Below are 57,671 nucleotides of genomic sequence, written 5' to 3'. Positions count from 1 at the left end.
CAGTGAAAGAATGTGCGGTTGTGGCAAGTCCAGATGAAATCAGAGGATCAATCGTGAAAGCATACGTCGTCCTGCGTGATGCATCTGCACAAAGCGATGAGCTGATTAAAGAACTGCAAACACACGTGAAAAATACAACAGCACCGTACAAATATCCAAGAGAAATCGAATTCATTGACGAGCTACCAAAAACTCCGTCAGCGAAAATTCGACGTGTCGAGCTGAGAGAAAGAGAGCTTGCACGAAAATCATCATAACAGTAGAAACAATAAGCGTCTGGATGGAAAATCATCCAGCGCTTTTTTTATTGGACAAATCAAATATGTAAAATTCGTTCATGATGTTTTATGTTAAAATGTGTAAGGATGACTTGAAAAGGAGAATGTTCTGAAAATGTCGATTGCGATAATTCATGGGATTGTGCTTGCCTTTGGCCTTATTTTACCTTTGGGCGCACAAAATGTATTTGTATTTCAGCAAGGAGCCCTTCAGCCGCGATTATATCGCGTACTGCCTGTGGTCATTACAGCTGCTCTCTGCGACACACTTTTAATTACTTTAGCTGTCATTGGGGTTTCGGTTGTTGTACTCACCATTCCTATCTTGCAAATGGGTCTTTTTATCATTGGATTTTTCTTTTTACTTTATATGGGATGGTCAGTTTGGAACACGAGCTCCGCAACAGGTAATCAAGAAAAGATGGACTTGATGCCTATGAGAAAACAAATCATATTTGCCTGTTCCGTTTCACTTTTAAATCCTCACGCGATTCTCGATACAATAGGAGTGATAGGAACGAACTCTCTTCAATATCATGGGGCGGAAAAGGTGGCATTTACCGCAGCCTGTATCATTGTCTCGTGGTTATGGTTTATGGGTCTTGCCCTTCTCGGGAAAATGTTAGGAAAGCTAGATACAAACGGCAAGTGGATGAACCGGATCAATAAAGCCTCTGCGGTCATGATCTGGCTAGTTGCATTATATATCGCCTATCAGCTTATTGGATAAAGGATACATAGAGCAAAAGAGACGTGATGTTGAACATGTCATTTGAAGAAGCGTTGGATGGAAAACATCCGGCGTTTTTTTGTTGTCTACTGTCTCGGGGCAAGCATCGGTTACACCCCGTTCATTTATCTCAGACATACTGACGATTCAATTACCTGGAGGAAATGATCAAAATAGAATGTATGCTACACTATAAAAAATGTATTTTATTGGATGTGGAGGTTTTCAAATGGCTCATAAAGAACAGCGTAAAGGGGCAGTGCTTGCTGTCTTTGATACATTGACGTTTGGTGTACCAGTCTTGTTGTGGAATTTATATAAGAATACGAATAAAACATTGAAGCTGATGATCCCGATTATTCCAATAGTAGGTTTCATCACGTATCTTTTAGCATCTCTTTACTAATGTGTTCAAAAATCATTTGCATGAGCGATACGCTCATGCTTTTTTCATTCGATCATTTTTTGAAGATGGTTTGATTTAATAGACGAAGAGCTTGTACGATATCATCCATTTGATTTTGGTCAGAGGAAGAAAGGCTGTCCATGAGCATGGATTCAATTTGTTGAAATGCTTTGTCCATACACGCACGGCCTTTTTTAGACAGCATAATGACATGTTTTCGCTTGTCATCTTTATCTTCTTGTCTATCAATGAATTGTTTTTCGTGAAGCTTTTTCAATTCTCTGCTGACATTCGGAAGAGACATGTGCTGACAATCGGCGATTTCACTAGGTGTTAGCGGCTCACTGATGGCTAACTGCTCCAGAATCAAATATTGTAGAGTGGTTAGATCAGATGGTTTGATCTTGTTCATCATGGCGTGTTTCAGCTCAGAAAAAGTAGAAGCAAATGTGACAAACTCTTTGAAAAAATGTGGGTTTTTCATCATTTTTCACCTCCTACGTACCATACCAAATTTGTTATCAAAAAACAATTATCATTTGACAACTAAAAAAGAGGAGTGTATGCTTTTTGTTATCAAATGATAACTAAAGGAGACAAGCCATGAATGTACTCATTATTTATACTCACCCCCATCACAATAGTTTAAATGGTGCTTTTTTTAAAGAAATCCTAAAGGGCAGTGAAGAAAATCCAAATGTTCAAGAAGTGAGAATCATAGATTTATACCAAGACAAATTTGATCCTGTACTTATTTTTAATGAGGAGAAAAAAAGACGTGATATGCATAAGGACCCTGAGATTCAAGAATATCAAGAGAAAATCAAATGGGCAGACAACATCGTGTTTGTTTATCCGATTTGGTGGGGGCGGCCGCCAGCCATGCTACTTGGTTTTATTGATCGCATGTTTGCAGCGAATTTTGCTTACCGTCAAACAGGCGGGCTGCTTCCAGAAGGCTTGTTAAAAGGAAAGAGGGCTGTATGTGTATCGACAATGCAAGGACCGACCCACTACCCTTTCTTCTTTTTGCAAAATGCCCACAAGGTGTTAATGAAACGAGCTCTTTTGCAATATGTCGGGATTAAACCGGTGAAGTTCTTTGAATTTGGCATGATGGAAAGTCCAAAAGGGAAGCATGACGTGAAATTAAAACGGATATACAACTATTTTCGGAATATCAGCTCATAAAACCACATTCCTTGAGTCACTTTTCTTCTAATTTGAACCTGTTATGTCTTAAAATGACAGAGAGAGTGAGTGACTCATTCTCTTTATTTGAAAAGGGGGATATGGATGAAGAAAACATTGTTTAAAGATGCGGCTCTTATCACACTTGATCCATCTTTAGGTTTTCTGGAGAAGGGAGATCTATTAATTGAAGGGGCACATATTTTAGAAGTCGGACCTTCGATTGAAGTAAGCGGTGCTGATGTTGTTGATGCGTCTGACATGGTCATCATGCCAGGGCTTGTGGATACCCATCGTCATGTGTGGCAATCTGTTATACGGGGAATCGGAACAGATTGGTCTTTGCAAACGTACTTGAGCAAAATTTATTATGGCAACTATGGGGCGATGAGACGTCCATCAGATGATCGAATTGCTAATTATTTAGGCGCATTAGAGGCATTAGATGCAGGAGTGACCACGTTTTTCGACTGGACGATGATCAATTCTATGGATCATACAGAAGAACTCATTGGAGGTTTAAAAGATGCGGGTATTCGAGCGGTCTTTGGTTTTGGTACCTCTGGAGATGCAGCGTATTGGGACAGAGAGAGTACGCTCACGAATATGGAAGACGCAGCCCGCGTGAAACAAAAACATTTTCAATCATCGGATCAGCTGTTGACGATGGGACTTGCCATTCGTGGACCTGAATTTTCTTCATGGGAGACGACCGTCTTTGAAATTGAAACAGCGAGATCACTAGATGCATTATGCAGTATGCACATTGGCTTTGGAAATTGGGGAGCGGCGGATCGATCGATTGAGCGGCTTCATCAAGCAGGGCTGCTCGGGCCTGATTTGAATATGGTGCATATCAATGCAATTGATGCAGATCAAATGAAGATGTTAGCTGACAGCGGAAGCTCCATCTCTATTACACCTGAGATTGAAATGATGATGGGACACGGATATCCTGTCACAGGGCTCGCCATTGAAAATGGCGTTCTGCCAACGCTTGGTGTAGATGTGGTGACAGCGACAGGCGGAGATTTATTTACCCAAATGAAATTTGGACTACAGGCGGAGCGGGCGATTCAAAATCAATCTTTATTGATGGAAGGGACGATGCCAGGACCTGAACTTGGATTGTCTGCACAGCAAATGCTTGAAGCAGCCACTATAAACGGGGCTCGTGCCTTGAAGCTTGATGACAAAATCGGCTCACTCACACCTGGAAAAGAAGCTGATTTTATCTTGATCGATCGGACAAGCATGAATCTTCTTCCGATGACAGATCCGGCTGGGGCAGTTGTGCAAACGGCACACCCTTCAAATGTTGACTCTGTCTATGTGGCTGGAAAAGCAGTGAAACAAAATGGGAAGCTAGTTGGAGTGAACTTAGAAGAGATCAAACAAAAAGCTTATGCGGCAAGAGATCATATTTTATCGCATCAGTTTGAATCAACAAAATGACGTGCAATATCCCCATAGGCCACTGCCTATGGGGAATACTTTACAACGATTCTTTAATGACTTTTTTATAATATTGGACAGATAGGAATCCGAAGACTGAGTATAAAACGGTATAAATCGCCATGACAATCAGCATAGGTGTCCACAGTTCGCTGCCAAATAAAAACCAGCCAGATTGTACAGCAAAGTAGCTGTGCAAGAGCCCGACGAGAAGCGGAATGCCAAAGTTGAAAAGCTGTTTGAGCCGAATGCCTTTTAAGAGATCTGTCTCCGTAAAACCAAGCTTACGCAGAATCGTGTATGAGCTTTGTTCCTCTTCGCTCTCATTCATCTGTTTGAAGTATAAAATACAGCCTGATGTCACAAGGAAGCTGAGGCCTAAAAATCCGACTACAAACATCATCAGTCCGATGGTTTGTTTTTGCTGCTGAGTGGTAGCAAATCTAGACATGCTTTCATCACTCAATTTCACAGACATAAAGACGTCATTGGCTTGTTCAACTTTTCCTTCATCTTTTATATTGATCGCAATATATTGGTTATTCTCACGCTGCAGCTTAGGGTCTTTGTTTTGATCAAGCTGCTCAAAGACGTTTTGACTGACGACAGCAACAGGTAGGCCGCCAGAAGTGAACTGGTAAGAGATTAAATGATCCTTTTTCATATCAATTACTTTTAAATCAATTGGTTTTTTTATTAAAAGTTTCACATCACCAGAGCTTTTAATCGGCATGAATTTTTTCAATAAATCATTGTAGCCACTTAACATGACTTCGTTGTTCTCTACATGAATATTTGGTACGTTTTTCTCGCTGATCACAGGTAGTGTTAAGACTCCTGGAGCTTTATTCACACTGCTTAACTTCGTATCGATGATTTGATTTGCATCAAAATCGGCTTGAATGACCTCGAACTGCTTTTTCTCATAGGCAATATGCTGATCAGAAAGTGCGCGAGTGAATGTGCCAGCATCTTTCTCAGATCCCATGACAAAATGTGCTGGAATTTGCTGTTCAGCTGTTTTTTCTGCTGAGTAGTAGGAAATATAGCTGAGTGATAACAAACCGATGGCAAGTGCAGATACGGTAGTAATAATCGTTAACAGCAATGCATTTGATTTTAAACGGAACATGATCGACGATAAAGACAAGACTTCATGAATGGCAAGGTAGCCATTTTTTCTTTTTCGTACGATATTGGCAATAAATGAAACAGAGCCTTTATAGAAAAGGAAAGTACCAATAATGACAGAACCTAAAATATAGATCATGGCTAAAGATAACGAAAACATCGATGTGTATGAGCCATTAAAAAGCTGAGAAGAAATGTAATAGCCTGAGCTGATAAAGGCAATGCCTAGAACCCCGATGATGATTTCAAAGACAGAGATTTTTTTAATACGCTGCTCTGTAGAAGAGGTTGTTCTAAACAAAGCTAAGATCGTTTGCTTCTGAATAAAACGTCTATTTCTTAGCATGATGACAACATAAATCAAGAGAAACACGATGATTGTTTGCAAAAGAGCCGTGCCAGAAAAATGAAGATTGGCAATTGCATGAACACCTGTGACTTTAAATAGAACCATCAGCATCAGCTTTGAACCGATAAATCCGGCCAATATTCCAATAGCCATCGAAATCATATAGAGGATAAAATTTTCTGCATGGAGCAGCTTGGAAATTTTTTGTTTCGTCATTCCAATGAGCTGCAAGAGACCGATTTCTTTTCCTCTACGTTTGATGAAAATGCTATTTGCATATAAAAGGAAGATGCCGACGATGGCGATCAGCAGAATAGAAGCGGCTTTAATGGATGCACCGCCTTTAATAGACCCTTTCACATCATCAAGTGCTGGTGAATACTGCAAGGTGACAAAGGAAAAATAGAGCGCCACACTAAATACAAGTGCAAACACGTATAAATAGTAATTTTTTAAGTTTTTCTTCAGATTGCGGAAGACGAGCTGATTAATGTTCATGCTTCACACCGCCTAAAACACCTTGCGTTTTCATAATATCCTCGAAAAACATCTTTCTCTCTAATGCGCCTTTATTCAATTGTGTATAGATCTGTCCATCTTTGATAAAAATCACTCGTCTTGAATAACTGGCTGCAACAGGGTCATGCGTCACCATGACAATGGTTGCTTTGCGCTTGTGATTGAATTCTTGCAGCTTGTTCAGTAAGTCAGACGCAGATTTGGAATCAAGTGCTCCGGTTGGTTCATCAGCAAAAATAAGGCTTGGTTCATGAATAAAGGCACGTACCGCAGATGTCCGTTGCTTTTGTCCACCAGACAGTTCATTTGGATATTTGTCTCTTAGTTCATAAATCCCCATATCCTCTGCAAGCTGTTGAAAGCGTTCAAAAGCTTCTTTTTTAGGCGTTTTGGAGATGGATAATGGCAAGAGGATGTTCTCTTTAACCGTGAGTGTATCAAGTAAGTTATAATCCTGAAAAACAAAGCCAAGCTGTTTCTTTCTAAATTCAGCGAGCTGCTGATCTTTCATTTGCGTCATTTCTGCATCTGCGATCCGAATCGATCCGCTGGACACATGATCAATCGATGACAATACGTTCAAAAGGGTCGTTTTCCCCGAGCCTGATGGCCCCATGATGCTGACAAATTCTCCAGCTTCTATCGTCAAATCAATGCCTTTCAGCACCTCTTGTTTATTGAATTTATTTCCATAGCTTTTATATAATTTACGAGCTTCTAAAATGTTCATCTGTCGAACCCCTTTTTTATTTAATTGATATCTCTAGTATAAAAAGAAGCCGATCAGACTTCCTGCGATTTGGCGAACAAAACAGGCGTGCATGTGACATTGTTGTCACATGCTTGTTTTATATGTCAAAGCCTTATGTAGAATTCAGATTGTTATTCAATTATTTTATCTGTTTTTCGCGATGATGTATCAAATTTCTTGTTTTTTCTGATGAACCTTTACAGAGTATGTGATTTCATGTAAGATATGCATATCAAATATATGCATAGTAAATCTATGTATTAGAGGTGACGATGGATGAAAGTGAGTAAAGAGCTTCTAAAGGGGAGTACTGCTACCCTTATTTTAAGCTTGCTAAATGAAAAGCCGATGTATGGATATGAAATGATTAAGCAATTAGAGTCGAAATCCGAAGGGATTTTTAGCTTCAAAGAGGGAACCATTTATCCTATTTTGCACACTTTGGAGGGGAAAGGATTCATTGTGTCTTACTGGGGCGAAGGGAATGGCAATCGAAAAAGGAAGTATTACAAGATTAATGAACAGGGCAAAGCGTTTATGAAAGAAAAGAAGGAAGAATGGACTGTCTTCAAAGATGCAGTAGATGGCGTTTTGAATGGGGAGAAAGTCGTATGGGACTAGAGAAAAAGTTTGAACAATATATCAAAAATGTGTGTAAACGAATCAAAAATAAAGACGTACATGCAAGTATAAAGCTTGAGCTTCGTGATCATTTATACACGCTGAAAGAGGAAGCGGTAAGTGCGGGCATGTCAGAAGAAGAGGCGGTAAATCAAGCGCTCGATCAAATTGGAGATGCAGCCATACTCGGAATGCAGCTCCATGAAACACACAAAACTCAAGTGGACTTTAAAACGATACTTCTTGTACTAGCTACTTGTTCATTTGGGCTGTTTGTGATGTATTATTTTCAGTTTCATTCTCATTTACTTCATTTTCAAGACACGAATATCTTTTATAAAAGTCTCATTTACTATGTATTTGGTCTTGCGTTGATGTTTGGGCTGTTTGCTTTTGATTATCGGCGCTTTTTACCCTATTCTTGGCATTTATATATAGGAACGATTGGAATGCTGATTCTTACAATGATGATTGGGACAAGAGTGAACGGTATTCTCTTTTTAAGCTTAAATAATGGATCGATCAATCTGACTGAAATTTTTCCATTTCTGATGATTATTTCGTTAGCGGGCATTTACCAATCTTGGAACTGGAAGAATGGTTTTAAGTCTTGGTTAGGGTTAGCGATTGTCACTTTACCCATTATTTTATTACATATAGTCGGATCTCTTTCTGCAACCATCACCTTTATGGTCATATGCATAACGATGATGTATGTATCTCATGCAAGAATGAGACAGCTTATTCCGTTTACAGCAGCAGGTATTGTCTATCTCATTGTTCAATTATTTTCTCTTTATCAAGCTGATATGTCCCACTTTTACCAATACTCACTTCATGAATTTAGCTCAAATGGTTTTCAGATAAATCCGTACGCATTGTATGATGTTCACACTGATTGGATGTTGACGTATATCATTTATTCATTCGGATGGTTTGCAGGATTGGCCGTTTTTATTTTGTTTGTGACTTTGATTTATAGAGTAGTTCATACAGCGAAACGAGTTCAATCTGCTTATGGCAAGATGTTAATGATTGGTTTGGCAACCACATTTGCAGCAAAATTTATCTTAAGTATTTTCACAAACTTTGGATTATTGCCTATATCAGGAGTTTCCATGCCTTTTATGAGCTATGGGGGATCTCATATTCTTCTAGAAATGATGTCAGTCGGGCTGCTAATGAGTATTTATAGAAGGAAACAGCTAGGAGAAATGTGCCGTGAAGTAGCGTGATATGGCTGTATAAAATAACCCAATCTCTTCAATGCATCGTTGAATGAAGAGATTGGGTTTCTTGAACTGCATGTTCACATGCTTGCAATATGCACAAAATCATTCTTTTTCGGAAAGATAAAGGTGAAAGTTGTCCCTTGATCTAATGTGGAGTTGACCTCGATTGTGATATGAAGAGCGTCAGCTCCCTTTTTTGTTAAATAGAGCCCCATGCCTGTGGAGGCCGTGTCATTGTGATGTCTTGTGGAGGTAAAGCCTTTTTCAAAAATACGGGACACGTCTCTTGGGTCAATTCCTCTGCCTTGATCTGTGATGGTGAGCACCACTTGTTCGTTCATTTGTTTGCTTTCGATGATAATGTCAGATGATTGGCTGTACTTGACGGCGTTTGTCAGCACTTGTCTGATCATAAAGGATAACCATTTTGTATCACTTAATACGTCTCGCTCTTCTAATAAAAGGTCAAAGCCAATTCCTTTTTGCATACACCACGATTGGAGCGCTTTGATTTCTTTCGTTAGCATGTTTTGGAGATCCAGTTTTTCAATAAATAAATCATTTTCAATATGTTGGATCCTGCTTTGATGCAGCTGTGCATCAAGGAGTAAATGTATTCTAAGCCATTCATATGTCATATTTGATTTGAGCGGCTGTTCTGTTATGCGGTCAATCATTAAGTGCATCGCCGTGAGCGGCGTTTTCACCTCATGTATCCATGAGAGCAGTTCATCTTTTTCTTCTTCCAGCGCAGTCTTTTGCTTAGCCGTCATCTGGCGGTATCGGTCGATTTGCTCTGACGCTGCCTCCTGTACAATTTGTTCAAAGGGGGAAGAGGGTTTGAGACGTATTTGATGGTCTATGTTTTCATCCCATTCTTTCAGTTGCATGTAATAAGCAGTTTCTTTCCGATAACGAAAAAAAAGAAAAACAATGAAGAGTAATGTAGACAAAAGCACGATATAAAAAAGAGAAGCTAGTGGAATCGTTGTATCCAAATATGCAACAAAGAGAATGAGAAGCTGCAAACTAAGAAAGAACAAGATCCAGCTTCTTCGTTCTTTTAGAAATGCTTGCAGCATCATTGATCATCCTTTTCCTTTGCAAGATAACCTTGACCCACTTTTGTTTCAATGAAGGCGCCAAGGGAGATTTCGTCTAGTTTTTTTCTAAGGCGGTTGACATTTACAGTGAGTGTATTGTCACTCACGAATCGTTCATCGTCCCATAAAGCTTGGATGAGAGATTCCCTTTTGACGATATGGTTTTTATGCTGAATCAATTCTTTGAGAATAAAAAACTCATTTTTTGTTAATTCAACCTCACCGTTTTCATTTGTCACTGTATTATTTTCGAGATCAAGGGTAGCGCCGCACCAGACTTTTAAGTTGGCTGGTTCCGCATTATAATCATGGACTCGGCGAAGAACAGCACTTACTTTGGCGATGAGAACGTCAAAGTGAAAGGGCTTTTGTACAAAATCATCAGCTCCAAGCTGCATCGACATGACCATATCAGCAGGATGATCACGAGAGGAAAGAAAGATGATGGGCACATTAGAATGATGCCGAATCATCCGGCACCAATGAAAGCCATCGTACTTTGGTAGCTGAATATCAATAATGACTAAATCAGGCTGGATGGAAGTGAACTCCTGCATGACCTGTTGAAAATTGTTGATCCCATACACATCATAAGACCAGTTGACTAAACGTTCTTTGATTTCTTGGAAGAGGGTTGTATCATCCTCAATCAGCAAAATTTTAAACAAAACGAGCACCACACTTTTTGAATTACTTGTACATCATTGTAGCGGAAAACAGGCACTCCCGCTAGAAGCAGACAGCAAAAAAGCAAGGGAAGAGATCCCTTGCTTCGGTTTATTTACCTAAAAAGTGCTTTTTAAAGAATGATAATTGATATTCAAGTGTGAGTGGATCATTAAAGTAAAACTCTTCCGCATTTGCTTCATACACACGATGTTTTTTCACAGCAGGAATGGACTTATAGATTTCACTGTTTTGATAGGAATTGTCCATCTCGCTGTTTTTGCTAATGATCATATAGTCTCCGGCAAATTCAGGGATGACCTCTTGTGATACCGCATAATAGCCAGCTTTTAATGCTTTTTCTTTTACTTTTTCAGGCATTTTTAGTTTCATTGCTTGGTAGAGGATTTCTGTTCCCCGTCCCCACGCATCTCCAAAGACGTAAAGATCTTTTGTGCCGCTTTCAAAGACAGATACGGTTGCATCTTCACCAATTTTTGCTTTGATTTCTTTGCCAGCTTCAGCTGCACGCTGTTTGAAATCCTTGACCCATGCTTTTGCTTCTTTTTCTTTGTTTAAGACTTTTCCAATTTCAATATGCTGCTGAAGGTAATCGACTTTGTTATACGTGAATAAAACGGTAGGGGCGATTTTTTTTAGTTTTTCTACATTTTTTGCACCGCTTAAACCGATGATGACATCAGGTTTTAGCTTCATGATTTTTTCTACATTTTCATCGGATACTTCTTCCACATTTTTTAATTTCTTTTTGAAACGTGGATTCTTTTTTGACCAAGAGTCAACGCCCACAAGGTTCACACCAAGTGACAAGACATTTCCTGTATAAGAGGCGAGAACAACAACACGTTTTGGATTTGCTGGCAGCTTCACAGGTCCATTTTCAGATTGATATGTAATCGTGTCCGATGACGTTGATTGCTTTCCTTTATTTGAGGAAGAGTTGCTGCTATTGCCACATGCGCTCAACGCAAGTACGAAGATGAGCATCAGAGGGAACAATATTTTCTTCATGAATGTAAACTCCTTTGAAATCGGCACATCAGCCGTGTATTTGGTTGTATGAGTGATAATGATAATTATTATCACTCAGATATCATACCATAGAAGTGAGGTTTGTTGTCAATGATATTTTAGCAGTGGATAGAGGAATAATGATAGAAAGAAAAAAAGATCAAGGCAGTGTATGACCTGATCTTTTTTCTTATTTAAACCAGCCTTTTTCTTTGGAACGAGTAATGGCCTCAATTCGGTTTTTGACTTCTAGTTTATCTAAAATAACGGATATGTAGTTTCGGACAGTGCCGCTTTTAATGCTGAGTTCCTTGGCGATTTCTTTTGTGTTTTTTCCGTCTGCGACGAGTTCTAGAACCGACTTTTCTCGTTCAGTTAAAGGATTTTCGTCGCTGTACAAGTCTTCCATTAATTCAGGGGCGTACACCTTTTTCCCTTTCATCACGCTGCGGATGGCACTTGCTAAATCCTCGCTTGGGCTGTCTTTCAGCATGTAGCCGCTAACGCCAGCTTTCAGTGCTCTTTGAAAATAGCCAGAACGGGCAAAGGTTGTTAAAATGATGATCTTCACATCAGACTTTTTGAGTTCTTCAGCGGCATCGAGACCAGATTTTCCTGGCATTTCAATATCCATTAAACAAATATCGACCGGATGTTTTTGAGCAAAATCAATGGCGTCCTGGCCGTTTGTCCCTTTTCCAACAACGGTCATATCGTCTTCTAAATCGAGAAGCGACCCAAGAGCACCAAGCAGCATTTGCTGATCCTCTGCGATAAAGATGTTAATCATTTTATTTCCTCCTTATCTTTCGCTGCTGAATCATTTGGAATACTCATGATCAGCTTCGTCCCGTCTTTTGTTTCAATGTGCAGGCGTCCATTTGCAAATTCCAATCTTTCTCTAATCCCTAAAAGGCCATGTCCCTTCGTTTGAGAGGATGGATCACCGCCTTTAAATGTGCCGTTATCCTCAACTGTAATGACAACTTCCTTTGACTTTTGATGAATGGTGATTTGACAGACAGTGGCATCGCTGTGTTTGACGACATTCGTTACGGCTTCTTTGATGCACATGCTCACAATGTTTTCGTTCAGAAGAGAGATGTGTTTCGGCGCTTCCTTTTCATCATAAATCATGTCAATATCGGCGGCTTCAAGGATTTGCTTGATGTTCAATTTCTCATCTTTGATCCGAATGCCTTTCATGGAAGAAACAATTTTCCGCACTTCATTTAGAGACGTTCTAGCTGTCTGTTGGACGCTTTTTAGTTCGGCGCGTGCCTGTTCAGGGTCTTTATACACGAGTTTACGGGCAAGGTCACTCTTTAAACCGATAAGAGAGAGTTTTTGTCCAAGTGTATCATGTAGATCACGAGCAATGCGCTGTCTTTCTTCAAGTTTGACAAGATCGGCGATCCGTTCATTGGCATTTTCTAATTTCTCTTCAAGGCGTTCACGTTCTTTTCGGCTTCGAATGCTGAGAGGGAGGAGAATGGCGCTAATAAGTGTGATCACAACAAAAGGAATTTGTGTGAGAAACCATCCCTTTTTTAAAATCAAGCTAAAGTTCACTGCTACGGCGGCGCTCCCTAGATGAATATAGTATAAGATATAAAAAGGGACTTTTCTTTTAATGTGCCCATTGAAATAGGCGATGCAAAAAGCGAAATAAATATAGCTGTAGAGCATCACATAGCCTGTAGAAATCGCAATCAATAAAAGACCGAAGACATATAAAGACCAGCCTTTTGCGACAAAGGCAAAACGATACACTCCGAAAAAAACCACGTTCAAAATAATGCCAATGACAATACCTAAAGTCGTAGGCGTCTTTAAGATAAAATAGAAGGGCAGGATGAAAAAAATGGCCCATATATAGGGGGAAATCCCATGCAATTTTTGAATTTTAAACTGTTTTTTCATCCGTGTGCCACCTTTTCCGTTTTCGTTCTTTTCCTTACTTTATCAAATTCAACTTACGGTTGCATCCTGTAAATGGCAACAAGCTCCTTCTAGAGTAAGAAAGAGCTTGCACCAATTATGCATTTTTCTTCAGAATGTCTCCTTTAATGACAGGTGCGGGCATCTTCTTAGATTGCCGTGCTTCTTTAAAGGTAACGAATGCTTTCGTTTCTTCATCCCAAAGTCTAAATTTCATTGATTCGATACTTGTTTTTAAAGTGATGGTTGGAACATTTTGAAGCGGCTCACTATGATCATGTGCATGCTCCAAGTGATAATTCGGTACCCTCGGACTTAAATGATGAACATGGTGATAGCCGATATTGCCTGTTAACCATTGAAGAAGCTTTGGTAATTTGTAAAAAGAACTGCCTTCTACTGCCGCCTGCACATAATTCCAATGTTCATCTGCTTCAAAGTAAGAATCTTCAAATGTATGCTGCACATAAAACAGCCATACGCCGATTGATCCTGAGATCAGGAAGATTGGACCTTGGACAAGCAGGAACTCCTGCCAGCCAAAAAGAAGACACGTTGCAGTTGCTAGTGCAATGATGCTCACGTTTGTGAAATACGTGTTCCAGCGCTCTTTTTTACGAGCATTTTTGACGTTGAAACGGTTTTTTAAGAGAAAAACAAAGATCGGTCCTAAAATAAACATCACAAAAGGATTACGGTAAAATCTGTAGCGAAATTTCGTCCAAGCTGATGCTTCTTGATATTCTTTGACTGTCAGGAGCCAAATGTCGCCAGTACCTCGTTTGTCTAGATTACTGCTTGTGGCATGGTGAATTGAATGATCTCTTTGCCATTGAAGATAAGGGAAAAGGGTGAGTACGCCCGTTACAAAACCGAACAGGTGATTCAGCGGCTTCTGTTTAAAAAAGGATTGATGGCAGCAGTCGTGAAAAATAATAAAGACACGTACTAAAAAACCAGCTGCAATCACCGCAAAGAAGAGGGTTAAAAGGTAGGAGATGTTCAGGCTATAATAGGCAAGAAACCAAAGCCCCAAAAATGGAATGAATGTATTAAAGAGTTGAATGATACTTTTTTTCGAATTAGCACCAGAGAATTGGCCAACTTGTTTTCTTAAAGTGGCTTGCTGCTGTGTGTTTGTTGAAGTCGTCATGAACGTTCAAGTCCTTTCCGTTTCTTTCTACTTCAAAGTATAGAAGGAAAGGTGTCATGCTCATAGTAGCACCCATCATGTATTCAATATGACATTTGTCATGTTGGACGCGGGAAAGGCTGATGGTTCAAGGGTTGTAAGCTTATTTTATTTTAAATAAAAAAAGTAAAGGCGCTTAGCCTTCACTTTTTATGCACGTGCTTCATGTACTTTTAACTGCTTGCCTTTAATCGTTGTGTGGCGCATGGCATTTAGCACAAGAGGGCCTTTGCCATTTAAAATATCGACATATGTTTTCGTTTCCTGAATGGTAATAATCCCAATGTCATCAAACGCAACGCCATCTATTTTGGCGATTGTTCCAACGAAATCAACTGCCCGGAGTTTCTTTTTCTTCCCGCCGTTAAAATAAAGCTTCATAATATCCTTTTCAACGCCAGCTTGTTTATTTTCCTTTTGAATCGGCGTTTCAATCTTTTCTTCAAAGCTTTCTACATGCTGTTCTGCGTCTTCTTTTGTAGGATAAGGCTGAGTCTGAAAATGAATGCCAGCTTCCTGCTTTAATTCTTCAATGAGCTGCTGCCCGTGCCTTGTCATAAACGCAATCGTTTTTCCGCTTTTACCCGCTCTGCCAGTTCTTCCGGTCCGATGAATATAGCGTTCTTTTTCATATGGCAAGTCGTAATGAATGACATGTGTCATATCACTGACATCAATTCCTCGGGCTGCTATATCGGTTGCGATCAAATAACGGAATTCCCCGTTTTTGAATTCATCCATTACAGCAAAGCGGTCTTCCTGCCTCATCCCGCCATGAATCTTATCGCAAGGAACATCCCACTCATCCAGCTTCATCGTCAGCTCATTCACTCGCTCCTGCGTATTGCAAAAAATAATACAGCTATCTGGATTTTCAATGACAATCGTTCGTTGAAGTAATGAAAACTTGCCTTCTTCCTCGGTTTCAATCAAGGTGTGGGTGATATGCTGCTTCGTCGTTTCCTCCCGAGCAATCTCTATCACTTTTGGCGATTGTAAAAACTGCTCACTCAAATCCTTCATTTCATCAGACATCGTCGCTGAAAATAACAACGACATCCGCTTTGGCGGCAGATGCTGAATAATAGAAGAGACTTGATCAATAAATCCCATGTTCAGCATTTCGTCTGCTTCATCTAACACGAAAAATGACAGATTGTCTAAAGCAAGTGTCCCTTTTTCAAGGTGATCCAATATTCGTCCTGGCGTTCCGCACACAATGTGGTTCTTTTGTGCAAGCTCTATTTTTTGTGCTTGAAATGGAGCTTTTCCATAAATGGCGGCCGCTTTGATTCGTTTAAATCGTCCGAGGCTGGTCAGATCCTGTTTGACCTGCATGGCAAGTTCTCTTGTTGGGACGAGGATGAGGGCTTGAGGTTTATTCTCAGCCCAATCCACCATTTCACAAATTGGCAGACCATAGGCTGCTGTTTTGCCACTGCCTGTCTGAGATTTGACAATGAGGTCCTGCTTTGAAAAAGCAACGGATAAGGTCTCGTGCTGGACGGGTGTAGGTGTATGGAAATGAAGCGCTTCTAGCGCTTGTTTCAATTCATCGCTTAATGGATATTGATCAAATTGTTGTAATGGCATCGTGTTCTCCTTTTCGTACATGTATACTTGTGACATCATACCATATCTTTTCAAAGACACCATGACCTTGAATGAAAAAGCATGAAAAAAAGCCCCGTAAAGGAGCTTTCAGCGTGTAGACAAACCCTCGCATTCGGTGTCAGATTTGCGCTCCGGTACTCACGAATGTCAAATTCGCTCCGTTCCGGTGCTCACTCTTCCTAGACTTCAAAGGTTTTCTATCACGCTGAAAAGAAAACAAAAGCCTCTTAAAGGAGCTTTTTGATTAAAGGAATCTGCGTTTTACTTTTTCCCAATAGGAGTTATCTTTTAATTTGACCGTTTTGATCACTTTGCCAGAAAGGCCAATATCTATTTGTTTGACATGTTTTGTACCTAGCGCTTCGTTATCAAGACCGATAATCGGATGGTCGTTACCGTCCTGAACAACCTTTAGTGTCAGCTTGCGGTCACTGCTTAAAATGAAAGGAGCTCCAAGTGTACGGTATGAGTTGTTATTCAGCGATGCCAGCTCGGTTACTTGCATACACGGAAGCATCGGATCCACCACGGCGCCGTTGACCGATTTATTGTAGGCCGTTGAACCGGTTGGAGTGGAAATAATCATCCCGTCGCCTCTAAAGGTTTCAAAATGGAAATCATCTATATACACATCGATGACAAATGTTTTAATGATGCTAGAGCGGATCGACAGTTCGTTTAAGCAATGGAACTGGTTTGTACTGTCAACGCTTACATCGATGATCGGATATTTTCTCACTTCAATCTGTTCAGTGTTCATGGCATCAATCATTTTATCAAAATGTTCTAACGAAAAATCGCAGTATAGGTGCGAATTCTCTGTTTTTGATACCCCTACATACAAGCAGTCATCCCGGAAGTTCGTTTTGCGAACCGCTTGAAGAAATGTACCATCTCCACCAATTGAAGCAATGATATGGGCATCTTCTGCACGCTTTACGACGTGAAAGCCTTGATCGGTAGCGAGCTTCTCCAGAGAAGAAATGTGTCCATCCAATTCATGATCTTTTTTGTAAAAGAAAAATACATTGCGACGATTGTCTGTCATTGACGTTCTCCCCTTTGTTGTCAAAAATAGATTTCGAGTAATAAAGGGCTTACATAGAAAACCCTTGTTCACATTTTACACTTTTTTCATATGAAAGTAAAAATATTAGAAAGACGCTTCATTTTGATAGAGGCTTCCATTTGAGAAATGAGTCATTGTAAGTGATTAGAAAACGCTGACTTTGAGTATAATTTAATAGCTCATTTTGGAGGATAGAGAGGTCTGGGTGTTTTGTTGTGGAGATGATCTGATCTATTAGATGTAGGAAGAGGATAAAATAACCAATTTTTCGTCATGATGAGCAAATGATAGAAGATGTAAAGTTGATCGTCATTTCACATCGGTGCTATCATATGTTGAAATGAAATGTAAAAAAACCACAGTTCCTGTGAAACATTTCATGTGTGTATTCGTATGAACGAAGTGAGACAAAAAGGAGGAGAAAGAAATGAATGCGAAAAGATGGGTAGCCTTAATCATTGCACTTGGTGTTTTCGGCTTTTCGATTGTGATTAGTATCACGACGGCCTTGTATGAAAGCTTCAATGATAATAAGATGAGCTATCAATTCGGGGACGAAATCGAAGAAAAGGTACTAGAAGATGGAAGCGGTGCGAGTAAAATTGCTGTACTTGAGATTAATGGTACGATTCAAGATAACGGCGGTGCATCCAGCCTTCTAGGCGGGGAAGCATATGATCATCGTGCGTTCTTAAAGGAATTAGATAAAGCAAAAGACGATGCGTCTGTGAAAGGTGTCTTGCTGCGCGTCAACTCTCCTGGTGGCGGTGTCTATGAAAGTGCTGAAATACATAAAAAATTAGAAGAAGTAAAGAAAGCGAAGAAGCCAATTTATGTTTCTATGGGTTCAATGGCGGCTTCTGGTGGCTATTATGTATCCACTCCAGCGAAAAAAATCTTTGCTTCACCTGAAACGTTAACAGGCTCTCTCGGGGTCATCATGCAAAGTTTGAATTATGCAAAGCTGGCAGATAATTTAGGCATCAAATATGAAACCATTAAAAGTGGAAAATTCAAAGACATCATGTCCCCAAATCGTGATATGACAAAAGATGAGCGAGACATCATGCAAAGCATGGTTGACAACTCTTATGAAGGCTTTGTGAAAGTCATCTCAGAAGGACGTGGCATGTCTAAGCAGGACGTCAAGAAAATTGCTGACGGCCGAATCTATGACGGAACACAGGCGAAATCGAACGGATTAGTGGATGAGCTTGGGTACTATGAAGATGCTCTAAAAGCAATGAAGAAAAATGAAAAAGGGTTAAAAGGAGCGACAGTGATCAGCTATTCTCAAAGCTTCGGCTGGAACTCTCTCTTCAATATGAGTGCAAGTAAGCTCTTTAAAAGCGAAATTGATTTTCTGAACTTAAAAGAAACACTGGCTGGCTCCAATGGGTCTAAACCGATGTATCTCTATTCAAAATAAAGGAGGGATCATAGATGGATTCTACATTCGATGAAGTAACGGAAAGTCGCAGCCAAGAGGGAGAATCAAGGCCGACTCTTGCGAAGCGCACTTCAATTGAAGCGCAGGCTTTTGCAGGTTTCTGGATTAGATTCTGGGCATTTATCCTAGATTGGCTCGTCGTATGGGGTGTTAACCATTTGACGGTTTCTCCAATCTTTAGTCTCTTTGGCTGGTCAAAAGGGGGAGGCTGGTTTTCCCCATTTTCCGTCACAACGACAATTGTTTTTCTGCTTTATTTTGCGATCATGACGAAGGTTTTCCAACAAACACTTGGAAAGATGGTGTTTGGAATCAAAGTCGTCTCACTTCAGCCGGAGAAGAAGCTGTCATGGGATGTCATTTTCTTTAGAGAAATTGTGGGGCGATATATTAATACGCTTTTTGTTCTCTATGCTGTGGTTGGGTTTACGCCGAAAAAGCAAGGGGTTCATGACTACTTTGCAGATACGGTGGTTGTTCATGAACATTTATATGAAAAAACAGAATCAAACGCATAATCAAAGAGAGTTTGGCCGAGTACCGGTCAAACTCTTTTTTTTTGGTGATTGGGTATAAAATCCAGAAGGAGAGCCATAATCGTAGTGGAAGCATCATTTGTTATGGAGGAAGTGAGCACAGTGCTGTACGTTTGGATCGCAGCTTTTTTGTTCCTTGTGATCTTATTGATCTTTATGAAAGTGACCATTTCACTGGACTATTCACATGCAAATGACAATGACCATATTGCGGTGAAGATCATCACGTTATATGGAATCGTCAGACTGAAGAAAGACATTCCGATGGTGAAAGTGAATACGGAAGATCAAACGATTGATATTCGTGAAAAGAAAATGGCCAGCACCAAAACGCCTAATCAAGAAAAAGAAACCATGCATAAAAAAGTGGGAAAACGTGATGTAAAGGAAATCCTTCATCAAATGGAGCGTATTACAAAAGAAATTGTCGATCTAAACCGGATCATGCGAACGTTTTTCATTCATATAAAAATCGTCTCATTTCACTGGTCCACATGGATTGGTTTTCATGACGCAGCTTTAACAGGTGTAGCAGCCGGTGGTGTGTGGTCAGTCAAAGGAGCACTTCTTGCCTTTATGCAGGAGCATCTCACCTTTAAGCACAAACCCGTCTATGAAGTGATTCCCGCTTTTCAGCACAAAGTATCACAGACACACTTTGCATGTATAGCTTATTTTCGGATTGGACATGCTATGCTTGCAGCCATTCGATTACTTGTCCATTGGTTAAAAGGGAGAAAGGCGAGAAAAAATGCCTCTCTTCAAGCAACGAAGAATGAATCATCTGTTTAAGGAGGAACCCGAAAATGGCAGATCATCCAATCCAAGGTCTGATGAAGACAGCGATGGAAAACTTAAAAGAAATGATTGATGTGAACACGATCATCGGCGATCCAGTCGAAACCCCTGACGGCAGTGTCATTCTCACTGTGTCAAAGGTTGGTTTTGGATTTGCAGCCGGCGGCAGTGAATTCAACGGTAACCAAAAGAAAGAAAAACGGTCTGATGAACAAGAACGAAAAGAACCGAGACTCCCATTTGGAGGCGGAAGCGGTGGGGGAGTATCGATTACACCAATCGCCTTTTTAATTGTGGGAACAAATGGCGTAAGAATGCTTCATTTGGATGAACACACACATCTGCTCGATAAAATATTGGATTCTGCTCCTCAAGCAATTGAACGTCTTCAGCACATGTTTAAGAAGGATGAACGGGAGCATCGTCACAAAGAACGAAAACTAGATGACATAGACCTTTAAAAAGTTAGCTGCCCTGCAGTTAACTTTTTTTTCAAAATGGACGATTAGGCTTTGCAGTTTTTTGCTTTCTCTACTATGATAGAACCATACATTTGATAAGGGAGGAATTGTTTTGGCATCGATCACATTTAAAGGGAGCCCAGTAACGCTTATAGGAAATGAAGTGAAAGTAGGCGAGCAGGCTCCAGATTTCACGGTATTAACGAACTCACTAGGGGAAGTTTCACTTTCTGATTTAACAGGAAAAGTGACGATTATCTCAGTGATTCCTTCTATTGATACAGGTGTGTGTGACGCACAAACAAGACGTTTCAATGAAGAGGCAGCCGGTTTAGGTCCGGTCAATATCTATACCATTAGTGCAGACCTACCATTTGCACAAGCACGCTGGTGCGGAGCAAACGGAATTGAAAATGTCGAAACATTATCTGATCATAGAGATATGTCATTTGGTGAAGCGTTTGGTTTATATATGAAAGAATTGCGTTTATTGGCGCGTGCGGTCTTCGTATTAGACCCAAGCGGAAAAGTGGTTTACACTGAGTACGTAAGCGAAGCAACCAATCATCCAAATTATGAAAAAGCCATTGAGGCTGCGAAATCACTGTTATAAAAGCAGCATCGACAAGAGCTCCGGCTTCATACTGGGGCTCTTTTCAATGAGAACATATAGCTTTTAACAAAGCGAGGAGAGAAAAGCATTGCAGAAAGATCAAGTGAGTACGATTTTTGAGCTGCTCGATACAGCTTCAATTCGTTTAAAAAAGGAACAGAACATTTCCTATATTGAAGCATTGGCAGAAGCAGGAGAAGCCTTTTTCCAGGCAAATGATCGAAACGGTTTACTAAAAGATTTAATAGAGAAAGCAGATTTCGCCTCTTATGATCATGAGCAGATTCGTAAAGCGTTTCAGCTCGCCGTATTAAAAGGACAAAAGGATATTTCACATCCAAACCGGCAGATGACACCTGATACAATTGGTCTGTTTGTCAGCTATTTGGTCAATAAATTTTTAGAAGGACAAAAAGAGCTGGTTGTCTTTGATCCAGCAGCGGGAACAGGGAATTTACTGCTTGCGGTCCTCAACAATGTAACAGCAGAAACAACACGCGGTTTTGCCTCTGAAATTGATGACGTGCTCATTAAAATTGCGTGGGCACAAGCGAACTTAGAAGAAAAAGAAGTAGAGCTATTCCACCAGGACAGCCTTGAGCCGCTTCTTATCTCACCAGCAGATGTTGCTGTATGTAGTCTTCCTGTCGGGTTTTATCCAAACGATGAGCGCGCTAAAGACTATGAATTAAAGGCAAAAGAAGGTCATTCCTTTGCGCATTATTTATTCATTGAGCAAAGTCTTCGTTATACGAAAGAAGGCGGCTTCTTATTCTTCATCATTCCAAATGATTTGTTTGAAGGAAAAGAAAGCGTACAATTAAAGGATTTCATCAAAGAACATGCATATATGAATGCGTTAATTCAGCTGCCAGTCTCTATGTTCAAAGACAAAAAGCATGCCAAAAGCTTATTTGTGATGCAAAAGAAAAAAGAGGGGCTCGAAGCACCGAAACGTATGCTATTTGCCAATCTGCCATCTTTCTCACAGAAGGAAGCAATGGTTGGCGTCATGAGAAAATTAGACCAATGGTTTATAGAAGAAAAAGAAACGAAAGAATAGCCAGAGTGATGTCTGGCTATTTTATTATTCAGAAAATAACGACTTATTGATGTAAGCGGTAACAGTTCGAAGGTGTACTTGAAATGCAAAGTTTTCAATGTTTAAATGAAAAAGTCAGATATTTTTCGGACTTATCGTTAAACTATAAAAGACCCGTTCAAACAGGTTGAATATAGCACCGAAAAAACGTGAAACCTTATATAACAACTGAGTAAAAGGAGCGACAGTAATGTCCAAAATTATTGCAATCAACGCAGGAAGCTCATCTCTTAAATTCCAATTGTTCGACATGCCAGAAGAAACCGTTTTAACAAAAGGTCTTGTTGAAAGAATCGGAATGGACAACAGTATCTTCACGATTTCTGTAGATGGAGAAAAGAAAACAGAAGTCACAGATATTCCAGATCATGCAGTAGCGGTTAAAATGCTGCTTGAAAAACTAATTGAATTTAACATCATCAAAGACTTTAATGAAATTGATGGCGTAGGACACCGCGTCGTTCACGGCGGAGAAAAATTCAGCGATTCTGTTGTTTTAACAGATGAAGTCATCAAAGACATTGATCAGCTTTCAGAGCTTGCACCACTTCACAACCCTGCAAACGTTGTAGGAATCAAAGCATTCAAACAAATTCTGCCTGACGTACCAGCGATTGCTGTGTTCGATACAGCTTTCCACCAAACAATGCCAGAGCAGTCTTACCTATACAGCCTTCCGTATGACTACTACAAAAACTTTGGTATTCGTAAATACGGATTCCACGGGACAAGCCATAAGTTCGTAACAGAGCGTGCAGCAGAGCTATTAGGCCGTCCTCTTGAAGAGCTTCGTTTGATTTCTTGCCACCTTGGAAATGGTGCAAGTATCGCAGCAGTTGAAGGCGGAAAATCAATCGATACGTCAATGGGCTTCACACCACTTGCGGGTGTTGCAATGGGAACACGTTCAGGTAACATTGACCCTGCCCTTATTCCATTTATTATGGAGAAAACAGGACATACAGCGGAAGAAGTACTTTCTACTTTAAATAAGAAGAGTGGTCTTTTAGGTGTGTCTGGTCTTTCAAGTGATCTTCGTGATATCGAAGAAGCGACAGAAGAAGGAAACGACCGTGCTGAAGTAGCACTAGATATTTTTGCAAGCCGTATTCATAAATACATCGGTTCTTATGCAGCGAGAATGAATGGTGTAGATGCCATCATCTTCACAGCTGGAATCGGTGAAAACAGCTCAGAAGTGAGAGCACGTGTACTTCGTGGTCTAGAATTCATGGGCGTATATTGGGATCCATCTCTTAACAACATGAGAGGCGAAGAAGCATTCATCAGCTACCCTCACTCTCCTGTAAAAGTCATCGTGATTCCAACGAACGAAGAAGTTATGATTGCAAGAGACGTTATGCGTTTAGCGTAACATCCTTTTGAAGCTCTTTTCCTCAGCGGAAAAGGGCTTTTTTCTATTGAAATCAGCATGCTATAATGTGAGGCAATATGAAAGGAGCGGTGTGAAGATATGAGCGTCGAAGAACATAAACGCGAAGCGAAAACGAGGCTTCATGTAAAAGTCATTACCGTCAGTGATACAAGGACAAAAGAAACAGATAAAAGCGGCCGTCTGATGATTGATTTGCTCAAAGAACAAGGGCACCTTATTCTTGCATACGATATTGTGAAAGATCACATTGGAGCAATTCAAGACGCCGTTTTAGAAGGAACAAGTGAAGCGAAGATTGATGCCGTCTTGTTAAACGGGGGAACTGGTATTGCAGCAAGGGACGTCACGATTGAATCCATTACACCTCTTTTCTCAAAAGAGCTGCCGGGCTTTGGAGAAATTTTTCGCATGCTGAGCTATACAGAAGATATTGGATCAGCCGCTATCTTATCTAGAGCGACGGCAGGGGTGATTAACCAAAAAGCCGTTTTTGCCACACCAGGCTCTACCGGAGCAGTTCGGTTAGCCATGACCAAACTCATTATTCCAGAGCTTCCTCATGTCTTGCGAGAGCTTGAAAAAGATCAAAAATAGCCCAAAATGACTCTGCCAAGAAAATTTGGCAGAGTTTTTTTCATAAAGGGGTTGAAAAAACAATTTTTCCTTGTTACAGTGTATACATACTAAATGCATGTTTATAAATTAAAACTTATTTTTATGCAAAAAACATTCACAGAATCAAAACAAGCGAGAGGAGCTTTTCAAACATGTCACAAAATAAAAAAGTCGTATTAGCATATTCCGGAGGTCTTGATACCTCTGTTGCAGTTAAATGGTTACAGGAGCAAGGTTACGAAGTTGTTGCTTGCTGCCTGGACGTAGGTGAAGGAAAAGATTTAGCATTCGTTCAACAAAAAGCACTTCAAGTCGGAGCTGTTCAATCTTACATGATCGACGCAAAAGAAGAGTTTGCTGAAGAATTTGCACTTGCTGCACTGCAAGCACACACGATGTATGAAGGGAAATACCCACTCGTGTCTGCACTATCTCGTCCGCTCATTGCCAAAAAGTTAGTGGAAGTCGCAGAGAAAGAAAATGCCGTAGCCGTTGCACACGGATGTACAGGTAAAGGAAACGACCAAGTTCGTTTTGAAGTATCAATCAAAGCATTGAATCCAGACCTAGAAGTTCTTGCACCAGTGCGTGAATGGAAATGGTCTCGTGATGAAGAAATCGACTATGCACAAAAGCACGGGATTCCAATTCCGATTAACTTAGACAGCCCATATTCAATTGACCAAAACCTTTGGGGCAGAAGTAACGAATGTGGTATTTTAGAAGATCCTTGGGCAGCGCCGCCAGAAGGTGCTTATGATCTGACAAATCCACTTGAAAAAACACCTGACACACCTGAAATCATTGAAATCACGTTTGAAAAAGGAAAACCAACAGCCATTGATGGAATCCAGTATTCATTATCTGATCTCATCCTTCATTTAAATGAAGTCGCTGGCCAGCATGGTGTAGGCAGAATCGATCATGTTGAAAACCGTCTTGTTGGAATCAAATCTCGTGAAGTGTATGAGTGCCCAGGTGCAGTTACATTGTTAAAAGCACACAAAGAACTTGAAGACTTAACGCTTGTCAAAGAAGTAGCACACTTTAAGCCAATCGTGGAACAAAAAATGGCTGAATTAATATACAACGGCTTATGGTTCTCACCACTTAAATCAGCACTAGATGCATTCTTACAAGAAACGCAAAAGAACGTAACAGGTGTTGTACGTGTGAAACTATTTAAAGGCCATGCCATTGTAGAAGGACGTAAATCACCATATTCACTTTATGATGAAAATCTAGCAACTTACACAAAAGCAGATGAATTCGATCATGATGCAGCTGTAGGATTTATTAACCTTTGGGGGTTACCAACAAAAGTAAACAGCATCGTGAATAAAAAGGAGCAGGTTAAAGCATGAAAAAGCTTTGGGGAGGCCGATTTCAAAAAACACCAGAAAAATGGGTCGATGAGTTTGGTGCATCCATTCATTTCGACAAACAATTAGTCAAAGAAGATCTGACCGGCTCCCTTGCCCATGCAAGTATGCTGAATAAATGCGGTATCATCGGTGATGAGGAGGCCGCTGCAATCAAAGACGGACTGAATACGCTCATGAAAAAGGCAGAGGCGGATGAACTCGATTTCTCAGTAGATTATGAGGACATTCATTTAAACCTTGAAAAAATGCTCATTGATGAGATTGGTCCGCTTGGCGGCAAATTGCACACAGCGAGAAGCCGGAATGATCAGGTCGCAACCGATATGCATTTATATTTGAATAACCAAGTAGAGCATATCATTGAGCTGATCTCTTCTTTTCAAACAGTGCTTGTAGAAAAAGCTGAACAGCACGTTGAAACGATTTTTCCAGGATATACGCACTTACAGCGTGCACAGCCTATCTCCTTTGCTCATCATATGCTCGCCTACTTTTGGATGCTTGAGCGGGACAAAGCGCGTTTTCAAGATTCATTGAAGCGGATTAATGTGTCACCACTTGGATGCGGGGCGTTAGCAGGAACGACATTCCCAATTGATCGTGAATATACAGCAGAGCTTCTGGGCTTTGACCATATTTACGAGAACAGCCTTGATGGTGTGAGTGATCGTGATTTCATTTTAGAGTTCTTGTCTAATAGCAGTCTTGTGATGATGCACCTCTCACGTCTTTGTGAAGAAATCATTTTATGGTGCTCTCAAGAATTCAAATTCATTGAGCTTGATGACACGTACGCAACAGGCAGCAGCATGATGCCGCAAAAGAAAAACCCGGATATGGCTGAATTGATCCGCGGAAAAACAGGCAGGGTATATGGCAACCTGATGGGGCTGCTCACGATTATGAAAGGCTTGCCGCTTACGTATAACAAAGACTTGCAAGAAGATAAAGAAGGCATGTTTGATACGGTGAAAACGATCGCTGGCAGCCTGCAAATCTTCACAGGCATGATTCAAACAATGACAGTGAACGAAGATGTCATGAAAAAAGCAACAAAAGAAGATTTCTCAAATGCGACCGAAGTGGCAGACTACCTTGCGAAAAAAGGTATGCCATTCCGTGAAGCACACGAAATCGTTGGGAAGCTTGTGTATACATGCATTCAAAAAGGCATCTATTTAAGTGACCTTCCATTTGAAACATTTACAGAAGCAAGCGGCCTCTTTGAACAAGACATTTACACTGTTCTTGATCCGTATGTTGCTGTTGAAAAAAGAACAAGTGCAGGTGGAACTGGATTTAAACAAATTCAGCTCGCTTTAGAAAAAGCAAAAGCCTGCCTAGCGTAATTCGCCAAAACCATTCGTTTATACGGATGGTTTTTTTCATGGGAAAAAGGAGATTGATCTTCACTGGAGAAAATGAAAGCATACCAGTGTCAAGCTGAATAAGGAGTGACAACAGTTCATGAAGAAAACGCTTCAGGCTTTGTTTGATCAGCCTATCGTATCAGTGAAAACGTTAGGAGAACCATACGACGGCCGGGCTAATGATGTGTGGCTGATTTCCTTACAAGACCAAACGGAATATGTAGTGAAATCTCCAAAAACTGCAAGAGAAGAAAGTGAATTTGTGTTTGGGATCAACATGATTTATGGAGTAGATGCCCGTACTGTACAGGAGCATCTTGATGAAATCAATGAAAAGCTGTCTCATACGAATTCCTTTCATATTCCGAAAGTTGTTCGTAAAGTGAAGAAGGCGGGGAAACACTTTTATGTCATGGAAAAAGTAGAAGGAATCCCTTTAACATCTTTTGAGGGCCGTTCAGCACAATTCTATAGGGATTACGGGAGGAAACTAGCGCATCTTCATTCATATCAAACAAACTTTTTCGGTGCAGTATACGGGGGAGAAAAGAGACATTTGAGAGAATTCCATGCGCTGTTAAAAAAGGCAGTTTCCAAACTCATCAGCCACTATTACGCTGATCAGCCTGAATATCAGGATTATGCAGAAAAGGTGCAGCAAAAGCTTGAAAAGCTAAGTCCTCCTGATGCAGCCAGTCTCATTTTAATTGATTTAGACCCATCGCAATATATTGAAGACGATGATCAAGTGACGAGTCTAGTTGATACGGAATATGTCGTATTTGGACCAGCTGCGTTTGATTTGATTGCACTCGAATACCTTTTGACGAAAGAAGCTGCACAAGCGGTTCAATTAGGGTATGAAGAGATTTGCCCGCTTCCTCGCCAGCTTCATGAGGTGAGAGAATGCTATCGGTTTGTTTCGCTGCTTCTCGATATCCATGGCTCATGGGATATGAAAAAGTGGATGAATCACCCTATACGTTTTTCCCCTCACTGTTAAAGGGTTCAAAAGTGCGAAGGGAGCCGGTTTATAGTAAAGTAAAGATAACAAAAGAAACACATGAACTTGCAACCTTTGCTTTAGGAGGAGATTGTGTGCGACACGCATTAATAACAGCGGGTTCTAAAGGACTTGGCAGGAAAGTCACCGAGTCTTTACTGAATATGGGGTATTCTGTGACAGTCAATTATCGAAGTGATGATGAAGCTGTCCGGCAGATGAAAGAAGAACTGCAAGAATACGAAGAAAAGCTTCAATTTGTCCAAGGCGATGTGACAAACAAAGAAGATTTAAAAAACATGGTCGAGCTGGCAGCAGAGCGATTTGGGCGGATTGATGCCTTGATCAATAATGCTGGACCTTATATTTTTGAACGAAAAAAACTCGCGGATTACTCTGAAGACGAATGGTATCAAATGATGGAAGGCAACCTATCCGCAGTGTTCCATTTGTTCCGAATGGTGATCCCTATGATGAGAAAACAAGGCTTTGGCCGGATTATCACATATGGCTTCCAAGGAGCAGACCATGCGCCAGGCTGGATGCACAGATCAGCTTTCGGAGCGGCAAAAGTGGGTCTTGCGTCATTGACGAAAACCATTGCGATTGAAGAAGCAGAAAACGGCATCACCGCTAATATGGTGTGTCCAGGCAAAATCGTTGGAGACATGAAAGAATCAACGATAGAGGAAGCACGTCAGATAAAAGACGATGAAACACCGATTGGTCGGTCTGGGACAGGTGAGGATATCGGTCGTATCATTTCATTTCTATGTGATGACCGTTCGGACCTCATTACAGGAACCGTCATTGAAGCAACAGGTGGTCTTAATGTAATTCACAGGCACTAAGTTTTTCAGCTTTTTATAGAGGGAATAGACAAAATGAGATCAAATTCGAAAGGTGGATATATTTACATGAAAGCTACATATCATGGACATTCAGTCGTACACATTGAAACAAACGGATACCATATTTGGATTGATCCATTTTTAAATGGAAATAAGCACACGGATATCAAACCGCAAGATGTCAAAGCAGATGTGATTTTGCTCACGCACGGGCATGGAGATCACGTCGGAGACACGATTGAAATCGCTAAAAACAATGACGCACTCGTGATTGCGCCATTCGAACTTGCCACTTATTTAGGCTGGCAAGGGGTGAAGACACACCCGCTTTCTATTGGCGGCGGCCGTGAATTTGAATTTGGTAAAGTCAAGCTGACGCAAGCGTTCCATGGCTCAGCGGTCATTGATGAAGAATCCAAAACGATTACGTATACAGGGATGCCATCCGGTATTTTATTTACTGCTGAAGGCAAAACAATTTATCATGCTGGAGACACGGCTCTCTTCTCGGATATGAAACTCATTGGGGAGCTGAATCATATTGAGCTCGCCTTCCTGCCAATAGGTGATAACTTCACAATGGGACCAGACGATGCAAGAATCGCAGCAGAGTGGCTTCGTGCGAAACAAGTCGTACCGATTCATTACAGTACATTCCCGCCGATTGAGCAAGATCCTCATGCGTTTGCAGACAACTTGCATGGCGGCGTGGGTCACGTATTAAACAGCGGAGAATCCATCGATATTTAATCAAGATGCAGAAAAACCGGCACACAAATATTGGCTTCAGTGTGTAGATAAACCCACGCATTCGTTGTCAGGTCTGCGCGCCGGTGCTCACGAATGTCAAATTCGCTCCGCTCCTGAGCTAGACCTTCCTAGACTGCAAAGGTTTTCTATCACGCTAAAAAGAAGGCAAAGGGCTAAAATAGAGTACATTTTAGCCCTTTGCCAATAATCTAGGGGTAAGTCCGAGATAAGGTCCAAAAAGCGCCATGCAGATGCAAGAAAATGTAAATAAAAGTACATAAGCCCTTATTATGCTTTTAGCTTTCCGTATAAGCCCTCCTGTAATATGGCAATAAAGTTATTTAATTTTAAAGTCTCAAACATGCATAGCCCCGTTCTAAATTTAGGACGGGGTTAAAACTGTAGTTATTTCATTTTTGATGTAAGATACTTCACTACACTAAAAATTTAACAATAAAGTCGTTTGAAAATCTAAGTTTTATTCAACAATAGTACCCGATTGTTAAATTACGATGACTGGAGTTTTTAACTTATTATCATAAAACAGTTAATACCAAAAGTTTATCGCTACTTTTGATAATTAACATAAGTTTCTTTAAAAGAAATATTTACTCATGCCATTTTTAAAGATAGGCAGGGTCTTAGTCACTAGCTCTTCTGATGAAATAAGTCTTCCATCCTTATTCCATGTGTATGCAGCTCCGTAAATCCCCCAACTTAGCATAGTAGATAGGGTTGTTACCATTTGTTTATCCTCTAATTCGATGATGTTGTTAGTTCCTTTTAGCATAAGATCAGCTATTAGTTTCTGTAACTCCTCTTTAATTTTACTTTCGATAATAGTTCCTAAAGATTGATAACCTTTAGGACATAGGTCGCTTATCTCTTTATGGTGATCACACATGGCTAGAAAAATATTTGCAATGACTTTTTCATTGAATCCATCGTGATCATTGAGTCTTTTTTTCAATTTGTCTGTAAATGTATTGGTGATTGTAGAATGTAACAAATCAAATTTATCGTCAAAGTGCGCATAAAATGTAGCCCGGTTAATAGTAGCCTTTTCTGTGATATCACGTACCGTTATATGGTTGAAATCTTTTTCACTAGCTAACGAAAGAAAAGAGTCTACAATCAACTGTCTTGTACGAAGTATTCTCGGATCTTTTTTTGGCATAATCATTTTTTCTTCTCCTTTTAGGGTTCATCATCTTGTCTAAAAACGACAATACATTAGAAGTGTTGGGTAAACAACATGTTAGCCATTTTGGTGGTTGTTGATAGTTCTTTTTCATCTTATCATCAATTATACAACGTATGTTGCTTAAATAACACATGTTTTTTTGGGAGGGTTTTATCAAGCTAATTATTGTGATCATTCAGAATCATACCCAAAAATTGAAAAGACAATTGGTTGTTAATAAATAAAATAGTACCTATCATAACACAAGGAGGCAGAAGACCATGAACATCACTATTTTTGGGGCAAGCGGTCACACAGGATTTACGGATGAAAATGTACCTGACCAATCGGGCAAATGCATCATCGTCACCGGGGCCAATACCGGAATTGGCTTCGAAGTATCGCAAGTGCTGGCAGCACGAGGTGCACGTGTGCTGCTGGCCTGCCGCAACCATGCGAAGGCGAAAGAAGCCATGGATCGGATTCGGAGGAAGACCCCGGGAGCGGACCTAGCTTTCCTGCCGCTCGACTTGGCGGATATGGAGAGTGTGCGGAGTGCAGCTGAATTGACCGCCAAGGAACCACGCATCGATGTATTGATCAACAATGCCGGCGTGCAAGGTTCGAAACTGAGGCACACTGTGCAAGGTTTTGAGCTGACGTTCGGCGTCAATCACCTTGGCTGTTTCGCGTTCACCACGCTGTTGCTGCCCAAGCTCATGGAAACGCCTGGGTCGCGCATCGTCGTCACGAGTAGCGGTCAACACAAAGACGCGAAAATCGAGTGGGAAGACCTTAATGCAGAAAAAAGCTACAAATGGCTCCCGCGCTATGGCGCCAGTAAGCTCGCGAATATGCTCTTCGTCTTCGAGCTGGACCGGCGGTTGCGGGCGGCGGGATCACCAGTAACAGTCGTGGCTTGTCACCCGGGCCTAGTGGGAACGGACCTTGGACGCGATAACATGGCTGGCAAAGTAATGATGCCGTTGATCGGCCTGTTCTTTGCCAAACCGGCCATGGGTGCCTGGGGCGCGTTGCACGCAGCCACAGGGAAGATAAAGCCAGGCGGCTATTACGGGCCGTCAGGGTTAGGCGAGTTGCGGGGACCTTCCCGTGAATGTTCCCGCTCAGAGGAGGCGAAAGATCCGAAGCTTGCCAAGCGACTGTGGGATGTATCCGTTGATATGACAGGGATCGACCCCGGCTTGCCTCCTGTAATTTGAAACTGTACTTTTGTTTATAACAAGAGAAAGGGTGTAGTGAACAAGATGTCTCCATTGGGGTATAATCCGGCATCAATCACCAAAAATGAAGAAGATGGAAGGAATAATTGAACAATCTAACCTAGATATGACGGTTGTACGAATGAATAATCCTAATGTCAAACACAAAGGGCAATCTTATGATTATTCATTCGGCGATTGGTAGGCTAAACTATCCGTCACTAGGGAAAATGTGGTGAAATTCATATATGCCGCTACTCAGCAAAGCCAATTGAACAGAAAAATGCCCATTGTCTATAATAATTAAATCAGCTTAAAAGGGAGCATTCAAAATGAAAATTGAGATATGGTCGGATTATGTTTGTCCTTTTTGTTATATTGGCAAACGTAAATTTGAAATAGGGTTAGAACAGTTTGAACATAAAGAAGAGGTAGAAGTCGTATTTCGTAGTTTTCAATTAGATCCATATGCGAAAAAAAATACAGGGATGGATATCCATCAAGTATTATCTTCAAAGCATGGTATCCCATATGAAAAAGCAAAAGCGTTAAATGATCACATGGTGCAACAAGCGAAAGCAGTTGGATTAGATTATCAAATGGATAAAATGATTCCTACAAATTCATATGATGCACATCGTCTTTCTTATTATGCAAAAGAGAAAGGTAAAATGAAGGAGTTCATAGAGCGTATTATGAAAGCTCACTTCACGGATTCACTAGACATCGGTGACCATGCAACACTTGTTCAACTTGCAAGTGAGATAGGTCTTGATGTCAACGAAGCTTTGGGTGTTTTAGTAAATGATAAATATAACGAGAATATTGCAGCTGATAAAGCCGAGGGATCAAATATTGGGATTCAAGGTGTGCCCTTTTTCGTAGTGAATGACAAATATGCCATCTCAGGAGCGCAACCTAGCCAAGTATTTTTAGAAACATTACAAAATGTTTGGCAAGAAGATTACGCGAAGGCTAAGGCTGAAGAGCATAAATTAGAGCCGTCGCTCGATGATTATTGTTCAGATGGAACATGTAAATTTTAATGACTTTTCAAAAAGGTTTTGATTTGTTTAGATGGAACTTTGTTTTGGAGAATAAGTTTTGGAACTAACATAGACCCGGATGACCTAAGTGTATTTAGTCCTTATCTTATGGAACGATTACGTCATTGATTTAGAAGAACTGCCTGAACCTTTAGATGGAAGGCTGGGGTTAGGGTTTAAAACAGCTTAATGGAGGGCCTTTGTGTTCTTTTTTCATTTTTTTACATTTGTATGGCGCTTTTTGGACTTATCTCGGATTTCCCCCATCTAAAACCGGCACAAAAAAGCCGGTTTTTTTGTTTGCCTTTATTGTGCTTGAGTAAAAGACAAATTGCTATTAAAAGCCTCCTGCCTTTATAATGAAATATAGATGAAAACGCTGAAAACAAAAAGGGTGAACGGGATTGGCGACAAAGCATGAGCAAATTTTATCGTATATTGATTCATTGGATGTCGGAGAGAAAATTTCTGTCCGGCGTATAGCGAAAGAAATGAAAGTCAGTGAAGGCACGGCTTACCGGGCTATTAAGGATGCTGAAAATAAAGGGTTCGTGAGCACCATCGAACGAGTCGGTACCATTCGAATTGAACAGAAGAAAAAAGAAAATATTGAAAAGCTGACATATGCGGAAGTCGTCAATGTCATTGATGGTCAGGTACTTGGCGGACGAGCCGGCTTACATAAAACGTTAAATAAATTTGTCATCGGTGCAATGGAACTGGATGCGATGATGCGATACACAGCAGCAGGCAACCTGTTAATCGTCGGAAACCGAATCAATGCTCACCGGCAAGCATTAGAGGCGGGAGCGGCTGTGCTGGTCACGGGCGGATTCTCAACAGATGATGAAATTATTCAGCTCGCAGATGAGCTTGAGCTGCCCATTTTATCAACAAGCTACGATACATTTACCGTAGCGGCTCTCATTAACCGGGCCATTTATGACCAGTTGATTAAAAAAGAAATTGTGCTTGTGGAGGATATTTTAACGCCGATTGAACGGACCGTCTATTTATCGCCAGAAGACAAACTTGAGAAATGGTATGAAAAGAATTATGAAACCGGGCACGGCCGGTTCCCAGTAGCAGACGATCAAATGAAAATTCACGGCATTTTGACCTCAAAGGATATTGCAGGCCATGACCGTTCTACACCGATTGAAAAGGTGATGACAAAAAATCCGCTGACCGTTATTGGCAAAACATCTGTCGCTTCAGCTGCACAAATGATGGTGTGGGAAGGTATTGAGGTACTGCCAGTTGTAAATGATCATGCGAAGCTGATTGGGATGATTAGCCGTCAGGACGTGCTGAAGGCGCTGCAAATGATTCAAAAGCAGCCGCAGGTCGGTGAAAAGTTGGATGATGTCGTGTCACGAGGATTTAAGGAGACTGAGACAGAAAAACCAAAAACAGATGCGGTGTACCAATATGAAGTCTCACCACAAATGACAAATCAACTCGGTAATATTTCGTATGGTGTGTTTACACAAATTTTAATCGAATCAGCCAACCGCTTCTTAAAGTCTCATAAAAAAGGCGAACTAATTGTAGAAAGTCTTTCTGTCTATTTCTTAAAACCAGTTCAAATGGAATCCACGATACAGATCAAACCGAATATTTTAGAAGTTGGGCGCAAGTTTGGAAAGCTGGAAGTGGAAGTTTACCATCAGTCAAATATTGTAGGCAAAGCGATGTTGATGGTGCAGCTGATGGAGAGAGGATAAAAGGCAAAAAAGGGCGGCATGAATGCGTCCTTTCAGCGTGTAAACAAACCCCTGAATTCTTTGTCAGTCCTGCGTGCTGGTGCTCACGAATGACAAATTCGCTCCGTAAAAGTAGCTGTCCTTCCTAGACTGCAAAGGTTTTCTAACACGCTGAAAAGAAGAGAAAGGGCTAAAATCAAGTTCATTTTAGCCCTTTCTCTATTATGCGTGGTCTTTTTCGCCTTCCTTTAAAAAGAGCGGAAGATAGTGCTTATAGGCTTTATATCCGGCCCATGTACTGCCGATACCAACTGCAACAAAAATAAACCCAATGACAAATGCGAGTGACGAGCGGTTTAAAAATAATTGATTCACACCGAAGAGCAGGACAAAGCAGCCAAGTGCCATACTTGATTTAGCAGACCAGAATTTCTTTTCGACCGGCCGGTTCGTACGGACATTCTTTGCTTTGTAGTATAAATAAAACATGGCAGAACAAATAATAAACACAATCAAAACAAGCATGTGCCAAGCCTCCATTGTAAGTGGTTACAACCCTATTTTAAACGTAAATAGGCTTGCTTACTAGAATAAATTGTCTATTCCTCACTTTTCTGTCTGGGTAGATTATGATTTAATAATAAAAAGAGTATCGCATAAGAAGGAGTATTTATGAAAAAAGAACTGATTAGAACCATATCATTATATGACACCATCATCATTCATAGACATGTAAGACCTGATCCAGACGCATATGGATCGCAGTGCGGCCTTACGGAAATCTTGCGTGCCACCTATCCAGAAAAAAATATTTATGCAACAGGAACCCCAGAGCCATCTCTTTCATTTTTATATGAATTAGATGACGTGCCGGATGAAGTGTTCAAAGGTGCCCTTGTCATTGTCTGTGACACTGCGAATCAAGCAAGAATTGATGATCAGCGCTATTCAATGGGCGATAAACTGATGAAAATTGATCATCATCCGAATGAAGATCCGTATGGTGATTTGCTTTGGGTTGATACAGAAGCAAGCTCTGTCAGTGAAATGATTTATGAGCTGTATTTAGAGGGGAAAGAAGAAGGATATCAGCTGAATACAAAGGCGGCAGAACTCATTTATGCCGGCATTGTAGGAGACACAGGCCGTTTCCTTTTCCCAAACACAACGAAAAAGACACTCAAATATGCGGGTGAACTCATCGAATATCCGTTTTCATCATCAGACCTTTTCAATCAATTGTATGAGACAGATTTGAATGTCGTGAAATTAAATGGCTATATTTTTCAACATATCTCTTTATCAGAGAATGGCGTAGCTTCTGTTTTTATTAAACGTGACATTTTGGAGTCGTTCCAAACAACAGCGCAGCAAGCCTCACAGCTTGTTGGGACACTTGGAAATATTGCAGGGATTAAGGCATGGGTCTTTTTTGTGGAAGAGAACGATCAGATTCGTGTGAGATTCCGCTCAAAAGGCGTCGTCATTAACACCATTGCTAAAAAATATCATGGCGGAGGTCATCCGCTTGCAGCCGGTGCGTCCATATATGATTGGGCAGTTGCAGATGAGATTTTGCGTGATTTAGAAGAAGTATGTAAATCACCATCGTGAGAGAGGGGCTTCAAGTCCCCCTCTCTTTTTTTGAGCTTTGAGAAAAGGGTTACTTGGATACAGGGATAAACCAGCAGCCGATGTCAGTTGAATCTTCATAGGCTTGGAGATTTTGATGCTTTAATTCTTTTTTAATTAAATGGGCCATCATTTCTGTCTCAGCATAAGCACACATGCCGTCTTTAATCCGGCTTGCTTTGTCTCGTGCCATTTGACGATAGCTGTAAACCTCCATTGTTCTCACCTCTTTCTTATGATCATCTCGTTCTTCTTTTAGTGTATAAAAATAACAAGTGAAAAGCGATCATTGAGTGCAGAAATTCATAAAAATTCCACATCATCTATTATTCAGCAAAGGAAATACGTACTTCAAGCGAAAGCTTTGTATAGATGGTCAGTTCGGTGACTTTGGCGCGGTATGCCTTTTCTCTAATCGTATATTCTTTATTTTCCACAGTCCGTTTTAAGAGCTCTTTTGTTTTATACACACTTTCAATATCCTTTGTGATCACCTCTGAGATATCCTCTTTCACCTGATCTTCAAATTTCAAGGTATCTGGCTCCGGGATTTTGTACTGCTCACGGTTGACGAGGTGAACGTCTACGCTCTGAATAAGCAGACGCTGCTTATTGTCTTCATTTAATTTATGCAAATCTTCCCGATAGAGTGTGATTTGTTCTTTCAGACTGTCCATATGGTGCTGCTGGCTTCTGAGCAGTGTCACCTGCTTCTCCTGAAAGGTGCCATACGTAAAGAGAAAAATCAGCCAGCTGATAATTGCGCCGAACATCATCCCAGCAAAAAAACGCTGCCAGCCTGGACGTTTATACAGCTCAGGCACCCTCATGATGATACATGCTCCTGTGTGAGCCACGTAATCAGGAGATACCCCGTTTGCGCACCGCCCATAGCAGAGATAATGAGCAAGATCTGCTTGAAAATATCACGTGTGTTCCCTTCGAAAATCCCTCTTTCAAAACTATAGACCGCATCAAAAGTTCCACCGATTGCCGCAACAAGTGCCCAAATTTTTAAGCGGTTGGCAAGACTTGAAATAATTGATAGCGGCGGCTGACCAGATAAATATGCACCTACCCCGCCTATAATGGCACCGCCCAAAATAACCCCTAGTGCGATAAAATAACAGCTAATAAAGTTTGGAATAAAGGCTTCCTTCACATCCATTTTTCCCACCTCACTCTATTCAATATATGGCGAATGCTGGACAAGTATGAACGAGCGGAAAAGAAAGAACATTTGTTTCTCACCGCATCGCGTTTTATAATGAAAGAATGAATTTAGACGAAAGGAGTGGATTAAGCATGTCCTATGTTCATCTTCAGGTCCACAGTGGATACAGCTTGTTGAGCAGTGCAGCGAAGGTCAAGGAGCTCGTATTAAAGGCGAAAGAACTTGGCTATCAAGCGCTCGCTCTTACCGATGACCATGTGATGTATGGAACGGTTGAATTTTATAAGGAATGTAAAACACATGGCATCAAGCCGATTATCGGTTTAACAGCTTCTGTCTTCATAGATGAACAAGAGACAGAGGCTTATCCTTTGATTCTCCTTGCCAAAAACAATGAAGGCTATCAAAACTTGATCAAAATTAGCAGTGTCTTGAAATCAAAGTCAAAAACCGGCCTGAAAGAGAAATGGCTGAAAGCCTATCATTATGGCCTTATTGCCATCACACCAGGCGTATCCGGCTATATTGAAACGCTGCTGCAACATGATCAGCTAGATGAAGCAAGGGATGCAGCCAGCCATTTAAAAGATCTTTTTGGTGAGGAACATGTGTATTTAGCCGTTCAGCCGTTTCAGCAGGACGAAGAGCTGTCTCATAAGCTCAGGGAACTTTCAAAAAGGGCGAACATCCCGCTTGTGGCAACAGGTGACGTCCACTATATCCATCAAGAGGACAAAACCGCATATACATGTTTAAAAGCCATTAAAGCAGGCCAGCAGTTATCAGAAATTGAGGAAGACCAAGGAGACAAGCATTTCAGATCGATCGAAGAAATGATGAAGTGGTATGGTGATGATCCAGAATTGCTGGCAAGAACGGTTGAGATTGCAAACCGCTGCGAGGTCGATTTAAATCTTGGCCAGACGAAACTGCCAACCTATCCGACGCCTGATCAATCAACAGCTGATCAATTTTTACGAAGAGTGTGCCAAGAAGGCATGAAACGAAGACAGATTGCTTCAAATGACACATATATCAAAAGGCTTGAGTATGAGCTGAGCATCATTCAAAAAATGAATTTCAGTGATTATTTCCTCATTGTGTGGGATTTTATGAAGTATGCTCATGATCATGGCATTGTCACAGGTCCTGGCAGGGGATCAGCAGCAGGCTCTTTAGTTGCGTATGTTCTGTTTATTACAGATGTCGATCCGATCCGTCACGGGCTTTTATTTGAGCGTTTTTTAAATCCTGAACGAATCAGCATGCCAGATATAGATATCGATTTTCCTGACACGAGAAGAGATGAAATCATTTCATATGTAAAAGACAAATATGGGGATATGCATGTGGCGCAAATTGTCACGTTTGGAACACTTGCCGCAAAGGCAGCTTTAAGAGATGTCGGACGTGTGATGGGAATTGATTCAAAAGCAGCAGACCGGCTTGCAAAGCTCATCCCATCAAAGCCAGGGACGACACTGAAAGAAGCGGTGACAGTCTCCTCAGAATTAAAAACACTGCTCCAGCAATCTGAAGAACTGCAAAGAGTGTTTCAAACCGCTTTAAAGGTAGAAGGATTACCAAGACATACGTCAACACATGCAGCCGGCATTGTCCTAAGTGAGGAGCCGCTCACACAAGTCGTGCCTATTCAAGAAGGGCATGATGGAGTGTATTTGACGCAATATGCGATGAATTATTTAGAAGATCTCGGTCTTTTAAAAATGGATTTTTTAGGTTTGAGAAACTTAACATTAATTGAATCCATTAAAAACCAGATTGAAAGACAGGAAAACGTCCACATTAACTTTAGTGACATTTCATATGAAGATCAGAAAACGTTTGATTTGTTATCAGCGGGAGATACAACGGGGATTTTCCAGCTGGAGTCACAAGGTATGCGTCAGGTGCTGAGACGACTGAAACCTTCTAGTCTAGAAGATATCGTGGCTGTCAATGCCTTATACCGCCCGGGTCCAATGGAGAATATCCCGCTCTTTATCGACCGAAAGCATGGCAGAGTGAAAGTCTCCTACCCGCATCCAGATTTGTATGACATCTTAAAGGATACATATGGGGTCATCGTCTATCAGGAGCAAATCATGCTGATTGCAGCAAAGATGGCAGGCTTTAAGCTGGGCGAGGCCGATCTACTAAGAAGAGCCGTTTCAAAGAAGGATAAAAAGGTGCTTGATGAAGAGCGAAGCCATTTTGTTGAAGGATGCCTAAAAAAGGAGTATCCTGTTAACATTGCAAATGACGTTTATGACCTAATCGTCAAATTTGCAAACTATGGTTTTAATAGAAGCCATGCTGTTGCATATAGCATGATCGGCTTTCAGCTTGCTTATTTAAAAGCGCATTATCCGTTATATTTTATGTGCGGTCTTTTAACGAGTGTGATTGGAAATGAAGACAAAGTGGCTCAATATTTCTATGAGGCAAAGGAAAAAGGGATATCGGTGTTGAAGCCTTCTATTAATAAGAGCGAATTTCCATTCACGGTTGAAAAAGGGGAGATCCGCTACAGCTTAAGAGCGATTAAAAATGTCGGAGTGTCAGCTGTAAAGGATATATACAGAGCAAGACAGGAAAAGCCATTTGAAGATTTATTTGATTTTTGCGCAAGGGTATCAACAAAGAGTGTCAACCGAAAAACGATTGAAGCCCTCATTTTCTCAGGGGCAATGGATGAGCTTCATCCAAATCGTGCTTCGTTATTAGCATCGATAGATATTGCGTTAGACCATGTGTCATTTTTAACACCTGAGGATCAACTGGACTTTCTTGGGGATACAACGTTCTCCATTAAGCCAAAATATGCGGAGATAGACGAACTGCCGCTTGTTGATCTCCTGCAATTTGAAAAAGAGGCACTCGGGTTATATTTATCAAATCACCCTGTACAAGCGTATCGAGATCGCTTAAGAGAGAATGGTGCGGTGGAAATCATCAGACTTTCTTCCTATATAAAGCGAAAGATCTCAATGGGTGGTCTTTTGACAAAGGTGAAATCGATTCGGACAAAAAATGGACAATCGATGGCATTTGTCACATTCGGGGATGAAACGGGAGAAATGGAAGGTGTCGTCTTTCCAGAGCAATTTAGAAAGCTGTCCCCCTTACTTGAGGAGGGCGCAATGCTTTATGTTGAAGGCAGAATAGATGTCAGAAATGAGAGCAGTCAAATCATCGTGCAAGAAGCTGTTCTACTGGAAGAGATGGGCTCTAAAAGAAAAGAATCTGTCTACATTCGAGTCAAAGAAGAGAATCATACGCAGGAGCTGCTAGAACAAGTGAAGCGAGTAATCTCCATGCACAGGGGAGAAGCAGATGTCTATTTGTATTATGAAAAGCAAAAAAAGACGATGAGACTTCCAGATGCATACAAAGTTCATGCAGATCATGCGGTCATTTTCCAGTTAAAAGAGCTGCTAGGTGAACAAAACGTTGTGATTAAATGATGACAAATCGTCTGAATATGTTTTACAATTTCACCTATTGTGTTATCATTTTAAAGATTCTGTGTATTTAAACTGCCAAGTATGTGCTTATCAACTTAGCAATTCATTAAATCATTTTCCACTTGAAGGAGTGTTCATCACATGTCATTAAGAGAAGAAGCATTACATATGCACAAAGAGAATCAAGGCAAACTCGAATCAAAATCAAAGGTACAAGTGAAAAATGCGAAAGACTTGAGCTTGGCTTACTCACCAGGTGTAGCGGAGCCATGTAAAGATATTTATGACGATACAAGCAAAGTGTATGATTATACAATGAAAGGCAATATGGTCGCTGTTGTCACAGACGGAAGTGCTGTATTAGGGCTTGGAAACATTGGGGCAGAAGCATCTCTTCCAGTAATGGAAGGAAAAGCTGTCTTATTCAAAAGCTTTGCAGGTGTTGATGCATTCCCAATCGCACTTGCAACAAACGATGTAGACAAAATCGTTGAAACAGTGAAGCTTCTTGAGCCGACGTTTGGCGGCGTGAACCTTGAAGATATTGCAGCACCAAACTGCTTTATCATTGAAGAGCGTTTGAAAAAAGAGACAAACATTCCTGTTTTCCACGATGATCAGCACGGGACAGCGATTGTAACAGTGGCAGGACTTGTGAATGCACTGAAGCTGTCTGGAAAATCAATGTCTTCAATTAAAGTGGTTGCAAACGGCGCTGGAGCAGCAGGAATTGCGATTATCAAACTTCTTTATCATTTCGGTGTACGTGATATCATCATGTGTGATACAAAAGGCGCTATTTATGAAGGCCGTCCGAATGGTATGAATGCAGTGAAAAATGAAGTAGCTAAATTCACGAACCAAGATCGTAAAGAAGGTTCTTTAGAAGAAGTGATTGAAGGCGCAGATGTCTTTATCGGCGTTTCAGTAGCAGGTGCTTTAACTAAAGAAATGGTTGGAAAAATGGCAAAAGATCCTGTCATCTTCGCAATGGCTAATCCAAACCCAGAGATCATGCCAGAAGACGCACATGCAGCAGGTGCAAGTGTTGTAGGAACTGGCCGTTCTGACTTCCCGAACCAAGTGAACAACGTCCTTGCATTCCCTGGTATTTTCCGTGGAGCGCTTGATGTACGTGCGACACACATTAACGAAGAAATGAAAATTGCAGCTGTTGAAGCGATTGCTTCCCTTGTATCAGATGAAGAATTGTCAGCGGAATACGTTATCCCTGCACCATTTGATGCACGAGTAGCGCCAGCGGTAGCCAAAGCAGTGGCAAAAGCAGCAATGGAAACGGGCGTTTCAAGAATCAAAGTAGACCCAGAAGCTGTTGCAGAAAAAACAAGAAAATTAACGATTATCGGCGAGTAATCGAATTGGAAAAGTGTGCACGTTCTTTCTGAATTTGGAGGAAAAACGTGCACTATTTCCTCTCTTACACGAAATTTTTTTCATCCTAAATGAGATTTTTTTGTAGACGTTCACAATTCACATATACCAACTACTCAGCGCCCCAAACCTATACTCATTTCTCATCAATTCCCCACTGAAAAAATTGAATGAAGGATGACAGCGTTTGACAAAAAAAGTACAATAGTTTCGGTACAGTTATGACATGTCCTATAATAGTGGATGTGCGTGTAAAGAAAAAACCCTTCAAAAAGGGAGGTAGTCATTTGTCAATCAAGAATATTTTCAGTAAAAAGAAAAAATATGCATCTGTACCCTCTGAACAGGCAAGTCAAGATGTGCCTGAAGGCATCATGACCAAATGTCCGCAATGTAAAAAAATAATGCTCACCAAAGAACTAGATAAAAATTTACGTGTTTGCATGAATTGCGGCAGACATTTGCAAATGAATGCAAAACAACGTATTGAAAGCCTTGTAGACGAAGGCACATTTGAAGAATTTAACGGTCACCTCATTTCTGAGAACCCGCTCGGTTTCCCAGGCTACGAAGAAAAGCTTCAGAAAGACAGAGAAAAAACATCTTTGAATGAAGCCATCGTAACAGGAAAAGGTGAAATTAAAGGTCAAAGTGCTGTCATTGCTGTCATGGATGCCACGTTCCGTATGGGCAGCATGGGCTCAGTCGTTGGTGAAAAGATTACATTAGCTATTGAGAAAGCAAAAGCGGACAAGGTGCCATTTATCATCTTCACTGCATCTGGAGGAGCAAGAATGCAAGAGGGGATTCTTAGTCTGATGCAGATGGCAAAAACAAGTTCAGCATTAAAGCTATTCAGCGAGGATCAAGGTCTGATTATCTCTGTGATGACCAATCCGACAACTGGCGGTGTATCAGCTAGTTTTGCGTCTCTCGGTGATTACAACTTTGCAGAGCCTGGTGCATTAATTGGTTTTGCTGGTCGCAGAATCATTGAACAAACCATTCGTGAAGACCTACCAGAGGACTTCCAAACGGCTGAATTTTTAATGAAGCATGGTCAGTTAGATGCTGTGATTCACCGTGCAGAAATGAAAGAAACATTAGGCCAAATCTTAGCATTACACAGCACAGGAGGTGAACGAGAGTGGCTGGAGAACTAGAATTTGAAAAACCTGTCATTGAACTTCGAGCGAAAATTGATGAATTGAAAAAGTTCACACAAAACTCAGAGATGGATTTAAGTGCGGAAATTGAGCGCCTTGAAACGCGTCTGAGTAAGCTTGAAACAGACATTTATACAAATTTAAAGCCGTGGGACAGAGTACAAATTGCTCGTCATGCGATGCGCCCAACAACTCTCGATTACATTCAAGAGCTGTTTGATAACTTTTTCGAATGTCACGGTGACCGTTTTTATGGCGACGATGAAGCCATCGTTGGAGGAATTGCTACGTTTAAAGGACTTCCTGTCACAGTCATTGGTCATCAGCGAGGAAAAGACACAAAAGAAAACTTGCGCCGTAATTTCGGGATGCCGCATCCAGAAGGTTACCGTAAAGCATTGCGCTTGATGAAACAAGCAGATAAATTTAATCGTCCAATCATTTGCTTTATTGATACAAAAGGAGCTTATCCTGGTAAAGCAGCTGAAGAACGCGGGCAAAGTGAAGCAATTGCGAAAAACCTTTTCGAAATGGCAGGACTTCGTGTACCGGTTGTCTGTATTGTCATTGGAGAAGGCGGAAGTGGCGGAGCACTAGGCTTAGGCGTAGGAAACCACCTATTTATGCTAGAGAACTCAACATATTCAGTGATTTCACCTGAAGGTGCAGCAGCACTGCTCTGGAAGGACTCATCACTTGCGAAAAAAGCTGCAGAATCAATGAAAATTACTGCTCCAGACCTAAAAGAATTAGATATTATAGATGATGTTATTAAAGAAGTGCAAGGTGGAGCACACCGAGACGTGAAACAACAAGCAGCCTACATTGAAAAAACATTAAAACAGTCACTTACATCTTTGCTCAAACAATCGCCTGAAGAATTAGTCGAACAAAGATATCAAAAATACAAAGCAATTGGTAAAGTATCGATTGAAAATCAATATATTGGGGTAAACTAAATAAACGTACAGCCTTTTGGCTGGCGTTTATTTTTTTCGTCTTTTTTCATCAAAACGATCTGATGTAAGCGCTATTTGAAAATAATTTTCTTTTGTTTTCATAAAATTTGAAACGTCTGAAAACGTTGATTTGACAAGGTTTAGAGTACTTGGATCAACTGTTTTTTGAACAAAGTGCTTTCATGACTTTCTTAACTTTTGTTTAAAAACATTTTATTTAATTGTATAATAAGTACGGTTTTAGAAATTCGTATTGAAAACATCCGGTTTTGCTCATGATTGTTTTCAAGCAGTGGAAATGGTATGTTTAATTCATATATGGTCTCTGAGGTGAAAAAGATGAAGCGTATAGGAGTTTTAACGAGCGGTGGGGATTCCCCAGGAATGAATGCAGCTGTGCGCGCAGTTGTAAGGAAAGCAATTTACCATAATGTAGAAGTTTACGGTATTTATAATGGATATTCAGGTCTAATTAACGGTAAAATTGAGAAACTCGAAATAGGTTCAGTAGGCGATATCATTCATCGTGGAGGAACAAAACTTTACACGGCAAGATGTCCTGAATTCAAGACAGTTGAAGGTCGTGAAAAAGGGATTGAGAACTTAAAAAAATTCGGTATTGAAGGACTTGTTGTCATCGGTGGAGATGGCTCATTCATGGGAGCGAAGAAATTAACAGAGCTCGGTTTTCCATGTGTAGGTGTCCCTGGCACGATTGACAATGACATTCCTGGTACTGATTTCACTATTGGCTTTGATACAGCACTAAATACTGTCATTGATGCCATTGATAAAATTCGTGATACAGCCACATCTCATGAACGTACATACGTAGTGGAAGTAATGGGAAGACATGCAGGGGATATTGCCCTTTGGTCAGGTCTTGCAGGCGGAGCTGAATCGATTTTGATTCCTGAAGCAGACTATGACATGGACGAAATTATTGCCAGATTGAGAAGAGGACATGAGCGCGGCAAGAAGCACAGTATCATCATCGTCGCAGAAGGCGTAGGCAGCGGTGTCGAATTTGGTAAGAGAATTGAAGAGGAGACAAGCCTTGAAACGCGTGTATCTGTCTTAGGACATATTCAACGTGGAGGTTCTCCAAGTGCGTTTGACCGAGTGCTCGCAAGTCGCCTAGGAGCGTATGCAGTAGAACTTCTTCTTGAAGGAAGAGGCGGACGCTGTGTAGGCATTCAAAGCAACGAACTCGTTCATCACGATATTTTAGACATCTTAGATAAAAAGCATACAGTCGATCAAAATATGTACCGACTTTCACAAGAGCTCTCTATATAAAACGAGAAGACCTTAGGAGGAACAGTAATGAGAAAGACAAAAATCGTTTGTACAATCGGTCCAGCAAGTGAAAGCATTGAAAAGCTGACTGAATTGATTGAAGCAGGAATGAATGTAGCCAGACTAAACTTCTCTCATGGAGATTTTGAAGAGCATGGTGCACGTATTGAAAACATTCGCAAAGCAGGTAAAACTTTAGGCAAGGACATTGCGATCCTTCTTGATACAAAAGGTCCAGAGATCCGTACACGCACAGTTGAAAACGGCTCAATTGAGTTAGTTGCTGGTGCTGATCTTATCGTGAGTATGGAAGACATTGTGGGAAACACTGAAAAAATCAGTGTGACGTACGAAGATTTAATTCATGATGTAGAAGTGGGCTCAACTATTTTATTAGATGATGGTCTGATTGGTCTAGAAGTAAAAGAGTTAAATAAGGACCGAAAAGAAATCGTCACAAAAGTAATGAATACAGGCACACTGAAAAACAAAAAAGGTGTCAACGTACCAGGTGTGAGTGTGAACTTGCCGGGTATTACAGAAAAGGATGCCAATGATATTCTGTTTGGAATTGAACAAGGTGTCGATTTCATCGCAGCTTCTTTTGTGAGACGAGCTTCTGATGTTCTTGAAATTCGTGAGCTACTTGAAAAGAACAACGCAGCTGACATTCAAATCATTCCGAAGATTGAAAACCAAGAGGGCGTTGATAACATCGATGAAATCCTTGAGGTATCAGATGGACTGATGGTCGCGCGTGGAGATCTTGGTGTAGAGATTCCGGCAGAAGAAGTACCACTTGTTCAAAAAATGCTGATCAAAAAATGCAACCGTTTAGGCAAGCCTGTCATCACAGCAACTCAAATGCTGGACAGCATGCAGCGTAACCCTCGTCCAACTCGTGCGGAAGCAAGTGACGTGGCAAATGCTATTTTTGACGGTACAGATGCGATCATGCTATCTGGTGAAACAGCAGCAGGAACATATCCAGTTGAAGCTGTGCAAACGATGCACAACATTGCCTCACGTTCAGAGGAAGCACTTAACTATAAAGCAATCCTTTCTCGCAGAAGCGAAGAAGTAGAGGTCAGCATTACAGATGCAATCGGTCAATCTGTTGCGCACACAGCTATGAAGCTTGATGTGGCAGCAATTGTGACACCTACTGAGAGTGGTCATACAGCAAGAATGATTTCAAAATATAGACCTAAAGCACCAATCGTTGCAGTCACAGCAAACGAATCAGTAGCAAGAAAGCTATCTCTCGTATTCGGTGTATTTGCGAAGAGTGGATCAAATACGTCATCTACTGATGAAATGCTAGAGAATGCGGTAGAAAAATCTATTGAATCTGGCTATGTAAGACATGGCGACTTGATTGTCATTACAGCTGGTGTGCCGGTTGGAGAAGCTGGTACAACGAACTTAATGAAAGTGTATGTTGTCGGTGACATCATTGCGAAGGGTCAAGGAATTGGCCGCAAATCTGCATTTGGACCGGTTGTTATTGCACAAAGCGGAAAAGAAGCAGAGGAAAAAATGTACGATGGTGCGATTCTTGTCGCAAACTGCACAGATCGTGATATGATGGGTGCTTTAGAAAAAGCGTCTGCCCTTATCACGGAAGAAGGCGGTTTAACAAGCCATGCAGCAGTCGTTGGGCTTAGTCTTGGAATTCCAGTCATTGTCGGTCTTGACAGTGCCACAACACTTCTAAAAGAAGGCGAAGAGATTACAGTAGATCCAGCACGCGGAGCGATCTACAAAGGCCGTGCAAGCGTCCTTTAAATCACACACGAGGGGAGTTATCTGACTCCTCTCTTTTTTTATGTTACACTAAAAAAAGTAAACAGCTTTCGATGAAAGAGACCCCATGAGGTGATATGGTTGAAAAAATATTTTCTACTATTATTGATTCTGTTCCCGGCAGTGGAAATTAGTTTATTTCTAATCTCAAGTAACATCATTGGTATTTTACCAACGATGCTATTCATTGTGCTAACTAGCGCATTAGGTGCTTACTTTGCAAGAAAACAAGGAATAGAAGCATTTCAGAAAGTGCAGCGAGATTTACAGTATGGCAAAATGCCAGGGGCCACCATTGTCGATGGCTTCTGCATTCTGATCGGTGGTTTGCTGCTGCTCATACCTGGATTCCTTTCTGATCTGATTGGGGCTGTGCTGCTCATTCCCATGACAAGAAAACGGATCAAACCGCTCTTTGAGCGCTGGCTTAGAAACATGTCCAATCGCAAACGCTATACGATTATACGATAAAGAGACCTTCGCATCAGGTCTCTTTTACTTTTGCGCACCATACCGAATGTACTGATAAAGGTCTCTGAAAACCCCTGCATTACGAAACGCCTGCCAAACGACAAGAGAAGCGGGACCGAGTGCAAGTCCAAGAAAACCAAAGCATTTTAACCCGACAAACAGCGCCACAAGTGTTGCTAAAGGATTAAGACCGATTGATTTACTTAAGACTTTTGGCTCTGATATTTGTCTTTGAATGAGCACCACAATATACAAAATGCCTAGTCCAATGGCGAGTGAAAGATTTCCTGTCATGGCGGAGTAAATGATCCACGGAAGAAAAACGGTGCCACTCCCGATGTAAGGAAGTAAATCAACTAGACCAATACATAGAGCAATCACAATCGCATGCTCGACCTTTAAGATGAAAAGTCCAATCAGCACGATCCCAATGGTCATGGCAACAAGGAGAAGCTGGGCCTTCATAAAGCCAGAAATGGCTTTTTTGATTTCAGATAAAATGGCACGTGTATGAAGCATCCATTTGGCGGGAAAGATACGAGAACCATATTTTTTTAACGTAAACCAATCTTTTGTGATAAAAAAAGTCGCTAGTGCGGAAAATAAAAGCGTCGCTGCTGCGTCAGGCAAAAGACCTAAAAAAGCTGGAATGAATTCAAGAGTTTTTGAAAGGAAAGTCCCGATTTTTGCCGCTGCTTCGTCACCAAGTGCTTGGATTTGTCCTAAAATCGATTCCTTTTGACCTGCTTGAAGTGTATTAAATTGAGCAGTCAAATCATGATATAAAGGCAAAATCTGATCTGTGAAAAAACGTTCCACGATCCCAATCAGTTGATCAAGATGACCTGGCAGGACCTTTGCTAAATAAGCACTTCCTGAAATGATTTCCGCCACTAAAAGTGTCATGAATCCAGCTGCTGCCACTAAAAAGAGTAATAACACAATGATGACAACAAAACCTCTTGGCATCCCGGTCATGTTTTCAATTTTGCATACGGCTGGATGAATCAAACACGACACGGCAAATGCAATCCAAAATGGATATAAAAACGGAAAAGACTGATATAAAAAAACAACCGCACAAACGGCGATGCTGAAAATCATCAAACTTCGCAAAAAAATGCCCACATAAGTGTGATTCACACAATCCCCTCCAAAAAACAAGCATGTCCGATACTTCATTTTATTCAAAAAGATTAGTAATATGAAAAGGTCGCAATAAAAAGAAAGAAAGGAGCGGCGTATGTTTACTCAAGCAAATTTGTTTTTGGTTCTTTTACTCGTTATTGCACTTATTGCAAAAAACAATTCGTTAATTTTAGCGGTCTCTGTGCTGATTGCCATTAAGCTGATTGGCCTGGATCAAAAAATATTCCCGGTTCTGCAATCAAAAGGTATCAATTGGGGTGTGACGGTCATCACGATCGCTGTGCTTGTACCGATCGCAACAGGGGACATTGGATTTAAACAACTTGGAGAAGCGATGAAATCTTCCTATGCTTGGATAGCTCTTGGAGCGGGTATATTAGTAGCATTAATTGCAAAAAACGGCATTGTGCTACTCGAAAACGATCCGCATATCACAGCAGCACTTGTATTCGGTACGATTTTGGCAGTCAGCTTATTCAAAGGTGTGGCTGTTGGCCCGCTGATTGGTGCTGGAATTGCCTATTTAGCGATGCAAGCAGTGAAATTTTTCAGCGGTTAAAAAGAGAGTGGCACATGCCACTTTCTTTTGATTTTTTTTCTGGCGTGAGCTTTTGCAAAAAAACATAATTAAATATATTAAAAGAAGCAAAATCCCTTTATTCCATGCCCGAACCGGAAGGCTGGAAAAAAAAATATCAAAAAAAATTATAGTTAAACATTTAACAAATGTCTGATTATTGTTTATAATGGGAATAGGCTTAATTTTGAACTCATTGATCAAACACGAGATATGAGGCTAAAAGCGCTCTAACCGTATAGGTAAATGTAAGCATTTTCTTTTCTAAACCTGCCAGCCTATTTTGGTTGGATAGCGCTTTCAAAAAGCGAGAATTTTGCAACGAAGGGGAATCTTTTTAAAAAGGGGAGATTGAACATGACAGCAACAAGAGGTCTTGAAGGTATCGTGGCAACAACTTCATCCGTAAGCTCAATTATTGATGATACTCTTACTTATGTAGGGTACAATATCGATGATTTAACTGAAAAAGCGACTTTCGAAGAAATTGTCTACCTGTTATGGCACTTAAAGCTGCCGAATGAGCAGGAGCTAAGCGAGTTAAAGCAGCAGCTCAATGAAAATGCTCATATTCCGCAAGAGATCATTGAGCACTTTAAATCTTATTCGCTGGATGGGGTTCATCCAATGTCTGCGATTCGTACAGCGGTATCCTTATTAGGTTTACTTGATGACGAATCAGAGATTATGGACAAAGAAGCGAATTACAGAAAAGCCATTCGCTTACAAGCGAAAATTTCTGGACTTGTCGCTGCATTCTCACGTATTCGAAAGGGACTTGAGCCTGTACAGCCAAAAGAAGAATACAGCTATGCTGCAAACTTCTTATATATGCTAAACGGCGAAGAGCCTTCACCAGTAGAAATTGAAGCGATTGATAAAGCGCTCATTCTACATGCGGATCACGAATTAAACGCATCGACATTTACAGCACGTGTATGTGTTGCTACACTATCAGATATCTACTCTGGTGTAACAGCGGCTATCGGCGCATTGAAAGGACCACTTCATGGCGGCGCGAATGAAGGCGTAATGAAGATGCTCTCAGAAATTGGCGAAGTTGAAAACGTAGATTCCTATATTCATGGTAAGCTAGAGAAGAAAGAGAAAATTATGGGCTTTGGCCACCGCGTTTACCGCCAGGGTGACCCGCGTGCAAAACATTTAAAAGAAATGAGCCAGCGCTTAACAAATCTCACAGGCGAGCCAAAATGGTATGAAATGTCTGTACGCGCAGAGGAAATCGTGACATCAGAGAAAAATCTTCCACCAAATGTTGATTTTTATTCTGCTTCTGTCTATCACAGTCTTGGAATTGATCATGACTTGTTTACACCAATTTTCGTGATCAGCCGATTCTCTGGATGGATTGCTCACATTTTAGAGCAATATGACAACAACCGTCTGATCCGTCCAAGAGCTGACTATATTGGACCTGATCTTCAAACGTTTGTTCCGATCAGTGAAAGAGACTAATGTTTATAGAATAGCGGAGGCTGATCCATCTAAACCAATCAGCCTCCATATCAACAAAAAACGAATCACGTGAAAAACTTCTTGGCTTGCAGACATCAAGCTTGGAAGTTTCAAATATTCACTACATAACCTGGGAGGTAATATCATTGTCACAAGGCGAAAAAATTACAGTTACTGGCGGCGTATTGAATGTACCAAATAATCCAATTATCCCGTTTATCGAAGGGGACGGAATCGGTCCTGACATTTGGAAAGCAGCATCAAGAGTTCTTGAAGCAGCTGTAGAAAAAGCATATAAAGGTGAAAAGCAAATCACTTGGAAAGAAGTATATGCAGGTGAAAAAGCTTACAATAAAACTGGCGAGTGGCTTCCAGAGCAAACACTTGAAGACATTCGTGAATATTTAATCGCGATCAAAGGACCACTGACAACACCAATTGGCGGAGGAATCCGTTCATTGAACGTGGCACTAAGACAAGAGCTTGATTTATTCACATGCTTACGTCCAGTTCGCTGGTTCAAAGGTGTACCATCTCCTGTGAAACGTCCAGAAGACACAGACATGGTCATCTTCCGTGAAAACACTGAAGATATCTATGCAGGAATCGAGTATGCAAAAGGATCAGACGAAGTGAAGAAGTTAATCGACTTCTTGAAAAACGAATTAGGTGTGAATAAAATCCGTTTCCCAGAAACATCAGGTATCGGAATCAAACCAGTTTCTGAAGAAGGAACATCTCGTCTTGTCAGAGCAGCGATCCAATATGCGATTGACCAAGGCCGTAAATCTGTGACGCTTGTTCACAAAGGAAACATCATGAAATTTACAGAAGGAGCCTTCAAAAACTGGGGCTACGAAGTGGCTGAAAAAGAGTTTGGCGACAAAGTCTTTACATGGGCACAATATGATCGTATTGTAGAACAAGATGGAAAAGATGCGGCAAACAAAGCGCAAAGTGAAGCAGAAGCTGCTGGCAAAATCATTGTCAAAGACAGCATTGCAGATATTTTCCTTCAACAAATTTTAACTCGTCCAGCTGAGTTCGATGTTGTCGCAACAATGAACTTAAACGGAGACTACATCTCTGATGCACTTGCAGCACAAGTTGGTGGAATTGGTATCGCACCTGGTGCAAATATCAACTACGAAACAGGACACGCTATTTTTGAAGCGACTCACGGAACAGCACCGAAATACGCTGGTCTTGATAAAGTGAATCCATCTTCTGTTCTTCTATCAGGCGTGCTTTTACTTGAGCACCTTGGATGGCAAGAAGCTGCTGATCTAGTGATTCAATCTGTTGAAAAAACAATTGCATCTAAAGTCGTCACGTACGATTTTGCTAGATTAATGGACGGTGCAACAGAAGTGAAATGTTCTGAGTTTGCTGACGAGCTCATCAAAAACTTGTCTTGATTCTTAAACTTTAAAGTTAAAGGGGAAAAAGGAAATGGCAAACAAGCGTAAAAAAGTATCTGTCATCGGAGCAGGCTTTACTGGAGCAACTACAGCATTTCTAACAGCTCAAAAAGAATTAGCGGATGTCGTATTAGTGGATATCCCTCAGCTTGAGAACCCGACAAAAGGGAAAGCACTTGACATGCTGGAAGCAAGCCCTGTTCAAGGCTTCGATGCGAATATTACAGGAACTTCTAACTACGAAGATACAGCCGGTTCTGATGTCGTGGTCATTACGGCAGGAATTGCAAGAAAGCCGGGAATGAGCCGTGACGACCTCGTGTCAACAAATGAAAAAATCATGCGCAGTGTGACACGTGAAATCGTTAAATATTCTCCAGAAGCGATCATTGTTGTGTTAACAAACCCTGTTGATGCAATGACATATGCAGTTTATAAAGAATCAGGATTACCAAAAGAAAAAGTCATCGGACAATCAGGAATTCTTGATACAGCACGTTTCCGTACGTTCGTTGCTCAAGAATTAAACCTATCTGTGAAAGATGTGACGGGCTTTGTTCTTGGCGGACATGGGGACGACATGGTTCCTCTTGTACGTTACTCTTATGCAGGCGGTATCCCGCTGGAAACATTAATTCCTAAAGAGCGAATTGATGCAATTGTTGAAAGAACAAGAAAAGGCGGCGGTGAAATCGTCAACCTATTAGGTAACGGTAGTGCGTATTATGCACCTGCTGCTTCACTCGTTGAAATGGTTGAGGCGATCTTAAAAGATCAACGCCGCGTCATGCCGACGATTGCATACCTTGAAGGTGAATATGGCTACGAAGGCATTTACCTTGGAGTTCCAACAATCGTAGGTGGAAACGGTCTTGAGCAGATCATCGAGCTTGAGCTGACAGAAGAAGAAAGAAGTCAGCTTGACCGTTCTGTTGAATCTGTAAAGAACGTCATGAAAGTATTGTCTTAATAAGAATAAAAAAGAAGGCTTCTCATATGAGGAGTCTTCTTTTTGTTTACAAAGCCAATATTGTCGAAATTTTAAATTGTTCTCTTGTTAAGCTTTCGTTAAAATGAAAGAGAAAGCATGACTTCTCGCTTTTCACATAAGATACAAAAAACCGGATGCAGGGGAAATCACTAATTGGAGGCACAACATGAATAAAAAAATATTAGTTGTGGATGATGAAGAATCAATTGTAACACTTCTAAGCTATAACCTTGAAAGGGCGGGCTACGATGTCGTCACAGCAAGAGACGGAGAAGAAGCGCTTGAAAAAGCAGCAAGTGAACAGCCTGATCTGATTGTGCTTGATTTAATGCTTCCGAAAATGGACGGCATTGAAGTGTGCAAACAACTGAGAATTCAAAAAATGATGTTCCCTATTTTAATGCTGACAGCAAAGGACGATGAATTTGATAAGGTGCTCGGTCTTGAACTTGGAGCCGATGATTACATGACAAAACCTTTCAGTCCTAGAGAAGTGGGTGCTCGGGTAAAAGCCATTTTGAGAAGAGCACAGCAATCTCAGCCGGCTCCCGTGCAAGAAGAGAAGGAAGAGATCATTGCAGACCAAATCAAAATTGGAGACCTGCGCATTTTACCTGAACATTACGAAGTCTATTTCCAAGAAGAACGTCTAGAGCTTACGCCAAAGGAATTTGAACTGCTTCTTTATTTGGCTAAGCATAAAGGCCGTGTCCTTACGCGTGATCTATTGTTAAGTGCGGTTTGGAATTATGACTTTGCAGGTGATACTCGTATTGTGGATGTGCATATCAGCCACTTGCGGGACAAAATTGAAAAGAACACGAAAAAACCAACATATATTAAAACCATTCGAGGCTTAGGCTACAAATTGGAGGAGCCAAAGCCAAATGAGTAAAGTGAGAACCCGCCTTTTTTCTGGGCTCATTTTTCTCTTGTTTATTGTGTTTGTTGCGCTTGGTCTTTTCTTGGATCATATGTTTCATATTTTCTATGAAACAAAATTAACCGAACGAATGGAAAAGGAATCGAGTTTTCTCCTTTCTTCTATGAATGTTGAAGATTTGAATGCGGAGCAAAACAAGAAGATTCTTAATCAAGCAAAGCAGCATCTCGATATGAATGCGTCGATTGTGGACGTGAAGGGGAATATCATACATACAACGGGTCAAGCAGAACAAAGGGCTGTCATTTTAAACACACTGAAAAGTGAGCAGCTCCAAACAAAAGGAACGTTCATTGAGGATGAGAAGGATGCGCTGTTTCATTATGCAGTTCCAATGATGAAACAAAACGAACCGGCGGGATATTTATTTCTTCATGCTTCATTCCAGCCTTTGAATGAGATTGACGGCCAGCTCTGGCTTGCATTAGCCTTTTGTCTTGGTTCGGCCATCATTATCATCGTCTTCTTTGGCTATCGCATGTCGATGAAGTATGTAAAGCCGATTGATTATGCCACAAAGGTGGCCAAACAGCTTGAACGAGGGAACTATGATACAAATAACTATGAAGAGCTGATCATTGAAACAAGTGAACTCAATACATCAATGAAGCGTCTGGCAGAAAGTCTTCAAGACATGACAAGCGCTGGCGAAATGCAGCGAGATCGTCTGCAAACAGTCATTGAAAACATTGGAGCGGGGATTATTTTGATTGATAAAATGGGCTATATCCACTTAGTCAATCGAACATTCCGCAAGCAATTCAAAGTGCAAAAACATATTTACATGCACAAGCTGTATCATGAAGCCTTTACCCATGAAGAGATTATTGAGTTAATAGACGAAATTTTCATGACAGAAACCAAGGTCCGAAAGTTTTTACGTCTCGCTGTTGACATCGAGCGCCGTTATTTCCAAGTCGATGGTGTCCCGATCTTAAGTACAGACGATGAATGGAAAGGGATTGTTCTTGTCTTTCATGATGTGACAGAAACAAAGCAGCTAGAACAGATGCGAAAAGACTTTGTCGCTAACGTGTCACATGAATTAAAGACACCGATCACGTCAATTAAAGGCTTTTCTGAAACACTTCTGGATGGTGCCATTGACGATAAAGAAGCGCTGACACAATTTTTGTCCATCATCCTAAAAGAGAGTATTCGTTTAGAAACGCTCATCCAAGACTTACTTGATCTCTCGAAAATTGAACAGCAGCATTTTAAGCTGAATATTCAAGAAGCCAATGCGACAGAAATCATTCAAGAGATTGAAGTACTGCTAAAACAAAAGGCTGCTGAAAAAGGCATTGACCTACAAGTGCGTGTCCCGAAAGAGCCGGTCTATGTCATGGCAGATCCGCTGAGATTAAAACAAATTTTCCTCAACCTGATCAATAATGCCCTCACCTATACACCAGAGGGAGGAAGTGTCACGATCACAGCAAGACAGAGGAAAGACAGCTATGAATTTGATGTAGCAGATACAGGGATCGGTATGAAAAAGAGTGAGATTCCAAGAATATTCGAGAGGTTTTATCGAATTGATAAAGATAGAAGTAGAAACTCAGGCGGTACAGGGCTTGGTCTTGCCATTGTCAAACACCTTGTCGAAGCACATGAAGGAACGATTTCTGTTCATAGCAAACAAGGCAAAGGGACGACGTTTACCGTGAGTTTAAAGTCAAAATAGAGAAGAATGGAAAGTGGCGTTAAAATTTACATGATCTTTACAATGAATTCATGTTTTGTTAATCAATCATTGGTAGGATGAATAGGAACCCCTTCATCCAAGGAGCCAATTTTGGAAGGACGAAAACACTTGTTGTTTTCGTCCCTTTTTTATGCAGGCTCGTCTATTTTCTTTTCAAAATAAACTTTGATAAAATGAACATACAATGTGCGAAAGAGACGGCTGAGCCGGCTCAGTCGATGGAGGATTAAAAGATGACAGATCAAAAGAAATTAGTACTTGTGGATGGAAACAGTCTCGCTTATCGAGCCTTTTTTGCTTTGCCGCTATTATCCAATGATAAAGGCGTACATACAAATGCCATTTATGGCTTTGCGATGATCTTAATGAAGATGCTGGAAGACGAGAAGCCGACTCATATGCTCGTAGCATTTGATGCGGGTAAAACCACCTTCCGTCACGAGACCTTTAAGGAATATAAAGGCGGAAGACAAAAAACTCCGCCAGAACTATCAGAACAAATGCCGTTCATCCGTGAGCTATTAGATGCTTATCAAGTGAAAAGGTACGAGCTTCCGCAATACGAGGCGGATGACATTATCGGCACACTGGCTGTAGAGGCAGAAAAGGACGGCTTTGAGGTCAAAATCTTCTCAGGAGATAAAGACTTAACGCAGCTTTCAACAGATCATACAACAGTAGCCATTACGAAAAAAGGTATCACAGAAGTAGAATATTACACACCGGCCCATATTGAAGAGAAATACGGCCTCAGACCAGATCAAATCATCGACATGAAAGGGCTGATGGGAGACTCATCAGACAATATACCTGGCGTGCCTGGTGTCGGTGAAAAAACAGCGATCAAATTACTAAAGCAGTTTGAAAGCCTTGAAAATCTGCTTGATCATATTGACGAAGTCAGCGGGAAAAAGCTAAAAGAAAAGCTTGAAGAATATAAAGAACAAGCGGTGATGAGTAAAAAGCTGGCGACGATTCTCGTAGAAGCACCAATAGATGTGTCAAGCAAAGAGCTCGCCTATGAAGGTCCTCACATGGAGCAGGTCATCTCGCTTTATAAAGAACTGGGCTTTCAAACGCTGCTAGAGCGTTTAGGAGAAGCGCCAGAATCAGATGAACCAGTAGAAATAGACGAACTAGACGTAAAGAAAATGACAGATGTCACGGAGGACATGCTGACAGATCACGCTGCACTTGTGGTAGAACAGCTAGGAGACAATTATCACGAAGCCGATTTGATAGGGTTTGCGATCCATAATGAGAACGGTGCAT

55 protein-coding genes (2 of these 55 cut by a window edge) are annotated in these 57,671 nt (G+C 41.0%); 38 read left to right on the top strand and 17 right to left on the bottom strand.

Annotation, left to right across the window (positions count from 1 at the left end):
- The 3 genes from MKY11_RS13695 to MKY11_RS13685 form a co-directional block, all read left to right on the top strand.
- Positions 1-257 carry the final stretch of an acyl--CoA ligase gene (locus MKY11_RS13695; RefSeq protein ID WP_249855654.1) on the top strand. 1,324 nt of this gene lie to the left of the window's left edge, so 257 of the gene's 1,581 nt are visible here — the last part of the coding sequence; its start codon lies off the left edge, out of view; its stop codon occupies positions 255-257.
- A gap of 136 nt (positions 258-393) precedes the next feature.
- Complete coding sequence (locus MKY11_RS13690) at positions 394-1,008, top strand: LysE/ArgO family amino acid transporter (protein WP_041506718.1); 615 nt, start codon at positions 394-396, stop codon at positions 1,006-1,008.
- Between the two features lie 229 nt (positions 1,009-1,237).
- Complete coding sequence (locus MKY11_RS13685) at positions 1,238-1,414, top strand: hypothetical protein (protein WP_008356320.1); 177 nt, start codon at positions 1,238-1,240, stop codon at positions 1,412-1,414.
- A 52-nt stretch (positions 1,415-1,466) separates the two neighbouring features.
- Here MKY11_RS13685 and MKY11_RS13680 read toward each other — a convergent pair whose 3' ends face one another.
- Positions 1,467-1,901: a MarR family transcriptional regulator gene (locus MKY11_RS13680; protein ID WP_342501489.1), complete on the bottom strand. Its 435-nt coding sequence runs from the start codon at positions 1,899-1,901 to the stop codon at positions 1,467-1,469.
- Between the two features lie 116 nt (positions 1,902-2,017).
- On the opposite strand from MKY11_RS13680, the gene MKY11_RS13675 reads away from it, so the two are divergent.
- Both MKY11_RS13675 and MKY11_RS13670 read left to right on the top strand, forming a co-directional pair.
- On the top strand, positions 2,018-2,605 hold the full coding sequence (locus MKY11_RS13675) for an NAD(P)H-dependent oxidoreductase (protein ID WP_017358293.1): 588 nt from the start codon (positions 2,018-2,020) through the stop codon (positions 2,603-2,605).
- 105 nt (positions 2,606-2,710) lie between these two features.
- Positions 2,711-4,060 (top strand): amidohydrolase family protein, encoded by a 1,350-nt coding sequence (locus MKY11_RS13670; RefSeq protein WP_041506719.1) that lies wholly within the window; start codon positions 2,711-2,713, stop codon positions 4,058-4,060.
- 40 nt (positions 4,061-4,100) lie between these two features.
- Here MKY11_RS13670 and MKY11_RS13665 read toward each other — a convergent pair whose 3' ends face one another.
- Entirely contained in the window at positions 4,101-6,038 is a 1,938-nt protein-coding gene (locus MKY11_RS13665; RefSeq protein ID WP_259253259.1) for an ABC transporter permease, read from the bottom strand.
- A complete protein-coding gene (locus tag MKY11_RS13660; protein ID WP_007501759.1) occupies positions 6,028-6,789 on the bottom strand; it encodes an ABC transporter ATP-binding protein in 762 nt (253 codons plus the stop codon). Before MKY11_RS13660 ends, MKY11_RS13665 begins: the two co-directional genes overlap by 11 nt.
- A gap of 297 nt (positions 6,790-7,086) precedes the next feature.
- Between MKY11_RS13660 and MKY11_RS13655 the strand changes: the two genes are divergently transcribed.
- Entirely contained in the window at positions 7,087-7,431 is a 345-nt protein-coding gene (locus MKY11_RS13655; RefSeq protein ID WP_144679988.1) for a PadR family transcriptional regulator, read from the top strand.
- Positions 7,422-8,666: an FtsW/RodA/SpoVE family cell cycle protein gene (locus MKY11_RS13650; protein ID WP_259253260.1), complete on the top strand. Its 1,245-nt coding sequence runs from the start codon at positions 7,422-7,424 to the stop codon at positions 8,664-8,666. The genes MKY11_RS13655 and MKY11_RS13650 overlap by 10 nt, the downstream gene beginning before the upstream one ends.
- A gap of 74 nt (positions 8,667-8,740) precedes the next feature.
- Here the strand turns inward: MKY11_RS13650 and MKY11_RS13645 are convergent, their stop codons facing one another.
- The 8 genes from MKY11_RS13645 to MKY11_RS13610 form a co-directional block, all read right to left on the bottom strand.
- A complete protein-coding gene (locus MKY11_RS13645) occupies positions 8,741-9,745 on the bottom strand; it encodes a sensor histidine kinase (protein ID WP_025207788.1) in 1,005 nt (334 codons plus the stop codon).
- A complete protein-coding gene (locus MKY11_RS13640; RefSeq protein WP_047945292.1) occupies positions 9,745-10,434 on the bottom strand; it encodes a response regulator transcription factor in 690 nt (229 codons plus the stop codon). The genes MKY11_RS13645 and MKY11_RS13640 overlap by 1 nt, the downstream gene beginning before the upstream one ends.
- Before the next feature lie 109 nt (positions 10,435-10,543).
- Entirely contained in the window at positions 10,544-11,464 is a 921-nt protein-coding gene (locus MKY11_RS13635) for an iron-hydroxamate ABC transporter substrate-binding protein (protein ID WP_025207786.1), read from the bottom strand.
- A gap of 190 nt (positions 11,465-11,654) precedes the next feature.
- A complete protein-coding gene (locus tag MKY11_RS13630) occupies positions 11,655-12,254 on the bottom strand; it encodes a response regulator transcription factor (RefSeq protein WP_007501749.1) in 600 nt (199 codons plus the stop codon).
- On the bottom strand, positions 12,251-13,387 hold the full coding sequence (locus MKY11_RS13625) for a sensor histidine kinase (RefSeq protein ID WP_342501488.1): 1,137 nt from the start codon (positions 13,385-13,387) through the stop codon (positions 12,251-12,253). The genes MKY11_RS13630 and MKY11_RS13625 overlap by 4 nt, the downstream gene beginning before the upstream one ends.
- A 115-nt stretch (positions 13,388-13,502) precedes the next feature.
- A complete protein-coding gene (locus MKY11_RS13620) occupies positions 13,503-14,558 on the bottom strand; it encodes a fatty acid desaturase (protein WP_007501745.1) in 1,056 nt (351 codons plus the stop codon).
- A gap of 189 nt (positions 14,559-14,747) precedes the next feature.
- The gene (locus MKY11_RS13615; RefSeq protein WP_342501487.1) at positions 14,748-16,190 is read right to left on the bottom strand and encodes a DEAD/DEAH box helicase; all 1,443 of its coding nucleotides are present in this window, start codon (positions 16,188-16,190) and stop codon (positions 14,748-14,750) included.
- Positions 16,191-16,455: 265 nt separating this feature from the next.
- Positions 16,456-17,259 carry an NAD kinase gene (locus tag MKY11_RS13610; protein ID WP_008343132.1) on the bottom strand — a complete coding sequence of 268 codons (804 nt, stop codon included), beginning with the start codon at positions 17,257-17,259 and terminating at the stop codon, positions 16,456-16,458.
- 448 nt (positions 17,260-17,707) lie between these two features.
- Here MKY11_RS13610 and sppA point away from each other — a divergent pair, with 448 nt between their 5' ends.
- The 13 genes from sppA (at position 17,708) to MKY11_RS13545 (ending at position 29,610) form a co-directional block, all read left to right on the top strand.
- Positions 17,708-18,709, top strand: coding sequence for a signal peptide peptidase SppA (gene sppA, locus MKY11_RS13605; protein WP_024718673.1), 1,002 nt, complete (start codon positions 17,708-17,710; stop codon positions 18,707-18,709).
- A gap of 14 nt (positions 18,710-18,723) precedes the next feature.
- A complete protein-coding gene (locus tag MKY11_RS13600; RefSeq protein WP_268372984.1) occupies positions 18,724-19,248 on the top strand; it encodes an RDD family protein in 525 nt (174 codons plus the stop codon).
- Positions 19,249-19,350: 102 nt separating this feature from the next.
- A complete protein-coding gene (locus MKY11_RS13595) occupies positions 19,351-20,058 on the top strand; it encodes a DUF2953 domain-containing protein (protein ID WP_034647385.1) in 708 nt (235 codons plus the stop codon).
- A gap of 14 nt (positions 20,059-20,072) precedes the next feature.
- Positions 20,073-20,525 carry a GerW family sporulation protein gene (gene ytfJ / locus MKY11_RS13590; protein WP_007501733.1) on the top strand — a complete coding sequence of 151 codons (453 nt, stop codon included), beginning with the start codon at positions 20,073-20,075 and terminating at the stop codon, positions 20,523-20,525.
- A gap of 112 nt (positions 20,526-20,637) precedes the next feature.
- The gene (gene tpx, locus MKY11_RS13585) at positions 20,638-21,138 is read left to right on the top strand and encodes a thiol peroxidase (RefSeq protein ID WP_274660678.1); all 501 of its coding nucleotides are present in this window, start codon (positions 20,638-20,640) and stop codon (positions 21,136-21,138) included.
- Between the two features lie 88 nt (positions 21,139-21,226).
- On the top strand, positions 21,227-22,201 hold the full coding sequence (locus MKY11_RS13580) for a class I SAM-dependent methyltransferase (protein WP_007501729.1): 975 nt from the start codon (positions 21,227-21,229) through the stop codon (positions 22,199-22,201).
- A gap of 229 nt (positions 22,202-22,430) precedes the next feature.
- Positions 22,431-23,615, top strand: coding sequence for an acetate kinase (locus tag MKY11_RS13575; protein ID WP_024718669.1), 1,185 nt, complete (start codon positions 22,431-22,433; stop codon positions 23,613-23,615).
- Between the two features lie 99 nt (positions 23,616-23,714).
- Positions 23,715-24,230, top strand: coding sequence for a molybdenum cofactor biosynthesis protein B (locus MKY11_RS13570; RefSeq protein ID WP_024718668.1), 516 nt, complete (start codon positions 23,715-23,717; stop codon positions 24,228-24,230).
- A 173-nt stretch (positions 24,231-24,403) separates the two neighbouring features.
- Positions 24,404-25,615 carry an argininosuccinate synthase gene (locus MKY11_RS13565; RefSeq protein ID WP_008343148.1) on the top strand — a complete coding sequence of 404 codons (1,212 nt, stop codon included), beginning with the start codon at positions 24,404-24,406 and terminating at the stop codon, positions 25,613-25,615.
- Positions 25,612-26,985: an argininosuccinate lyase gene (gene argH / locus MKY11_RS13560; protein ID WP_008343150.1), complete on the top strand. Its 1,374-nt coding sequence runs from the start codon at positions 25,612-25,614 to the stop codon at positions 26,983-26,985. The genes MKY11_RS13565 and argH overlap by 4 nt, the downstream gene beginning before the upstream one ends.
- A gap of 118 nt (positions 26,986-27,103) precedes the next feature.
- Positions 27,104-28,009 (top strand): phosphotransferase, encoded by a 906-nt coding sequence (locus tag MKY11_RS13555; protein WP_047945297.1) that lies wholly within the window; start codon positions 27,104-27,106, stop codon positions 28,007-28,009.
- A 95-nt stretch (positions 28,010-28,104) separates the two neighbouring features.
- On the top strand, positions 28,105-28,860 hold the full coding sequence (locus MKY11_RS13550) for an SDR family oxidoreductase (protein ID WP_008343153.1): 756 nt from the start codon (positions 28,105-28,107) through the stop codon (positions 28,858-28,860).
- A 66-nt stretch (positions 28,861-28,926) separates the two neighbouring features.
- Entirely contained in the window at positions 28,927-29,610 is a 684-nt protein-coding gene (locus MKY11_RS13545) for a metal-dependent hydrolase (RefSeq protein ID WP_342501486.1), read from the top strand.
- Positions 29,611-30,205: 595 nt separating this feature from the next.
- On the opposite strand, the gene MKY11_RS13540 is transcribed toward MKY11_RS13545, so the two are convergent.
- Entirely contained in the window at positions 30,206-30,793 is a 588-nt protein-coding gene (locus MKY11_RS13540) for a TetR/AcrR family transcriptional regulator (RefSeq protein ID WP_342501485.1), read from the bottom strand.
- A gap of 281 nt (positions 30,794-31,074) precedes the next feature.
- On the opposite strand from MKY11_RS13540, the gene MKY11_RS13535 reads away from it, so the two are divergent.
- From MKY11_RS13535 to MKY11_RS13525, 3 genes are all read left to right on the top strand, one after another.
- On the top strand, positions 31,075-32,016 hold the full coding sequence (locus MKY11_RS13535) for an oxidoreductase (RefSeq protein WP_342501484.1): 942 nt from the start codon (positions 31,075-31,077) through the stop codon (positions 32,014-32,016).
- Positions 32,017-32,348: 332 nt separating this feature from the next.
- Positions 32,349-33,062, top strand: coding sequence for a DsbA family oxidoreductase (locus tag MKY11_RS13530; protein ID WP_342501483.1), 714 nt, complete (start codon positions 32,349-32,351; stop codon positions 33,060-33,062).
- Between the two features lie 404 nt (positions 33,063-33,466).
- A complete protein-coding gene (locus MKY11_RS13525) occupies positions 33,467-34,789 on the top strand; it encodes a CBS domain-containing protein (RefSeq protein ID WP_017358275.1) in 1,323 nt (440 codons plus the stop codon).
- Positions 34,790-34,990: 201 nt separating this feature from the next.
- Here MKY11_RS13525 and MKY11_RS13520 read toward each other — a convergent pair whose 3' ends face one another.
- Positions 34,991-35,293 (bottom strand): YtpI family protein, encoded by a 303-nt coding sequence (locus MKY11_RS13520; RefSeq protein ID WP_003216665.1) that lies wholly within the window; start codon positions 35,291-35,293, stop codon positions 34,991-34,993.
- A 147-nt stretch (positions 35,294-35,440) separates the two neighbouring features.
- Here MKY11_RS13520 and MKY11_RS13515 point away from each other — a divergent pair, with 147 nt between their 5' ends.
- Entirely contained in the window at positions 35,441-36,382 is a 942-nt protein-coding gene (locus MKY11_RS13515; protein ID WP_342501482.1) for a bifunctional oligoribonuclease/PAP phosphatase NrnA, read from the top strand.
- Positions 36,383-36,431: 49 nt separating this feature from the next.
- Here the strand turns inward: MKY11_RS13515 and MKY11_RS13510 are convergent, their stop codons facing one another.
- The 3 genes from MKY11_RS13510 to MKY11_RS13500 form a co-directional block, all read right to left on the bottom strand.
- Positions 36,432-36,617 (bottom strand): hypothetical protein, encoded by a 186-nt coding sequence (locus MKY11_RS13510; protein WP_008346082.1) that lies wholly within the window; start codon positions 36,615-36,617, stop codon positions 36,432-36,434.
- 109 nt (positions 36,618-36,726) lie between these two features.
- Positions 36,727-37,230: a sporulation membrane protein YtrI gene (ytrI, locus tag MKY11_RS13505; protein WP_007501718.1), complete on the bottom strand. Its 504-nt coding sequence runs from the start codon at positions 37,228-37,230 to the stop codon at positions 36,727-36,729.
- A complete protein-coding gene (locus tag MKY11_RS13500) occupies positions 37,227-37,568 on the bottom strand; it encodes a YtrH family sporulation protein (protein ID WP_007501717.1) in 342 nt (113 codons plus the stop codon). Before MKY11_RS13500 ends, ytrI begins: the two co-directional genes overlap by 4 nt.
- Before the next feature lie 137 nt (positions 37,569-37,705).
- Here MKY11_RS13500 and dnaE point away from each other — a divergent pair, with 137 nt between their 5' ends.
- The 7 genes from dnaE (at position 37,706) to MKY11_RS13465 (ending at position 48,134) form a co-directional block, all read left to right on the top strand.
- Complete coding sequence (gene dnaE / locus MKY11_RS13495; protein ID WP_342501481.1) at positions 37,706-41,041, top strand: DNA polymerase III subunit alpha; 3,336 nt, start codon at positions 37,706-37,708, stop codon at positions 41,039-41,041.
- Between the two features lie 141 nt (positions 41,042-41,182).
- Positions 41,183-42,415: a malic enzyme-like NAD(P)-binding protein gene (locus MKY11_RS13490; protein ID WP_007501712.1), complete on the top strand. Its 1,233-nt coding sequence runs from the start codon at positions 41,183-41,185 to the stop codon at positions 42,413-42,415.
- Between the two features lie 305 nt (positions 42,416-42,720).
- Entirely contained in the window at positions 42,721-43,596 is an 876-nt protein-coding gene (gene accD, locus MKY11_RS13485) for an acetyl-CoA carboxylase, carboxyltransferase subunit beta (protein WP_008346077.1), read from the top strand.
- Positions 43,581-44,558 (top strand): acetyl-CoA carboxylase carboxyl transferase subunit alpha, encoded by a 978-nt coding sequence (gene accA / locus MKY11_RS13480; protein WP_008346075.1) that lies wholly within the window; start codon positions 43,581-43,583, stop codon positions 44,556-44,558. Before accD ends, accA begins: the two co-directional genes overlap by 16 nt.
- Before the next feature lie 339 nt (positions 44,559-44,897).
- Positions 44,898-45,857 carry a 6-phosphofructokinase gene (gene pfkA / locus MKY11_RS13475; protein WP_017358271.1) on the top strand — a complete coding sequence of 320 codons (960 nt, stop codon included), beginning with the start codon at positions 44,898-44,900 and terminating at the stop codon, positions 45,855-45,857.
- A gap of 27 nt (positions 45,858-45,884) precedes the next feature.
- Entirely contained in the window at positions 45,885-47,645 is a 1,761-nt protein-coding gene (gene pyk / locus MKY11_RS13470) for a pyruvate kinase (RefSeq protein WP_024718661.1), read from the top strand.
- Positions 47,646-47,744: 99 nt separating this feature from the next.
- On the top strand, positions 47,745-48,134 hold the full coding sequence (locus tag MKY11_RS13465) for an FxsA family protein (protein WP_061419875.1): 390 nt from the start codon (positions 47,745-47,747) through the stop codon (positions 48,132-48,134).
- Between the two features lie 24 nt (positions 48,135-48,158).
- On the opposite strand, the gene ytvI is transcribed toward MKY11_RS13465, so the two are convergent.
- Positions 48,159-49,277, bottom strand: coding sequence for a sporulation integral membrane protein YtvI (ytvI, locus tag MKY11_RS13460; RefSeq protein ID WP_024718659.1), 1,119 nt, complete (start codon positions 49,275-49,277; stop codon positions 48,159-48,161).
- A gap of 100 nt (positions 49,278-49,377) precedes the next feature.
- Here ytvI and MKY11_RS13455 point away from each other — a divergent pair, with 100 nt between their 5' ends.
- The 7 genes from MKY11_RS13455 to polA form a co-directional block, all read left to right on the top strand.
- On the top strand, positions 49,378-49,842 hold the full coding sequence (locus MKY11_RS13455) for a DUF441 domain-containing protein (protein WP_007501699.1): 465 nt from the start codon (positions 49,378-49,380) through the stop codon (positions 49,840-49,842).
- Positions 49,843-50,217: 375 nt separating this feature from the next.
- On the top strand, positions 50,218-51,336 hold the full coding sequence (gene citZ, locus MKY11_RS13450; RefSeq protein ID WP_008346063.1) for a citrate synthase: 1,119 nt from the start codon (positions 50,218-50,220) through the stop codon (positions 51,334-51,336).
- Positions 51,337-51,482: 146 nt separating this feature from the next.
- Complete coding sequence (gene icd / locus MKY11_RS13445; RefSeq protein ID WP_024424789.1) at positions 51,483-52,754, top strand: NADP-dependent isocitrate dehydrogenase; 1,272 nt, start codon at positions 51,483-51,485, stop codon at positions 52,752-52,754.
- 34 nt (positions 52,755-52,788) lie between these two features.
- Positions 52,789-53,727: a malate dehydrogenase gene (gene mdh / locus MKY11_RS13440; RefSeq protein ID WP_007501693.1), complete on the top strand. Its 939-nt coding sequence runs from the start codon at positions 52,789-52,791 to the stop codon at positions 53,725-53,727.
- Positions 53,728-53,914: 187 nt separating this feature from the next.
- The gene (locus MKY11_RS13435) at positions 53,915-54,643 is read left to right on the top strand and encodes a response regulator transcription factor (protein ID WP_007501691.1); all 729 of its coding nucleotides are present in this window, start codon (positions 53,915-53,917) and stop codon (positions 54,641-54,643) included.
- Entirely contained in the window at positions 54,636-56,378 is a 1,743-nt protein-coding gene (locus MKY11_RS13430) for an ATP-binding protein (protein ID WP_017358268.1), read from the top strand. Before MKY11_RS13435 ends, MKY11_RS13430 begins: the two co-directional genes overlap by 8 nt.
- Before the next feature lie 254 nt (positions 56,379-56,632).
- A protein-coding gene (gene polA, locus MKY11_RS13425) for a DNA polymerase I (protein ID WP_045034149.1) crosses the window boundary here: on the top strand, positions 56,633-57,671 show its 5' portion. It continues 1,601 nt past the right edge of the window; only the first 1,039 of its 2,640 coding nucleotides appear in the window; the start codon lies at positions 56,633-56,635; its stop codon lies off the right edge, out of view.

The organism is Bacillus sp. FSL W7-1085, from assembly GCF_038595035.1.
Lineage (GTDB): Bacteria > Bacillota > Bacilli > Bacillales > Bacillaceae > Bacillus > Bacillus altitudinis.
Note: the sequence above shows the minus strand (reverse complement) of the source record. Positions and strands in the feature narration are given on the sequence as shown.

Excerpts from the sequence above, each read along its gene's own strand:
- MKY11_RS13455 (WP_007501699.1), top strand. The coding sequence starts at position 49,378 with ATGTTTACTCAAGCAAATTTGTTTTTGGTTCTTTTACTCGTTATTGCA.
- MKY11_RS13540 (WP_342501485.1), bottom strand. The coding sequence starts at position 30,793 with ATGATTATGCCAAAAAAAGATCCGAGAATACTTCGTACAAGACAGTTG.
- mdh (WP_007501693.1), top strand. The coding sequence starts at position 52,789 with ATGGCAAACAAGCGTAAAAAAGTATCTGTCATCGGAGCAGGCTTTACT.
- argH (WP_008343150.1), top strand. The coding sequence starts at position 25,612 with ATGAAAAAGCTTTGGGGAGGCCGATTTCAAAAAACACCAGAAAAATGG.
- MKY11_RS13500 (WP_007501717.1), bottom strand. The coding sequence starts at position 37,568 with ATGGATGTGAAGGAAGCCTTTATTCCAAACTTTATTAGCTGTTATTTT.
- MKY11_RS13535 (WP_342501484.1), top strand. The coding sequence starts at position 31,075 with ATGAACATCACTATTTTTGGGGCAAGCGGTCACACAGGATTTACGGAT.
- MKY11_RS13675 (WP_017358293.1), top strand. The coding sequence starts at position 2,018 with ATGAATGTACTCATTATTTATACTCACCCCCATCACAATAGTTTAAAT.
- MKY11_RS13490 (WP_007501712.1), top strand. The coding sequence starts at position 41,183 with ATGTCATTAAGAGAAGAAGCATTACATATGCACAAAGAGAATCAAGGC.
- MKY11_RS13555 (WP_047945297.1), top strand. The coding sequence starts at position 27,104 with ATGAAGAAAACGCTTCAGGCTTTGTTTGATCAGCCTATCGTATCAGTG.
- MKY11_RS13575 (WP_024718669.1), top strand. The coding sequence starts at position 22,431 with ATGTCCAAAATTATTGCAATCAACGCAGGAAGCTCATCTCTTAAATTC.
- sppA (WP_024718673.1), top strand. The coding sequence starts at position 17,708 with ATGAATGCGAAAAGATGGGTAGCCTTAATCATTGCACTTGGTGTTTTC.
- MKY11_RS13610 (WP_008343132.1), bottom strand. The coding sequence starts at position 17,259 with ATGACAGACAATCGTCGCAATGTATTTTTCTTTTACAAAAAAGATCAT.
- MKY11_RS13645 (WP_025207788.1), bottom strand. The coding sequence starts at position 9,745 with ATGCTGCAAGCATTTCTAAAAGAACGAAGAAGCTGGATCTTGTTCTTT.
- MKY11_RS13545 (WP_342501486.1), top strand. The coding sequence starts at position 28,927 with ATGAAAGCTACATATCATGGACATTCAGTCGTACACATTGAAACAAAC.
- MKY11_RS13515 (WP_342501482.1), top strand. The coding sequence starts at position 35,441 with ATGAAAAAAGAACTGATTAGAACCATATCATTATATGACACCATCATC.
- MKY11_RS13615 (WP_342501487.1), bottom strand. The coding sequence starts at position 16,190 with ATGCCATTACAACAATTTGATCAATATCCATTAAGCGATGAATTGAAA.
- MKY11_RS13670 (WP_041506719.1), top strand. The coding sequence starts at position 2,711 with ATGAAGAAAACATTGTTTAAAGATGCGGCTCTTATCACACTTGATCCA.
- MKY11_RS13630 (WP_007501749.1), bottom strand. The coding sequence starts at position 12,254 with ATGATTAACATCTTTATCGCAGAGGATCAGCAAATGCTGCTTGGTGCT.
- ytfJ (WP_007501733.1), top strand. The coding sequence starts at position 20,073 with ATGGCAGATCATCCAATCCAAGGTCTGATGAAGACAGCGATGGAAAAC.
- MKY11_RS13685 (WP_008356320.1), top strand. The coding sequence starts at position 1,238 with ATGGCTCATAAAGAACAGCGTAAAGGGGCAGTGCTTGCTGTCTTTGAT.
- MKY11_RS13565 (WP_008343148.1), top strand. The coding sequence starts at position 24,404 with ATGTCACAAAATAAAAAAGTCGTATTAGCATATTCCGGAGGTCTTGAT.
- MKY11_RS13680 (WP_342501489.1), bottom strand. The coding sequence starts at position 1,901 with ATGATGAAAAACCCACATTTTTTCAAAGAGTTTGTCACATTTGCTTCT.
- citZ (WP_008346063.1), top strand. The coding sequence starts at position 50,218 with ATGACAGCAACAAGAGGTCTTGAAGGTATCGTGGCAACAACTTCATCC.
- MKY11_RS13635 (WP_025207786.1), bottom strand. The coding sequence starts at position 11,464 with ATGAAGAAAATATTGTTCCCTCTGATGCTCATCTTCGTACTTGCGTTG.
- MKY11_RS13435 (WP_007501691.1), top strand. The coding sequence starts at position 53,915 with ATGAATAAAAAAATATTAGTTGTGGATGATGAAGAATCAATTGTAACA.
- MKY11_RS13520 (WP_003216665.1), bottom strand. The coding sequence starts at position 35,293 with ATGCTTGTTTTGATTGTGTTTATTATTTGTTCTGCCATGTTTTATTTA.
- MKY11_RS13595 (WP_034647385.1), top strand. The coding sequence starts at position 19,351 with ATGGAGGAAGTGAGCACAGTGCTGTACGTTTGGATCGCAGCTTTTTTG.
- pyk (WP_024718661.1), top strand. The coding sequence starts at position 45,885 with ATGAGAAAGACAAAAATCGTTTGTACAATCGGTCCAGCAAGTGAAAGC.
- MKY11_RS13430 (WP_017358268.1), top strand. The coding sequence starts at position 54,636 with ATGAGTAAAGTGAGAACCCGCCTTTTTTCTGGGCTCATTTTTCTCTTG.
- MKY11_RS13510 (WP_008346082.1), bottom strand. The coding sequence starts at position 36,617 with ATGGAGGTTTACAGCTATCGTCAAATGGCACGAGACAAAGCAAGCCGG.
- MKY11_RS13665 (WP_259253259.1), bottom strand. The coding sequence starts at position 6,038 with ATGAACATTAATCAGCTCGTCTTCCGCAATCTGAAGAAAAACTTAAAA.
- MKY11_RS13570 (WP_024718668.1), top strand. The coding sequence starts at position 23,715 with ATGAGCGTCGAAGAACATAAACGCGAAGCGAAAACGAGGCTTCATGTA.
- MKY11_RS13620 (WP_007501745.1), bottom strand. The coding sequence starts at position 14,558 with ATGACGACTTCAACAAACACACAGCAGCAAGCCACTTTAAGAAAACAA.
- MKY11_RS13660 (WP_007501759.1), bottom strand. The coding sequence starts at position 6,789 with ATGAACATTTTAGAAGCTCGTAAATTATATAAAAGCTATGGAAATAAA.
- MKY11_RS13650 (WP_259253260.1), top strand. The coding sequence starts at position 7,422 with ATGGGACTAGAGAAAAAGTTTGAACAATATATCAAAAATGTGTGTAAA.
- MKY11_RS13690 (WP_041506718.1), top strand. The coding sequence starts at position 394 with ATGTCGATTGCGATAATTCATGGGATTGTGCTTGCCTTTGGCCTTATT.
- MKY11_RS13600 (WP_268372984.1), top strand. The coding sequence starts at position 18,724 with ATGGATTCTACATTCGATGAAGTAACGGAAAGTCGCAGCCAAGAGGGA.
- MKY11_RS13625 (WP_342501488.1), bottom strand. The coding sequence starts at position 13,387 with ATGAAAAAACAGTTTAAAATTCAAAAATTGCATGGGATTTCCCCCTAT.
- MKY11_RS13655 (WP_144679988.1), top strand. The coding sequence starts at position 7,087 with ATGAAAGTGAGTAAAGAGCTTCTAAAGGGGAGTACTGCTACCCTTATT.
- MKY11_RS13530 (WP_342501483.1), top strand. The coding sequence starts at position 32,349 with ATGAAAATTGAGATATGGTCGGATTATGTTTGTCCTTTTTGTTATATT.
- ytrI (WP_007501718.1), bottom strand. The coding sequence starts at position 37,230 with ATGAGGGTGCCTGAGCTGTATAAACGTCCAGGCTGGCAGCGTTTTTTT.
- pfkA (WP_017358271.1), top strand. The coding sequence starts at position 44,898 with ATGAAGCGTATAGGAGTTTTAACGAGCGGTGGGGATTCCCCAGGAATG.
- dnaE (WP_342501481.1), top strand. The coding sequence starts at position 37,706 with ATGTCCTATGTTCATCTTCAGGTCCACAGTGGATACAGCTTGTTGAGC.